This is a genomic window from Lentzea sp. NPDC005914, from assembly GCF_040629405.1.
In the GTDB taxonomy this organism is placed as follows: Bacteria; Actinomycetota; Actinomycetes; order Mycobacteriales; family Pseudonocardiaceae; genus Lentzea.
Genome location: NZ_JBEXVQ010000054.1, coordinates 1 through 57,671, shown reverse-complemented (window position 1 = coordinate 57,671; position 57,671 = coordinate 1). Strand labels below are relative to the sequence as shown.

The 57,671-nt window shown below is 68.7% G+C and carries 52 protein-coding genes (1 of these 52 running past the window's edge); 38 read left to right on the top strand and 14 right to left on the bottom strand.

What is annotated here, in order from left to right; all coding sequences use genetic code 11:
* The 3 genes from ABZ345_RS44270 to ABZ345_RS44260 form a co-directional block, all read right to left on the bottom strand.
* Positions 1-3,329 carry the 5' portion of a hypothetical protein gene (locus ABZ345_RS44270; protein WP_359861247.1) on the bottom strand. It extends 2,257 nt beyond the left edge of the window, so the window shows 3,329 of its 5,586 coding nt (coding positions 1-3,329); it begins with the start codon at positions 3,327-3,329; the stop codon falls past the left edge of the window.
* 257 nt (positions 3,330-3,586) lie between these two features.
* Positions 3,587-4,267, bottom strand: coding sequence for a hypothetical protein (locus ABZ345_RS44265; RefSeq protein WP_359861245.1), 681 nt, complete (start codon positions 4,265-4,267; stop codon positions 3,587-3,589).
* Positions 4,264-4,845, bottom strand: coding sequence for a hypothetical protein (locus ABZ345_RS44260; protein WP_359861243.1), 582 nt, complete (start codon positions 4,843-4,845; stop codon positions 4,264-4,266). The genes ABZ345_RS44265 and ABZ345_RS44260 overlap by 4 nt, the downstream gene beginning before the upstream one ends.
* 289 nt (positions 4,846-5,134) lie before the next feature.
* On the opposite strand from ABZ345_RS44260, the gene ABZ345_RS44255 reads away from it, so the two are divergent.
* The 5 genes from ABZ345_RS44255 (at position 5,135) to ABZ345_RS44235 (ending at position 9,238) form a co-directional block, all read left to right on the top strand.
* Positions 5,135-5,704 (top strand): hypothetical protein, encoded by a 570-nt coding sequence (locus tag ABZ345_RS44255; RefSeq protein ID WP_359861242.1) that lies wholly within the window; start codon positions 5,135-5,137, stop codon positions 5,702-5,704.
* Between the two features lie 528 nt (positions 5,705-6,232).
* A complete protein-coding gene (locus tag ABZ345_RS44250) occupies positions 6,233-6,913 on the top strand; it encodes a response regulator transcription factor (protein ID WP_359861240.1) in 681 nt (226 codons plus the stop codon).
* Between the two features lie 66 nt (positions 6,914-6,979).
* On the top strand, positions 6,980-7,288 hold the full coding sequence (locus ABZ345_RS44245; protein ID WP_359861238.1) for a hypothetical protein: 309 nt from the start codon (positions 6,980-6,982) through the stop codon (positions 7,286-7,288).
* A gap of 176 nt (positions 7,289-7,464) precedes the next feature.
* Positions 7,465-8,217, top strand: coding sequence for an RNA polymerase sigma factor (locus tag ABZ345_RS44240; RefSeq protein ID WP_359861236.1), 753 nt, complete (start codon positions 7,465-7,467; stop codon positions 8,215-8,217).
* Between the two features lie 388 nt (positions 8,218-8,605).
* Complete coding sequence (locus ABZ345_RS44235; RefSeq protein ID WP_359861234.1) at positions 8,606-9,238, top strand: hypothetical protein; 633 nt, start codon at positions 8,606-8,608, stop codon at positions 9,236-9,238.
* Between the two features lies 1 nt (position 9,239).
* Here the strand turns inward: ABZ345_RS44235 and ABZ345_RS44230 are convergent, their stop codons facing one another.
* The 4 genes from ABZ345_RS44230 to ABZ345_RS44215 form a co-directional block, all read right to left on the bottom strand.
* On the bottom strand, positions 9,240-9,866 hold the full coding sequence (locus ABZ345_RS44230) for a hypothetical protein (RefSeq protein ID WP_359861232.1): 627 nt from the start codon (positions 9,864-9,866) through the stop codon (positions 9,240-9,242).
* 109 nt (positions 9,867-9,975) lie between these two features.
* The gene (locus ABZ345_RS44225) at positions 9,976-10,569 is read right to left on the bottom strand and encodes a hypothetical protein (protein WP_359861231.1); all 594 of its coding nucleotides are present in this window, start codon (positions 10,567-10,569) and stop codon (positions 9,976-9,978) included.
* Complete coding sequence (locus ABZ345_RS44220; protein WP_359861229.1) at positions 10,566-11,375, bottom strand: LCP family protein; 810 nt, start codon at positions 11,373-11,375, stop codon at positions 10,566-10,568. The genes ABZ345_RS44225 and ABZ345_RS44220 overlap by 4 nt, the downstream gene beginning before the upstream one ends.
* Positions 11,372-12,769, bottom strand: coding sequence for a polysaccharide biosynthesis tyrosine autokinase (locus tag ABZ345_RS44215; RefSeq protein ID WP_359861227.1), 1,398 nt, complete (start codon positions 12,767-12,769; stop codon positions 11,372-11,374). The genes ABZ345_RS44220 and ABZ345_RS44215 overlap by 4 nt, the downstream gene beginning before the upstream one ends.
* 255 nt (positions 12,770-13,024) lie before the next feature.
* Between ABZ345_RS44215 and ABZ345_RS44210 the strand changes: the two genes are divergently transcribed.
* The 9 genes from ABZ345_RS44210 to ABZ345_RS44170 are packed head-to-tail and all read left to right on the top strand — an operon-like array spanning position 13,025 to position 24,173.
* Positions 13,025-14,770, top strand: a complete 1,746-nt coding sequence (locus ABZ345_RS44210; protein WP_359861225.1) for a nucleoside-diphosphate sugar epimerase/dehydratase — start codon at positions 13,025-13,027, stop codon at positions 14,768-14,770.
* Positions 14,767-15,717, top strand: coding sequence for an NAD-dependent epimerase/dehydratase family protein (locus tag ABZ345_RS44205; RefSeq protein WP_359861223.1), 951 nt, complete (start codon positions 14,767-14,769; stop codon positions 15,715-15,717). Before ABZ345_RS44210 ends, ABZ345_RS44205 begins: the two co-directional genes overlap by 4 nt.
* Positions 15,714-16,988: a nucleotide sugar dehydrogenase gene (locus tag ABZ345_RS44200; protein WP_359861221.1), complete on the top strand. Its 1,275-nt coding sequence runs from the start codon at positions 15,714-15,716 to the stop codon at positions 16,986-16,988. Before ABZ345_RS44205 ends, ABZ345_RS44200 begins: the two co-directional genes overlap by 4 nt.
* Positions 16,989-16,990: 2 nt before the next feature.
* A complete protein-coding gene (locus ABZ345_RS44195; protein WP_359861219.1) occupies positions 16,991-19,318 on the top strand; it encodes a glycosyltransferase family 4 protein in 2,328 nt (775 codons plus the stop codon).
* Positions 19,315-20,409 (top strand): glycosyltransferase, encoded by a 1,095-nt coding sequence (locus ABZ345_RS44190; RefSeq protein WP_359861217.1) that lies wholly within the window; start codon positions 19,315-19,317, stop codon positions 20,407-20,409. Before ABZ345_RS44195 ends, ABZ345_RS44190 begins: the two co-directional genes overlap by 4 nt.
* Positions 20,379-21,776, top strand: coding sequence for an O-antigen polysaccharide polymerase Wzy (gene wzy, locus ABZ345_RS44185; protein WP_359861215.1), 1,398 nt, complete (start codon positions 20,379-20,381; stop codon positions 21,774-21,776). Before ABZ345_RS44190 ends, wzy begins: the two co-directional genes overlap by 31 nt.
* Positions 21,773-22,975, top strand: a complete 1,203-nt coding sequence (locus ABZ345_RS44180) for a DegT/DnrJ/EryC1/StrS aminotransferase family protein (RefSeq protein WP_359861213.1) — start codon at positions 21,773-21,775, stop codon at positions 22,973-22,975. Before wzy ends, ABZ345_RS44180 begins: the two co-directional genes overlap by 4 nt.
* A complete protein-coding gene (locus ABZ345_RS44175; RefSeq protein WP_359861211.1) occupies positions 22,972-23,562 on the top strand; it encodes a sugar transferase in 591 nt (196 codons plus the stop codon). The genes ABZ345_RS44180 and ABZ345_RS44175 overlap by 4 nt, the downstream gene beginning before the upstream one ends.
* Entirely contained in the window at positions 23,559-24,173 is a 615-nt protein-coding gene (locus ABZ345_RS44170; protein WP_359861209.1) for a NeuD/PglB/VioB family sugar acetyltransferase, read from the top strand. The genes ABZ345_RS44175 and ABZ345_RS44170 overlap by 4 nt, the downstream gene beginning before the upstream one ends.
* On the opposite strand, the gene ABZ345_RS44165 is transcribed toward ABZ345_RS44170, so the two are convergent.
* Both ABZ345_RS44165 and ABZ345_RS44160 read right to left on the bottom strand, forming a co-directional pair.
* On the bottom strand, positions 24,138-25,376 hold the full coding sequence (locus ABZ345_RS44165; RefSeq protein ID WP_359861207.1) for a hypothetical protein: 1,239 nt from the start codon (positions 25,374-25,376) through the stop codon (positions 24,138-24,140). The genes ABZ345_RS44170 and ABZ345_RS44165 overlap by 36 nt on opposite strands.
* Positions 25,373-25,852 (bottom strand): hypothetical protein, encoded by a 480-nt coding sequence (locus ABZ345_RS44160; protein ID WP_359861205.1) that lies wholly within the window; start codon positions 25,850-25,852, stop codon positions 25,373-25,375. The genes ABZ345_RS44165 and ABZ345_RS44160 overlap by 4 nt, the downstream gene beginning before the upstream one ends.
* Before the next feature lie 145 nt (positions 25,853-25,997).
* On the opposite strand from ABZ345_RS44160, the gene ABZ345_RS44155 reads away from it, so the two are divergent.
* Positions 25,998-31,598 (top strand): hypothetical protein, encoded by a 5,601-nt coding sequence (locus ABZ345_RS44155; RefSeq protein ID WP_359861203.1) that lies wholly within the window; start codon positions 25,998-26,000, stop codon positions 31,596-31,598.
* Positions 31,599-31,609: 11 nt separating this feature from the next.
* Here ABZ345_RS44155 and ABZ345_RS44150 read toward each other — a convergent pair whose 3' ends face one another.
* Entirely contained in the window at positions 31,610-32,035 is a 426-nt protein-coding gene (locus ABZ345_RS44150) for a hypothetical protein (protein WP_359861201.1), read from the bottom strand.
* A 290-nt stretch (positions 32,036-32,325) separates the two neighbouring features.
* Here ABZ345_RS44150 and ABZ345_RS44145 point away from each other — a divergent pair, with 290 nt between their 5' ends.
* The 8 genes from ABZ345_RS44145 (at position 32,326) to ABZ345_RS44110 (ending at position 37,690) form a co-directional block, all read left to right on the top strand.
* Positions 32,326-32,757 carry a hypothetical protein gene (locus ABZ345_RS44145; protein ID WP_359861199.1) on the top strand — a complete coding sequence of 144 codons (432 nt, stop codon included), beginning with the start codon at positions 32,326-32,328 and terminating at the stop codon, positions 32,755-32,757.
* A gap of 2 nt (positions 32,758-32,759) precedes the next feature.
* Positions 32,760-33,449, top strand: a complete 690-nt coding sequence (locus tag ABZ345_RS44140) for a response regulator transcription factor (protein WP_359861197.1) — start codon at positions 32,760-32,762, stop codon at positions 33,447-33,449.
* A gap of 255 nt (positions 33,450-33,704) precedes the next feature.
* Positions 33,705-33,965: a hypothetical protein gene (locus ABZ345_RS44135; protein ID WP_359861195.1), complete on the top strand. Its 261-nt coding sequence runs from the start codon at positions 33,705-33,707 to the stop codon at positions 33,963-33,965.
* Positions 33,929-34,369, top strand: coding sequence for a 6-carboxytetrahydropterin synthase (locus tag ABZ345_RS44130; protein WP_359861193.1), 441 nt, complete (start codon positions 33,929-33,931; stop codon positions 34,367-34,369). The genes ABZ345_RS44135 and ABZ345_RS44130 overlap by 37 nt, the downstream gene beginning before the upstream one ends.
* 18 nt (positions 34,370-34,387) lie before the next feature.
* On the top strand, positions 34,388-34,771 hold the full coding sequence (locus ABZ345_RS44125; protein ID WP_359861191.1) for a hypothetical protein: 384 nt from the start codon (positions 34,388-34,390) through the stop codon (positions 34,769-34,771).
* Between the two features lie 233 nt (positions 34,772-35,004).
* Positions 35,005-35,817: an RNA polymerase sigma factor gene (locus ABZ345_RS44120; RefSeq protein ID WP_359861189.1), complete on the top strand. Its 813-nt coding sequence runs from the start codon at positions 35,005-35,007 to the stop codon at positions 35,815-35,817.
* Between the two features lie 231 nt (positions 35,818-36,048).
* Positions 36,049-37,194: a hypothetical protein gene (locus tag ABZ345_RS44115; protein ID WP_359861188.1), complete on the top strand. Its 1,146-nt coding sequence runs from the start codon at positions 36,049-36,051 to the stop codon at positions 37,192-37,194.
* Between the two features lie 109 nt (positions 37,195-37,303).
* On the top strand, positions 37,304-37,690 hold the full coding sequence (locus ABZ345_RS44110) for an Lsr2 family protein (protein WP_359861186.1): 387 nt from the start codon (positions 37,304-37,306) through the stop codon (positions 37,688-37,690).
* Between the two features lie 603 nt (positions 37,691-38,293).
* On the opposite strand, the gene ABZ345_RS44105 is transcribed toward ABZ345_RS44110, so the two are convergent.
* From ABZ345_RS44105 to ABZ345_RS44090, 4 genes are all read right to left on the bottom strand, one after another.
* Positions 38,294-39,133, bottom strand: a complete 840-nt coding sequence (locus ABZ345_RS44105) for an SAM-dependent methyltransferase (RefSeq protein WP_359861184.1) — start codon at positions 39,131-39,133, stop codon at positions 38,294-38,296.
* Positions 39,134-39,471: 338 nt separating this feature from the next.
* A complete protein-coding gene (locus ABZ345_RS44100) occupies positions 39,472-39,681 on the bottom strand; it encodes a hypothetical protein (RefSeq protein ID WP_359861182.1) in 210 nt (69 codons plus the stop codon).
* 30 nt (positions 39,682-39,711) lie between these two features.
* The gene (locus tag ABZ345_RS44095; RefSeq protein ID WP_359861180.1) at positions 39,712-40,443 is read right to left on the bottom strand and encodes a response regulator transcription factor; all 732 of its coding nucleotides are present in this window, start codon (positions 40,441-40,443) and stop codon (positions 39,712-39,714) included.
* 178 nt (positions 40,444-40,621) lie between these two features.
* Positions 40,622-41,131 carry an A24 family peptidase gene (locus ABZ345_RS44090; RefSeq protein WP_359861178.1) on the bottom strand — a complete coding sequence of 170 codons (510 nt, stop codon included), beginning with the start codon at positions 41,129-41,131 and terminating at the stop codon, positions 40,622-40,624.
* Positions 41,132-41,533: 402 nt separating this feature from the next.
* Here ABZ345_RS44090 and ABZ345_RS44085 point away from each other — a divergent pair, with 402 nt between their 5' ends.
* The 15 genes from ABZ345_RS44085 (at position 41,534) to ABZ345_RS44015 (ending at position 57,609) form a co-directional block, all read left to right on the top strand.
* Positions 41,534-41,740, top strand: coding sequence for a Flp family type IVb pilin (locus tag ABZ345_RS44085; protein WP_359861176.1), 207 nt, complete (start codon positions 41,534-41,536; stop codon positions 41,738-41,740).
* 5 nt (positions 41,741-41,745) lie between these two features.
* A complete protein-coding gene (locus tag ABZ345_RS44080) occupies positions 41,746-42,174 on the top strand; it encodes a TadE/TadG family type IV pilus assembly protein (protein ID WP_359861174.1) in 429 nt (142 codons plus the stop codon).
* Entirely contained in the window at positions 42,162-43,265 is a 1,104-nt protein-coding gene (locus ABZ345_RS44075) for a pilus assembly protein TadG-related protein (RefSeq protein WP_359861172.1), read from the top strand. Before ABZ345_RS44080 ends, ABZ345_RS44075 begins: the two co-directional genes overlap by 13 nt.
* 15 nt (positions 43,266-43,280) lie before the next feature.
* Entirely contained in the window at positions 43,281-44,051 is a 771-nt protein-coding gene (locus ABZ345_RS44070; RefSeq protein ID WP_359861170.1) for a Flp pilus assembly protein CpaB, read from the top strand.
* A 92-nt stretch (positions 44,052-44,143) separates the two neighbouring features.
* Entirely contained in the window at positions 44,144-45,244 is a 1,101-nt protein-coding gene (locus tag ABZ345_RS44065) for an AAA family ATPase (RefSeq protein WP_359861168.1), read from the top strand.
* Positions 45,241-46,617 (top strand): CpaF family protein, encoded by a 1,377-nt coding sequence (locus ABZ345_RS44060; RefSeq protein WP_359861166.1) that lies wholly within the window; start codon positions 45,241-45,243, stop codon positions 46,615-46,617. Before ABZ345_RS44065 ends, ABZ345_RS44060 begins: the two co-directional genes overlap by 4 nt.
* Before the next feature lie 5 nt (positions 46,618-46,622).
* On the top strand, positions 46,623-48,482 hold the full coding sequence (locus tag ABZ345_RS44055; protein WP_359861165.1) for a type II secretion system F family protein: 1,860 nt from the start codon (positions 46,623-46,625) through the stop codon (positions 48,480-48,482).
* 1 nt (position 48,483) lies between these two features.
* A complete protein-coding gene (locus tag ABZ345_RS44050; RefSeq protein ID WP_359861163.1) occupies positions 48,484-49,401 on the top strand; it encodes a type II secretion system F family protein in 918 nt (305 codons plus the stop codon).
* A gap of 94 nt (positions 49,402-49,495) precedes the next feature.
* Complete coding sequence (locus ABZ345_RS44045; RefSeq protein WP_359861161.1) at positions 49,496-50,134, top strand: response regulator transcription factor; 639 nt, start codon at positions 49,496-49,498, stop codon at positions 50,132-50,134.
* Between the two features lie 110 nt (positions 50,135-50,244).
* The gene (locus ABZ345_RS44040) at positions 50,245-50,601 is read left to right on the top strand and encodes a response regulator (RefSeq protein WP_359861159.1); all 357 of its coding nucleotides are present in this window, start codon (positions 50,245-50,247) and stop codon (positions 50,599-50,601) included.
* Positions 50,598-50,972, top strand: a complete 375-nt coding sequence (locus ABZ345_RS44035; RefSeq protein WP_359861157.1) for a response regulator — start codon at positions 50,598-50,600, stop codon at positions 50,970-50,972. Before ABZ345_RS44040 ends, ABZ345_RS44035 begins: the two co-directional genes overlap by 4 nt.
* Positions 50,969-52,048, top strand: coding sequence for a HEAT repeat domain-containing protein (locus tag ABZ345_RS44030; RefSeq protein WP_359861156.1), 1,080 nt, complete (start codon positions 50,969-50,971; stop codon positions 52,046-52,048). The genes ABZ345_RS44035 and ABZ345_RS44030 overlap by 4 nt, the downstream gene beginning before the upstream one ends.
* A 34-nt stretch (positions 52,049-52,082) precedes the next feature.
* Positions 52,083-53,519, top strand: a complete 1,437-nt coding sequence (locus ABZ345_RS44025) for a glycosyltransferase (RefSeq protein WP_359861154.1) — start codon at positions 52,083-52,085, stop codon at positions 53,517-53,519.
* On the top strand, positions 53,516-55,537 hold the full coding sequence (locus tag ABZ345_RS44020; protein WP_359861152.1) for an ATP-binding protein: 2,022 nt from the start codon (positions 53,516-53,518) through the stop codon (positions 55,535-55,537). The genes ABZ345_RS44025 and ABZ345_RS44020 overlap by 4 nt, the downstream gene beginning before the upstream one ends.
* Entirely contained in the window at positions 55,534-57,609 is a 2,076-nt protein-coding gene (locus tag ABZ345_RS44015) for an ATP-binding protein (RefSeq protein ID WP_359861150.1), read from the top strand. Before ABZ345_RS44020 ends, ABZ345_RS44015 begins: the two co-directional genes overlap by 4 nt.
* Positions 57,610-57,671: the final 62 nt, after the last annotated feature.

Genomic DNA, 57,671 nt, shown 5'->3' with positions numbered 1-57,671 from the left:
TTCACCGTCGCCGAATCCGGTGCCGTGGTCAGCGGATTTCCGCCCGGTGGCGTGAACGTGGCCGTCACCGTGTTGGTGACGCTGGCGGTCACGTTCGTCGTCGAGCAGTAGAACGTCTTCGACCCGCCAGCGCTGATGTCGAACGATCCCGCGGACTCCGCGCAGTCCGGCTCGGCGGCGTCGTTCAGCACGATGCCGGTCAGGTCGACGCCGCCGGCGTTGGTCGCGGTGATTCGCCAGTGCGCGGTGGAACCCTCGGGGAGGTTGGCCGCTTCCACCCACGGACCACCTGAGTCGCAGTCCGCCGGGGTGAGCGAAGAACAGACTTCCTTGGCCAGCACGAGACCGTACACGTTCGCGGTCGCACTGTCCGGAGCGCTCACGATCGGCACGGTGTTCGGCGGTGCCCCTGGTGGCACGTACTGCGCGGTCGCCGAGTTGGTGGTGTTCTTGGTGAGGTTCGTGGTGGAGCAGTGGATCGTCTTCGACGCTTTGGCGGCGAGGTCGAACGGTGCTGTGGAGCAGGTCGTCTCGGCGGGGTCGTTCACCGTGATGCCGGTCAGATCGGCTTCACCGGTGTTGGTCACCGTGATCCGCCAGTGCGCGGCGGAGCCGGTCGGCATCGCAGAGGTGTCATTCCACGGGCCGGCGCCACCTGCACCGCAGTCCGTGCCGGCGCAGATCTCCTTGACCAAGGCCAGGTTCGTCACCTTCACGCTCGCGGAGTCGGACGCCGTGGCGACTGCGGTCTCGCCGGGCGGGGTGAACGTCGCGACCGCCGTGTTCGTTCGTCCCTCCGTCACGTCGGCGGTGGAGCAGGAGAAGGTGGCCGACGCACCCACGGACAGGTCGAACGGTGCCGCGGAACAAGATGCTTCCGCGGGATCGTTCAGCGTGATGCCTGTCAGGCCGACATCGCCGGTGTTGGTCGCGGTGATCCGCCACCGCGCCGTCGACCCGCCGGGCAGGTTCGCCGTCTCGACCCACGGGCCGCCCGAGGCGCAGTCCGCCGCGTTCAGCGAGGCGCAGACCTCCTTCGCCAGGGCCAGACCGTAGACGCTCACGGTTGCGCCGTCCGGAACGGTCAGCACCGGCGGGGTGCCGGGCGCCGCGCCAGGAGGCACGTACTGCGCCGTCACCGTGTTCGTCTTGTTCGCCACGACGTTCGCGGTCGAGCAGTAGAACGCCTTCGTGGCGCCCGCAGCCAGGTCGAATGATCCTGCCGCGGTCACGCAGGTCGCCTCACCGCTGTCGTTCAGCGTGATCGCGCTCAGGTCGGCTTCGCCGGGGTTGGCCACCGTGATTCGCCAGTGGACCGCTGACCCGGTCGGCGCGGTCCTGTTCTCCTGCCACGGCCCGGTTCCGCCGGCGGTGCAGTCTGCGGGTCGGGCCGACCCGCAGACCTCCTTGGCGACGGTCAGGCGGGACACCCGCACGCGCGCGTCGTCCGGGGCGGTCACGACTGATGCTGTACCTACCGGGGAGCCCGGCGGCACGTACCGCGCGGTGACGATGTTCGTGCTCCCCGCGGTCACGTTCGTCGTCGAGCAGTAGAACGAGGCGGATGCCCCGGCGGCCAGGGAGAACGTTCCCGCCGCGGTGGCACAACCGGGCTGGGCCGCGTCGGTGACCGTGGCGCCGGTGAGGTCGACGCTGCCGGTGTTGGTCACCGTGATCTTCCAGTGGGCCGTGGTGCCCGCCGGAATCGTCGCCAGCTCTGCCCACGGACCTGCCCCGCCCGCTCCGCAGTCCGCTGCGGCGAGCGAAGCGCAGACCTGCTTGGCGATCGTGAGCGCGTGCACGTCGGCGCGGGCCGTGTCCGGTGCGGTGTCGATCGGTGTCGTGCCCGCTGGCGAACCGGGGGGCACGAAGCGAGCCGTCACGCTGTTCACGAGTGCTGTTGTGAGACCCGGTGAGTTGCAGTGGAAAGTCACCGTTTGGCCCGCGAGCACCGCGAACGTTCCCGCAGCAGTGGCGCATGCGGGTGCCATCGTGTCGTTCAGCGTCGCACCTGGAATGTCCACAGTGGTCGGATTGGTCACCCGGATGCGCCAGTACGCGGTGCTCCCCGCGGGCACGAGGGTGTTCTCCGCCCACGGACCGGATCCGCCGGGGCCGCAGTTCACCGGTGTGCTCGAGGTGCACACTTCCTTGACCACGTTCAGGGCGGGCAGCGGAACGGAGAACGCGACCTGCTGGGCGAGGTAGGAGTCGCCGGTGGTGTTGAACTGGAGGGACAGACTGGTCGCTCCGACGGGCAGTGTGCCCAGCGGCAACGTGAAGTCCTTGGCGTCGACGGAGAAGTTGTTCGGCGCGTTGGGATTGACCTGTCCCTCCGCGCTGTCGACGAAGAAGTTCCCCGTTCCGGCACCGGAAGGCTCGCTGACCGCGGTCCCGTTGACCAGGAACTGATCACCGGCGATGCCCCAATCGCCCTCGTAGGCGGTGACACCGGCTCGCAGCGGGCCGCCGGCGTACCGGAAGCCGCTGATCGGCACCGTGGTCGGGGGTTGCAGGCTGTCCTGACGGACGTGCCCGTCGTAGATGAAGACCTCACGCGGCACCGGCGCGTAGGTCGGCTCCGGTTGTGGATACTTGTAGACGAGGGTCAGCGACCAGCCGCCGAAGCAGTTGTACCCCTGTGGTGTCCAGACGTTGCCGACCGTCACGGTGAGCGGGGATCCCGTGGGGGCAGCGGAGAACAAGGGTGTGATGTTCGCCGATGCGCTGTAGTACTGAGCCTCCGTCAGGTCGGCCGCCGGTTCGTTGACGAACGTCTGGGCGGGCACGGGGACGGTCGCGCCGGTGCCCACCCGGACGCTCACCGGTTGTGTCTGCGGCGTCCCGGGAGGAGTGACCGCGAGCTCACCGGCGACCAGGGCGTTGCCGCTGCACAGCGGCGAGATGACCGAGCCGTCCTCATCGGTGTAGAGACCGGTGTTGCCCGCCCAGTGGAGGCGGACGTGGTCGACCGTCGCGCCAGGCGGAATGGTCAGACTCGCTGAACTGGAGTTGAACGTCGCGGAGTTGGTGTCGGCGTCAGCCCACGCCATCTGGTACTCGTCGTTGACGGCGTCGGGATCCGTCCGTCCGGCGCCGTTCGCGCACATGGCCGAGGTGAGCGGCGACGGCGTGGCAGGGCACTTCGTCACCGAGTTGCCGATGATGTTGAAGTCGCCGTAGACGACCTGGTCGTACACCTGGGTGAACGGGGTGATGACATCGGCTGCGGACGAGCCGGTCGTCATCGTCGCCGAGCCCGCACCCAGAACGAAGGCGACGAACACACGTGACAGGGACGGAATCTTCCGGAACTCCCCTGTGCGCATGTCATGCCTCCGGTCCCGCCGACCCGGCGGTCGTGTGGACTCGTACACACGTGACAGACCTGGGAACGATCAGCGGATTACGGCCGGGGGAGTCACCGCAACAGGTGAACTCTTCGGGAGCGGGCAGGGGTGGGTCGCGACTATGTTGTGGATCGAGGAGCGGTGAGCACGATGGCTGCCCGGCGCACTCCGTCGTGGTGTACCGGGCCAGCCCATCCCTCGCCGCCGGAAGTCGTCGGTGACCCCGAGCCGACGGGTCAGTTCCTCAGATCGACCTGCCAGATCTGCTGTTCGGGGCGCCGCAGAATCTCCAGGCCGCCGACCATCCGCACCTTGAGATGTCCTGTCGCACTCGCGGTGACAGTGCTCACCTCGCCGACTGGACCGGCTGTGCCGTAAAGGCGGATCTGTTGTCCCGCGGTGAGCGCCGCGATCGGGACGCGTCGTGTGTTGACAGCCTGCGAGGCCGGTCGCCACCTCGTCCCGAGTTTCCAGGCCAGGTAGCCGATCGGTGGCGCGACGACCGGTATCAGTGGTGCCACCGGCACCAGCGGCACGGCGGCGGAGAATGCGGCCAGCGCTGTGAGGAAGCCGGTGGAGATCGGCATGTTCGCGAACTGCGCCCAGCCGGTCGTGCGCACCGTGCCGTCGGGGCGGAGGCCACGTGGCGCGATGCCGTCGGACAGGCACACGCTCGGAGCCGTCTCGGTCTGTGCGGCCGGTTCGTCATCGGCGGCCCTGCGGAGCGATGTGTCGTCCACCGTGACGCGGTGTCCGCAGGTCGTGCAGGTGAGGCACATGCCGGACGGTGCGTCGGCGTCCGGCCACACCCGCAGGGCACCGTGGCCAGCCGGACAGCGGTGGGCGGACCGGCCGCGCTGGAACCTGTGCAACGCTCGGGCGTCGGTGCTGCCCATCGGGTTGTCGTCGCCGCTCATGCGATCTTCCCGGTGAGTGAGCCGCCGTTGATGATCGCGCGACTGACGAGCTCGTCGGCGAGGTGCGCTCCGTCCTTCCCCGAGTCCAAAGCCGACGGTCCACTTCGGACGGGTACGCCGGACGTGTCGTTCTGGAGGGGCGGGGAGGTGGGGATGGGTGTCGCCGCCGGTACCGGCGGCGTCGTGGTCGTACCGCCGGACGGAACGGTGCCGGCGAGCTCCGGTGACCTGGTGCCTGTCGCGGCGGAAGGACTCGGTTCGGCGGCGTGCGAAGCAGGAGCCGTGGAAGCCGTGCCGCTCGGTGTGATCGGACTGCTCTGGCCGGCGAGTGTCACCTGGTAGTCCGGGCCGAGTGGAGTCGTCGGGTTCACCTTGCTCACGGGAGTTTCCGGTCCCACCGGTGACGTCGGCGCGGACGCGATGTCCGGCACCGGGTTCGACATCGGCGGGATGGACACGGACACCAGCGCCATCGGTGCGAGCAGCGTGCCGCCGAGCACGGGCAGCAGGCGGCACCAGTTCGGGACGCTCCACCACATGCGCAGAAGGGCCGGTGGCTGGTCGGGTAGCTGGGTCAAGATCACTCCAAAAGGGACCGTGGGCTTCTTCACTGCCTGTGAAGTCGATCGCGGAGCGCTTCAGGGGTGTTATCGGATCTCGAAATGATCACTCTCTTGAGGGAGTTCGATCCACTGTGGACCTGCAGGCGATCGCACGATCAGGTGAGGACGACTGAGAGTTCGCAATCGGAGGTGCCCCGTGCGGTCTGGGAAGTGAAAGTTCGCCGTGCAACGGGTGGAGGCCCGCTCGATGACTGATTCGCGTTCCGTCCCCGTGAGGTTCAGCCGTCGGTGGGTGGCATCGGGGGTGGCCTTCGCCGCAGCTCTGACGATCACGTTGGCCGCGCTCCGCGGGTCGGATGCCGACGTGGTCGTGATCGTGGACGACGGGATCGAGACGGTCACCGAGAGCCTGTCGACCACCTATCAGGTCAAGGTCCACAACAACACCGATCAGCAGCTCGACCAGCTCGAGGTGACGCTCACGACGCCGTCGTCGCTCGTGCTGGGACCGACGGACAGCGGCCAGAGGCGGGAGCCTGTCCAGACGAAGTGGCGAGTCGACGTCGCCGCCGGCGCGACGGCACAGGTCGAACTCGACGCCGCCGTGGGAGAGATTTCCGCGGGCGGGGAGATCACGGTGATCGCCTGTGCCGCGGCAGTGGACCTGACGGTGGCCTGCGGGGCCGACGTGAACCGCGGGATGACCGCGTTGAAGGCCGAGAGCGACGTCTCCTGGTTGACCACGTTGACGACGTGGTGGCAGTTTCTGCTGGCCGCGCCAGGCGTGCTGCCGGTCGTGCTGCTCATCGTGTTCGCGGCGTGCCGGCCGTTCAGGCGAGGCGATGAAGCACGCGACCGGCACGAGTCGTCGTGACCGGGCGGCGGTTGCCCTCGGCAGGATCCGGTGATCAGCAGCAGCATGGTCGGCGCTTGGAGCGGGCAGGCAGGCGTCGCCACTGACCTCGGAGCGCCCGTGCCGGCCGAGCGGATCGCAGAGGTCCAATTCGTGTGTCCGATGTCAGCCTGCGTGTGGATGCATCGAGGTGCCGCGGCTCAATGGAAACGCCACTCCTTTGCTCGATGGACGCGCCGACGTGGACAGCGACGATGGCGTGCACGACTACAACGTGGTCGGGTGTGTGGCACTGTTGCCGATTCGGATGTGAGCGATAACAGGGTGACCTTCGAGAGGCTGACAGCTGGAATACCGCCGGTGAATGTCGCCCACGCGATCACGGTGGCGGGCCTACGAGCGCTGAGCGGAACAAGTGATTCCGCGCTTCATCAGCCACTCGTGCGAGTGGACAAGCGGTGGAGTTGTGCGGGTGAACAACGCCGCGGTCGTGCGCAGCGTCCGATCACTCGGAGTTTTTGAACAGAACATCGGTCAGGGGATGAACAAATGGGTGCAGGTCCAGAAGAGATATGGCTGGAGGGAGGCGGCAGCACGCGCCGGCTTCGAGTGGCGCTGGTCGAGTCGCTGCCGCTGCTGCGACACGGTGTTCAGACAGTCGTCTCGGCGCATCGTGCTCTGCAGTGGGTCGATGCGGTGAGCAGCACCCGCGACATCATCGAACTGTGCGAGTCAGCGCACCCCGACGTCGTTCTCGTCACTTCCACCATCGATCCCGGCTGGAACCGCTGCCAGTTGCTGACCCGACTGTTCAGGGATCTCACCGTGGTGGCGCTGCTGGGCCGGGAGGCTCGCACCGCCGACAGCATCGCCATGGCGCGCATCAACGGCGCCCGAGCGCTGGTGCCGCTGGACGCTGATCCCGACCGGTTGGTGAAGGCCATCACGGCGGCGGCGACAGTCGGTCACCACATCGACCCTGCTCTCACGGTCTTCGCCACCTCGGTGGAAGGTGCGCGATCGTCGGGCGGAAGGTCGTTGTCGCGCAGGGAGTTCGAGGTGCTGCAGCTCGTCGCCGAAGGGCGGACGGCGGTGCAGATCGCGCTGCGACTCCAGATCACCGCCGAGACCGCGCGCACGCACGTGAGTCACATCCTGCGAAAGCTCGACGCCAGGGACCGCGCGCACGCCGTGGCGCGGGCCTACGAGCTGTCGTTCCTGCCGAAGTGATCTCTGGAGTCCGTCTCGAGGTGGTCGTGGATGTTTCGTCTTCATCGCGAAGGATGGGTGTCGTCAGTGCTGGTTCGATTCTTCCTGCGGGCGGCCGACCGTCGTTCGTGGACTGTCCGCTGCCGCGACGAGCGCGGCAGGAACGCGACCACGGTGGTGGCACTGACCGAGGAGTTCGTGGTCGTGGAGAACGCGGATCGCGAGACGATCCGCCTGACCGCGGCTCAGGTGGACCGTTTGCGCGTGGCGCTCCGCTCCGCGGTCATCAGTCTGGGAACACTGGACGACGACAACGTGTGTGCGAGCCCGTCCCACACGATTCCCGTGCAGCGTTCGAACGGGTTCCCTCGCGGGGTCGATCACTCGAACGGGTGAGGGCACTACGCAATTTTGGGGATGTTCGGCAATGTCGAGGCAGCGTCGTGCGCACCTGTCGGGCGAGAAGTTCGCCGTTCCGGAGAGTTGTCTTCCATGAGTGAACTGCTCGCTGTAGCTTTGCCACTCACAGGCGGGGCTGACGGAGAGGAAATCGGAAACCTGAGGCAGGTGAAATGACTGACGAAGTCGAGGACATCGACTCCGGTCTCGTGCAGGCGGTTCGCGCCGGAGACCGGGAGGTTTTCGTCCAGCTCTATCGCAGGAATTTCTCGGATGCGTACGGACTCGCGTGCAAACTGCTCGGCACCTCGCAGGGTGCCGACGATCTCGTTTCTGACGCATTTGTCAAGGTGTTCAACCGGATTGTCGCGGGCGGTGGTCCGACGGAGATGTTCCGCGCCTACCTGCTGACCACGGTCCGCACCACGTTCTACAAGCAGTTGGCGCGCGATCGGATGATCGACCGACGCGTGGAGGTCACCGAGCTCCTGTTGCCGACCGAGGAGAGCGATCCCGTCGCCGAAGGGCTGGACGCCCAGCTCGCGAGCAAGGCTCTCGACAGCCTGCCCGTGCGGTGGCGGACCGTGCTGGTGCTGCTTGAACTGGAGCGGCTCAGCACGTCGGCGGCGGCGGACGTGCTCGGCATGCGTCCGAACGCGGTGGCCGCGTTGGCTTTCCGCGCTCGCGAAGGGCTTCGGCTCGCCTACGTGCAGATGCACGTGAAGGCCGCGGCCGAGGAGATCTGTCGTGAGGCGGTCGACAACCTGGCCGCGCTGTTGTCCGGGCACAAGAATCGCGGCGTGCGGCAACGGGTGCGCGACCATCTGGCGCTCTGCCACAACTGCACGGGCGCCGCGCGCGAGGTCGCCGATCTACTGGCCCAGCTCGGCCGCACAGTGCCTCCGGATGACCGGCTCGTCGCCTGATCTCCAGGATGCCCGAAAGGGCCGGGCATTCGGCATATCGCGCGGTGTGCTCGACTGTCACTCGAACGAGTTAACGCACCTCAGCGGCGAAGTGCGTCCTCGTGGTGTCTGTCCGGATAATTGTCGACGATCTGTCACCACGGCGTTGACCTAGTGGGTCCAATGTTACGCTTTGATGCATAGTTTCCTCCCGTTGAGGTGAGAAACCGCTGCGGACCGTAGTCTTTGCGTGGCTCCACGGCGGTTACTCAGGTAGGGGGCGAGACACATCTTGGCTAATGGGCTGCGCTTGCAGGAGGTCGTCGATCTGATGCAGGAAGCTGCATTGGTGTGGACGCCGATTCAGCGCGAGGGCGATTTGCCCGATGTCGTGGATTATCGCGTGGAAATGAGCAACAAGTCCGCGACCGACGTTCTGGGGAACGATCAGGTCGTCGGTCTGACGCTCGGGCAACTGTTGCCGGATGACACCGCCGTACTGCTGCGCCGGCTGTTCGGGCAGGCGTCCCGGTCCGGTGAACCCGTCGAGCACGTCGCGGCGGCGCCTGATCCGCTCACAGATCTCGCGCGGACCCCCAACGTGTCCGTCCGCATCACACAGGTGGACGAATCCCTGCTGTGCACGTGGTTGCCGGGTTGGCTGACCAGCGCCGGTGCGGGCCGGCAGATCACGAGCGACGGTTCCTCCGCAGCGGACCGGCTCGAGTTCGCGGATGCCGTCGACGCCGTGGCGGATGCCGGGTTCGGGGTGTTCTCCCTCGACCTCATGAGCGGCAGGCTGATCATGTCGAGCGGACTGCACCGGATCTTCGGTGAGGGATCGGACGTGCAGTCCGGCCTCGAGTCGGCGGTCGCGGGCGAGTGGCGGGCGCTGCTGCGGCGCGGAGAGCCGATGGACGTCGAGGTGCGACTGGCCCCGGAGCACGGCGGTCACCGAATCCGGGTCGTCGGCCGGATGGCGTGCGCGCCCGACGGTCTCCCTGCTGTGGTGCGGGGAAGCTGTTGCGTGCTGGAGTCGTGAGCTAACCGTGCTGGCGTTGGCCTGACGGCTCCGGCGAGCACCGCGGACACCAGGGAGAGCCTGTGTGGTGGTTGCGCGACCTCAACCACCGTTCGAGCTCAGCCTCGGTGACTCGTCTGATCACCCGTGTCTCCTCCCACAGCGCGGCCATGATCCGGTCCAGGTCTCCGTTCAGCGGCCCGTGCCACGCCGCGTAGGCGTGCAGGTCCGCCCCAGGATGACCGGGGCCTCGCACTGGTGGCGCGGCCGGGCAGTCCCACCTGTGCGCCGTGCCGTTCTCGAGCAGATACGGGTGCGTCACCGGCGTGATGCTCCGTTGTTGCCGCTGCCATCGCTCCTGTGCGTCCTGGTGGTGGCGGAGTGCCTCTGGATAGACCGGCGCCGCGAGGTCGCACCAATAGCAGCAGCCGCTGTTCCACCGCGACACCTGGCGCACCAGTTCCGCCGCTCGATCGGGGCTGATCTCGCCGTCGGCGATCCGGTCGAGCAGCCACCGCACCGCCGAGGCGTCGAGCAGCCACCGCTCCGTGCCATCGGCCACCTGTCCGGTCTGCAACGCCCAGACCTGGGTGACGCACTGATGACCGCCCACGTCCAAGGTCAGTGACAGTGGTACCACGGTGGCCACATGTGCTCCTCGGAGAGACGGGCGTGCCGCCTGCTGGCGATCGGTAGTTGCGTATCGTCGGCGAAGCTGCCCGCGCAACGCGAGAACTGCCCCCGTTCGGGCGGATTGTTCACGCGTCGAACATCACGGTGAGCACCTCGTGCAGTGCGGCGCCGATCATGTCCGTGCTCTGGTGATGCACCCCGCGTGCCCGGCCGTACGGATCGGGCACGACGTCGTCGGTCTTGTTGACCCACATGACATGGCCTCGGCGCAGTGCCGCGGTCGAGACCGCCGCTCGTGCACGGAGCACGGGGTCGTCACCGGTGCGGCGCAGCGACACGGGTGCCAGCAGGCGGGCGAACTCCCTCAGGCAGAAGGTCGAGTGCAGCAGTGGTGGGTGCCTGGAGACGACCTCCGCACGTTGTTCGCGATCCGCTGTCAGCACCAGATCAGCCGAAGCCAGGGCGATCCGATCGAGATTGCGAGCGATGTGCGTCTCGCCGGCCACCCGCTCCACTCCCCATCTGGGCAGGTGGTCGCGGGTAAGCAAGTGCATCGCCGCTCCGGTCATGGCCTGAGTTCCCGCGCTCGCGACGACGAAGCGTCCGACCTGGTCGTTCGGCAGCCGCTGGGTGAGCAGGTGCCGTGTCAGCAACTCGGCGAAGGGCGAGCGGCAGATGTTGCCGGTGCACACGAACAGGATGCGGAAACTCGTCCTCATCGCGGGGTGCTCTCGAGATACTGCGTGATCTGGTTCTGGCGCAACGCCTCCCAGAGCTGACCGGAACGCGTGCCGTCCGAGATCGGCGCCGTGACGAACGTGACGGCGGAGGGGTCCAGCTCCCTCAGGCTGAAGGCGAGCGACTGCAGCGCGCTCATCGTCAGGATGTCGTCGAACTGGACGTACCTGCTCACCGTGTCGGCGAAGTCGTGTGCCTGGCTGGGGCTGCTGAGCACCCCGCTCGAAATGACCGTGGAGATCAGTGCTCGCAGCGCCTCCTGCTGCCGCTCGACAGAATCGGCGATGCTGGGATCGACCCGGCCGATTCCACCGACCACCTGCGCCAGCGCCCTGAAACCGGTGAGATCGGTCGTCGCGAAGTGGTCCACCCGAACCCCGGTGAGCGTCTCCACCGTGTTGACCATCAACGAGGGTCCGCCGAACGCGTACACCGAGCTCATCCTGGCCATGCCGTGTCCTGGAACTCCGACCCAGCTGTCAGGTGGGATCGACACGACGGTCGCCGCCTTGTGGTCTGGAGACAGCCGCACGAGCATGATCACTTGACTGCCGTCGGAGGACGGAGCGGAGTCGTTGCTCGCCAGCAGGAACGTCATGCCTTCCGTCCACCTGGGCGGACGCCGCACCGCGTCGAGCGAAGCGAAGACCGATGGTAGTTGTTGCATCTCTCGCCCTTCGTGAGTGACGACCCCGCACAGTCCGCTGACTGCCAGGCACAGCGTGATCGCCGACGCCACTGCCAGGCGTGTGCTGCTGGTCCGGTGCGCCGGCTCGGGGATGGTCATGGTCGGTGCTCGCGGTGCTCGCGGTGCGCACGGGTTCGCGGCAGGGGCACGGTCCTCGGTTCGTCGGTGCGCTGGTACTGGTAGGCCTCGCAGGCACGGGTCCTCGGTGTCATCGTCATGACCGTGCCGAGCAGTCGTGCCGACACAGCTTTGAGGTCGTTGACGGATTCCTCGACCTGATGCTTCGTGGACTTGCCGTGCCGCACGACCAGGATCGCTCCATCGCACCGGCTCGCCAGGATCGCGGCGTCGGTCACGGGCAGCAGGGGCGGCGTGTCCACGAGCACGACGTCGAAGCGGGCCGCCAGCAGGTCGAGCAGGTCCACGACGTACCGCGAGGCGAGCAGCTCGCTGGGATTCGGCGGGGGCGGACCGCTCGCGAGCACGGTCATGCCGCGGCGGCCGCACGGCTGCAGCGCTTCCTCGAGCGACGCGTGCCCGATGAGCACGCTGGTCAGGCCGATGGCGGACTCCAGACCCAGGTAGTCGCCGATGCGGGACGCGCGGAAGTCGGCGTCGACCACCACCACCGTCCTCCCGGCCTCGGCGAGGGTGACAGCGAGATCGCAGGTCAGCGTCGACTTGCCCTCACCCGGCATGGAGCTCGTGATGACGACCGTGCGGGCAGGTTGGTCGACATCGACGAACTGGAGGTTGGTCCGTATCCGCCGCAGCGACTCCGCGCGCGCCGACGAGGCGTGCGGATAAGTGATCACCGGACGGGCCGCGGCGCCCGGATCGAAGGCGACGGTGCCCAGCGACGGTGCGGCCACCAGGTCCTGGAGCATCTCCACCGACCGGACCGACGTGTCGAGCGCGTTGCGCACCAGCGCCCCACCGACGCCGGCGGCGAGTCCGATCAGGACACCGAGGACGCCGTTGCTCACCGGACGGGGAGACACGGGAGTGGTCGGCAGCCTGGCGGGTTCGATCACCTTCACCGCGACGGAGGGTTGACCACCGCCGGTCGGTTTCTCCAGCTCCGCGACGAGCCCGCTGAACGCCTCGGCCGCCGCGTCGGCCAGGTGTTGTGCCCGGATCGGCGACGGATCGGTGGCGGTGATCGACAGCAGCACGGTGCCCGGCTGGACGTCGGCTCGGATGGAGTCCGGCTCCGGTTCGAGCCCTCGGCGTTCGACGTCCTGACGGATGCGCCCGCTGGTGACCAGCCGCGTGTACGACTTCACCTTCTGCTGGGACATGAGGCTGCCCTGGTAGGCCTGGGCGGCGTCGCCGTCCACGTCCTGCGCCGAGACGAACAGCGTCACCTCCGCCTCGTAGACGGGGGTGACCGCCCAGGTGGCCGCCACAGCGGCGCCGGCGCCCAGTGCGAGGCCCGCTGTGACGACCCGCCAGCGTTCGCGGACCAGCAGGAGATAGCCGCGCAGAGACACGGGTTCCTTTCAGAGTTGGATCAGTATTCGGCCGGGGACGAGTGGTGAATTGTGCCAACAGTTTCAGGTTGTGCAAGTGAGTAACACTTCCGGGTAGTCGCGAGTAATGAACCACTGCCTCGGCGGTCTGAGCAGATCAAGTGTTGGTGTGCCAAGGTGGGAATGAGGTTCGATCCTGTGCCCTCGACCGGTTGGGGATTTCGGCTTCTGCTGTGGGGAATCGATTCCGCCGCGTGGATCGTTGCCATGGCGGCGGTGACCTGGTTCCGATACGCGTTGGAAGCAACGGACGTCGATGGCACACGATTTGTTCAGTTCGCTCTGATCGTTCTCGCCATTGCTGCCGTCGTCGCGCTGGCGGCGCACCTCTACAGCGGGCGTTACCCGGTGGGCAGTCTCGAGGAGGCGGTGCGGCTGGCATGGGTCGCCGTCATCACCGGTGTGGTCGCCGTGATCGTCGATCTGTACCCGGTGATTCCGCCCGTGCCCCGATCCGTACCTCTGACGTCCGCGTTCGTCGCGCTGTTCCTGGCTTGGGCGGGGCGCTGCACCCTCCGGCGGAGTCGCGAGCGCTGGGCGAGACCGGAACGGGCGTCCGCCCGGCGGGTGGTCATCCTGGGTGCGGGTGTCACGGGGGAACAACTGATCCGGTCGATGCTGAGCGACCCGGCGAGCGGCTACCTCCCCGTCGCGCTCGTCGACGACGACCCGGCGAAGCAGTCGCTGCGCGTCCGCGGCGTTCCAGTGAGCGGCACCAGCGAGGACGTGCTGACGGTTGCCTCACGCACGGGCGCGACGCTGATCGTCGTCGCGCTGCGCAAACCTGACCCCGTTGTGCTGCAGGAGATGTCCGCCCTCGCGCGCCAGGCGGGTCTTGGCCTGCAGGTGCTGCCGTCGCTGAACGAGATGCTCGGCTCCCAGGTGGGTGTCGCGGATCTTCGCGAACTCGACCTCGCCGAGTTGCTCGGCAGGCAGCAGGTCCACACCTGCGCCGACACGGCCGGTGAGCACCTCGCCGGCAAGCGGGTCCTCGTCACCGGCGCCGGCGGGTCCGTCGGATCGGAATTGTGTCGCCAGATTCACCGGTTCGGACCCGCGCAGCTGTTCATGCTCGATCGCGACGAGTCGGCGCTGCACGCCGTGCAGTTGTCGATCTACGGCGAGGCGATGCTCGACTCGCCGGACGTCGTGCTGGCCGACATCCGGGACGCCGAAGCCGTGCGGATCGTCTTCGCCCGCTGCCAACCGGACGTGGTCTTCCACGCCGCGGCGCTCAAGCACCTCACCGCCCTCGAGCAGTATCCGCTCGAAGCGTGGAAGACGAACGTGCTCGGGACGTACTACGTGCTCGAGGCCTCGCTGGCGGCGGGCGTGAGCACGTTCGTCAACATCTCCACGGACAAGGCGGCGAACCCGAAGAGCGTGCTCGGCAGCTCCAAGCGCGTCGGTGAGCGGCTCACGGCCGACGCCGCGACGCGTTCCGACGGCAAGTTCCTGTCCGTGCGGTTCGGCAACGTCTTCGGCAGCCGCGGTTCTGTGCTGAGCACCTTCACCGAGCAGCTGGCACAGGGTCGTCCGATCACCGTCACACATCCCGAGGCGAGCCGCTTCTTCATGACCATTCCGGAAGCGGTCCAGCTCGTGCTCCAGGCAGCTTCGATCGGCCGCTCCGGAGAGGCCCTGCTGCTCGACATGGGTGAGCAGCTGCGGATCGCCGACGTCGCCCGTCAGCTGATGGAGGTCTCCGGCAGGTCCGCACCGATCGTCTACACAGGACTGCGCGAAGGCGAGAAGCTGCACGAGGAACTGTTCGGGCCGGGCGAGCTCGACCAGCGCCCGTCGCACCCGTCCATCTCGCAGGTCGTCGTGCCGCCGCTCGATCCGGCCTATCTGCTGTCGCTCGCCGTGGACTACGGCGAGGTCGAAGTGATGACGGAGTGCGCGACCGGAACCGTCCCGGTACCGCGCAGTGCCCACAACGACGCGAGCGTGACGTTGTGAAGGTCGTCGTCACAGGCGGCGCAGGGTTCATCGGCGCCAACCTCTGCGTCGAGCTCGTGCGCAGGGGAGCACACGTGATCGTGCTGGACGACCTCAGCACCAGCGAGCGGAGCAACCTCGACGGGGTCGACGTCGAGCTGCGCGTGCGGTCGGTGCTCGACCGTCAGGCGGTGATGGACGCGTGCAGGGGTGCGGACTCGGTGGTGCACCTCGCAGCGGTTCCGTCCGTGCCGCGGTCGTTGCTGGACCCGCGGCGCAGTCACGACGTCAACGTGACGGGAACGCTGGAGGTGCTGGAGGCCGCCAGAACCGCCGGTGCGCACGTCGTGATCGCCTCGTCCAGTTCCGTGTACGGAAGCAACCCCCTGTTGCCGAAGTCCGAGGAGATGGCATGCCGGCCGATGAGCCCGTACGCCTCCAGCAAGCTCGCCGCGGAGTCGTACGCCCTGTCGTTCCAGCACTGCTTCGACCTGCCGTGCACGGTGTTCCGCTTCTTCAACGTGTTCGGACCACTTCAGCGGCCAGGGGACGCGTATGCCGCCGTCGTTCCCGCGTTCGTCTGGGCCGCCCTGCGCGGAGAGCCGCTCGTGGTTTTCGGCGACGGGAACCAGAGCAGGGACTTCACGTTCGTAGGCTCGGTCGTGGACGTGCTGGCCGACTGCGTCGCACGCACCGTCAGCTGTGCCAACCCGGTCAATCTCGCGTTCGGCACGCGGACCAGCCTCAACGACCTGATCTTCAGGCTGTCGGCGTTGCTGGGCCGTGAGTTGGACGTGGTGCACCGTCCTGTGCGCACCGGCGACGTACGGCATTCGCAGGCGTCCACAGATGCGTTGCGTCAGCTTTTCCCATATGTGCAACGGGTTTCACTGGAGGAAGCCCTGTGCAGGACGATCGAGTGGATGGAAGGGCTCGTCGCCGCGAAGATCTCGAGGTCGACCGCATGACCGCGACGTGTGGCCAGGACAAGCTCGTGGTGATCGGGCAGGGATATGTGGGCCTGCCGATCGCGATGCGGGCCGTCGAGACCGGGTTCTCGGTCGTGGGGATCGACCTCGACGCCAGCCGCGTCCAGTCGTTGCGGGAAGCGCGGTCCTACGTCGCCGACGTCCCGGACCACGAGCTCGCTGCGGCACTGGAGGGCGGACGCTATCTCCCGTCACAGTCCTATCTAGACGCAAAGGACTTCACGGCCGCGATCATCGCCGTGCCGACGCCGCTGACCCGCGGAACACCTGATCTCAGTTTCGTCGAGTCGGCGGCCACCGCCATCGCACCGCACATCCGCCGCGACTCGCTCGTGGTCCTGGAGTCCACCACGTACCCCGGTACCACGGAGGAGTTGCTCGTCCCTCTGCTGGAAGAGGGCAGCGAGCTCGTCGCCGGCGTTGACTTCGCGGTCGGCTACAGCCCGGAGCGCATCGATCCGGGCAACGTCCGCTGGACTCTCGCCAACACACCCAAGGTGATCTCGGGTGTCAACGAGTCCTCGCTGCGCGCCGTGGAGGCGCTGTACGCGAGGCTGGTCAGCACCACCGTGCCAATGTCGTCGACGAAGGAAGCCGAGTTCACCAAACTGCTGGAGAACACCTTCCGGCACGTCAACATCGCGCTGGTCAACGAGATCACCCTCTTCGCACGTCAACTCGGCGTCGACGTGTGGAAGGTGATCGACGCCGCGTCGACCAAGCCGTTCGGGTACATGCGTTTCACGCCGGGACCCGGCGTCGGCGGGCACTGTCTGCCGGTCGACCCGACCTACCTGTCCTGGCGGGTGCGTCACGAACTGCATCGGCCGTTCCGCTTCGTCGAACTGGCCAACGAGATCAACGACACGATGCCGGACCACGTCGTCAAGCGGATCTGTGCAGCGCTCTCCCGGCGTGGGAAGGACTTGGCGGACAGCGTGGTCGTGTTGCTGGGACTCGCGTACAAGGCCAACACCGGAGACGTCCGCGGGTCACCCGCGCTGCGCATCGCCGAACTCCTCGTGACGCTCGGTGCCCGGATCGAGGTGGTGGACTCCCACGTCGAGCATCATCGCTGCCCGCCGGGAGTGAAACCGATCGAGCTGTCCGAGGACGCGCTGCGGCTCGCCGACATCGTCGTCCTGCTCGCCGACCACGACGACGTCGACTACCCCCTCGTCGAGCGAGTGGCGGACTGCGTGCTCGACACCCGGCATCGGCTCACCGCGGCGCATGTGGAGTATCTGTGACGATGAAGGAATCAGCACCCGCCCGTCGGTTGCGCGTCGTGCTCGTGCTGAAGACCAACCGCGGATGTATGTGGACGACACCGCACGTCGACGCGTTGCTCGCGCGCGGGCACGACGTCGTCGCGGTGCTGCCGCCGGGCGACGGCCGGTTGCGGCGGGAGCTCGTCGACCGAGAAGTATCCGTTGTGGACAGTCCGTTCGACTTCCGGTTCCGGCCGTCCCTGCACACGCTGGCAAGTCTGCTGAGGCTGCGTGACCTGCTGCGGCGACTGGAGCCGGACGTGTTGCACTACCACCTGCTCGCCTCGGCGCTCGCGGTGCGGTTCGCCGGCTTCGCGACCGGGGTCGCGCGGGTGCACATGGTCCCCGGTCCGCTCTACCTGGAATCACGGTTGATCCGGCTGCTGGAAAGGATCACCGCACGACTGGACACCGTGACCATCTGCGGAAGCCGTTTCACCGCAGGGCGTTATCGCGAGCTCGGACACTCGCCCGCGCGCACACCCGTCGTGCCCTACGGTGTCGACACCGTCCTGTTCCGGCCTCCGAGCCCTGCCGAGCGCGTCGAAGCGCGTGCGCGAATCGGTGCGGGTGACGCTTTCGTGGTCATCATGGTCGCACTGGTGTACGCACCGAAGCGATTCGTCCACAAAGGACGTGGAATCAAAGGTCACGACGTGCTCCTCACGGCCTGGCAGAGGTTCAGCGCCGATCATCCGAACAGCCGCCTCGTGCTCGTCGGCGGCGGGCTCGACGAGGAGGGGGCGGAGTACCGCAGGGAGCTGTTCGCGAGGTTCCGGCTCTCCGACGACAAGTCGGTGACGTGGCACGACAGCGTCGACGACGTGCGGCCGTACTACGCGGCCGCGGACGTCAGCGTGTCGCCGTCCTTGTCCGACAACCACGGCGCGGCTTTGGAGGCAGGCGCCATGGGTGTGCCCAGCGTGGTGAGCGACGCCGGTGCCCTGCCGGAGGCCGTCGACCGCGCCACGTGCTGGATCGTGCCGAAGGACGATCCCGGCGCGCTGGTCGCCGCGCTGAAAGAGGCCTATGCCGAGCACAGGGCAGGCTTGTTGGCGGAACGGTCCTGCGCGGTGCGCGATCGAGTTGTGCGCTTCTTCGACAGCACGCGTGCGGCGGCCACTGTGGCCGATGTCGTCGAGAACGCCGCGGATGTTCCGGTCGCCCGCCCGCCTGGTGGCCGGCTCATCAGCCTCTTCACCGAGATGAGGTTCGGAGGCGAGACGGTCGTGCCCGGTGCCTTCGTGAGGTACCTGGACCAGGGTGACCGGCTGCGTGTGGTCGCGAGGACTGACGAACAGGACGCAGTCGAGAGCGAGGAACTGCGACCGTTGCAGGACTACCGCGGTCCGGCAGGGCTCCTGCGCGCACTGCCCCGGCTCGTTCCGGCGATTGCCGACGCGGTCGCGCGTGCCGAGGTGATCGTGCTGCAACAGCCCGGCGCGATCGGGTTCCTGGCCGCCATCGTGTGCAGGTTGTTGCGCCGCAAGTACTCCGTCGAAGTCGTCGGGGACGCGTTCGACGTGCTCGCCGCGGGGACGTTCGGCCCTGCAGGCAGAGTGGCGGCGAAAGCCGCGGCCCGCCTGACGGGGTGGGTCGTGGGTCGTGCGTCGGCGGTGTTGTACGTGACCAATTTCGTGCTGCAGCGCCGCTATCCGGCGACGCTCGGACGGTTCACCATCGCCTTGTCGAACGTGCGCATGGCCGAGGGCACGCTGCTCGACAAGCCGCGCGAGTGGCGCCCAGGACCCTTCTGCATCATCGCCGTCGGCACCCACGAACAGCTCTACAAGGGCCACGACGTCCTGCTGCGGGCGTTGCAGAGGCTGGTCGACTCGCGGCTCGACGTGCACGCCGTGCTGGTGGGCGGTGGCAGGCGACACGATGAACTGGTCGCCGTGGCCGAGTCACTCGGGATCGCCGATCGGGTCTCCTTCATCGGACCGGTGCACGACCTCCGGCTGATGACCGTGCTGCTGGACTCCGCTGACCTGTTCGCGATGCCGTCCCGTGCGGAAGGGCTGCCACGCGCGCTGATCGAGGCGATGGCTCGAGCGCTGCCCGCCGTGGGCACCTCGGTCGGCGGCATCCCGGAGCTGCTGGAACGCGGTTGCCTGGTCGACGCTGACGACGACGGGGCGCTCGCCCGTGTCATCGGGCGGCTGCTCACCGACCCACGTGAGTGGGAGCACCAGTCACGTCGCAACCTCGAACTCGCTCGCACATACGAGAAGACGTTGCTGGACGAGCGCTTCTCGACGTGGTTGTCGCACATTCCCGCGGCGTTGCCCGACAGGAGGATCACATGACGCAGGATCCCGTGAAGGTGGTACACGTCCTCGGGACGCTCGACCGCGGCGGCGTGGAGACCATCGCGTTGAGAAACTGCCGCGCGATCCCGGCTTCCCGCGTCGAGCAGACCTTCGTGATCCTCGGACCGCACGAGGGTCTGCTCGCCTCGTCGTTCCGCGCTGCCGGAGCCGAGATCCACCGCTGCCCCCTCAAACCCAAGGTGACTTTTCCGGTGCGGCTGTGGAACTTGCTGTGCAACCTGAGGCCTGACGTGGTGGAGTCGCACGTGGGCCTCACCAGCGGCCTTGTGCTCGCCGCGGCCTCGGCAGCACGCGTGCCCGTGCGGATCGCACGCATGCGCAGCGAGGGCGACGGGCGGCGCGACACCCCGGCGCGCAGGCTCCAACGAGCTCTGCTGCGGGAGATGATCTGCAACTCCGCCACCGACGTCATCGGCGTGACCAAGGCGGCGCTGGCGTTCGCTGATCCGCCTCCGCACGACCGCAGGTACCGCGTCGTGCCGAACCAGGTCGACGTCGACCGCTTCAGGTTCGTCCGCCGGGTTCGAGAGCCGGGTGCCTCGCCGGTGATGGGACACATCGGCCGTGCGTCCGCGGAGAAGAACCGCGCGTTCCTGATGGAGGTGCACAGGGAGGCTCGCCGCCGGCGTCCCGATGTGCGCCTGAGCATCGCCGGACCTGGTGGCGTCGAGGACCTCACCTCCGTCGCACCGCGCGTCGCGGCTGATCCGTCAGTTCACCTGCTGGGGCACACCGAGCGGCCGGAGGACGTGCTCTCCATGATCGACGTGCTGCTCCTGCCGTCACGTCGTGAGGGCTTGCCCGGCGTGGTGCTCGAGGCGCTCGCCTCGGGGGTGCCGGTCCTCGCGACCGACCTGCCCGGTCTCCAGGAGCTCGCGGACCGGCTGCGCGGTCTGCACCTGCTGCCGTTGTGCGTGGGGCCGGGCAGCTGGGCGTCCACGGCGCTCGCTCTGGCGAGCACCTCGGAGTCCGAACGGGCGCTGATAGCCGAAGGGATCCGCGACTCGGAGTTCGCCTTGTCACCGGACGACCAGTGGTGGCGGACGGTGTGGACCGCGTCGCGATGAGCGGTCCGCGCAGGCTTGCCGATGAGGCGGGAGCGATGCACGAGCGCCGTGGCCGATCCGAGGTGGAGCTGGGTGACCTGCCTGTCCCACCGGACGGCACGCTCACGCGTGAGCTACCGGCTCGCATCGCTTTGGTGGCAACGGTGGCGGTGGTGGCGGCCGTGGGGTGGCGTGTGCAGTCCGGCGACGTGGTGCCGGCGGCGGCGACTTTCTGGGCATCGTGGTCGCTGTGCCTCGCCGTGCTCGTGCGCGGGCATCCGCAGGGCGTCTACCGTCCCGCGGCGGCCTACCTGGTGTTGTTCGGCCTGTTCCACGGCGGGCTGTTGCTGAGCGTCGCGGTGCGTGGTGGCTCGGTTTCCGAGGACGTGCGATGGCTCGAGGACGCGCACACGCCGCAAGCCGTGTCGCTCGCCGTGCTCGGCATGGCCGGGTACACCGTGGCCGCCGGGCTGGCCGGTCGTGGCGCGCAACCGACGGCCGCTAGCCGCGGCGGCGCCGTGGAGGGGCCGCTCGGGGTGGCCGTCCAGCTGGCCGGGATCGGGATTTTCGCCTTCGCCCTGGTGCGCGCTGGTGGAATCGATCTCCTCTCGGGTGGCTACAACGCTTTCGTGGAGGCGAACGGAACCGACACCACGCTCGCGTTCGGCACCCTTTGCTCCGGGACGGGTGCGGTGCTGGCGGTGTCGGCGGGTGGGCGCGCGCGGGTCGCCGGCTGGGCCGGATTCATGCTGTACGCGGTGATCGCGCTTCCGCTCGGGACTCGGGGAGAGGTGCTCTTCCCGCTGGTGGCCATGGCGGTGATCGAGGCCAGGCGGCACCGCATTCGTCCTTTGTGGACGTCTGTGGGGGCTGTGGCGGTGCTCCTGCTCGCCGATGTGGTCCGACAGACCCGGATCGGTGGCCTGCTGTCGCCGTCGTGGTGGCTGACCGCACCTCTGGACGCCATCGCGGAGATGGGTTTCTCACTGCGTCCCGTGGTGGTCGTGCTCGGCTGGGACGAGCCGATGCGGGCCGGGGCGACCTTCGTCGCCGTGCCGATGCGTTTTCTCGAGTCGTTCCTCGGCTGGCACGGAGGACCACCCGCCTACGACGACAGGTTGTTCAACGTCGAGATCGCGAACCGGGCCGGACAGATCGGTGGCTCTCCCGTGGCTGAGGCGTTCCACAACTTCGGCACGCTCGGCGTGCTGCTGTTCATGACGGTGCTCGGTGCCTTGCTGGCACGGCTCGAGCGGCGGTCCGACGCGGTGCTGGGCGTGGTGCTGCTGCCGTTGCTGGTCCAGGTGCGCAACAGCTTCGCGCCGGTCCCCGTGCAGATCGGGATCGGGTTGTTGCTCGTCGCCCTCACCAGGGTGAGGCTCAGATGAGCGAGCTGGCTGTCCACGGCGGCGCACCGGTGCGCACGACCCCGATGGCCTCGTGGCCGTACTTCGACGACGAGGACCTGGAAACAGCGGCGACGGTACTGGCCTCCGGCCGGGTCAACTACTGGACCGGCGTTCACGGCAGGGCTTTCGAGACCGAGTTCGCCGCCGCCGTCGGAACGGACTACGCGGTGGCCGTCTCCAACGGCACTGTTGCGCTGGAACTGGCGCTGCGGGCACTTGGGGTCGGTCGCGGTGACGAGGTCATCGTTCCCGCGGCCACGTTCATCGCCACGGCGAGCGCGGTGGTCGCGGCCGGGGCGTGCCCCGTGATCGTCGACGTGGACCCGGTCAGCGGGTGCCTCACCGCGAGCACCGTCGCGGAGGCGATCACGGGCCGCACGAGGGCGATCATCGTCGTTCACCTCGCCGGGCATCCCGCCGACATCGATCCCGTTCTGGAACTCGCGCGCAAGCACGGCCTGCGTGTGGTGGAGGACTGCGCCCAGGCGCACGGGGCTGTCCACTGCGGACGGTCGGTCGGTGCCATCGGAGACATCGCCGCCTGGTCCTTCTGCCAGGACAAGATCCTCACCACGGCGGGCGAGGGCGGAGCGGTCACCACGTCCGACGAGTCGCTGTGGCGGCGCTGCTGGGAGATGAAGGATCACGGCAAGAGCTGGACGGCCGTGCATTCTCCGCACCCGCCCGGCTTTCGGTGGCTGCACGACAGTTTCGGCACCAACGCGCGCATGACGGAGGTGCAGGCGGCCATTGGACGCAACCACCTCCGCCGTCTCGGCGGCTGGGTGGCACGGCGAAGGGCGAACGCCGCGATCCTGCTGGATGCGCTGGCCGCCGAGCCGGCCGTCGAAATCTCCCTGCCGCCGGCCCGTGTGGAGCACGCGTACTACAAGTTCGTCATCCATCTGCGGCCCGAACTGCTGGTACCTGGCTGGACCAGGGACCTCGTGGTCGACGCCGTTCGCGCGGAAGGCGTTCCGTGCCAGCACGGTGGATGCAGTGAGATCTACCGCGAACGAGCGTTCGCCGCCGTGCCCGGCACACCGGAGGAACTGCCCGTCGCCGCGCGTCTCGGCCGCACTTCGATGATGCTGCTCGTCCACCCGACGTTGTCCAAGGCCGACGTGGAGGACACCGCCGCGGCGCTCACCAAGGTTCTCCGGGTGGCGACGGCATGATCCGGCGGATGGTGGACGTGGTGATCGCGGCGGCCGGGCTCGCGGTGCTCGCGCCTGTGCTCGCGGTGGTGGCCGTGCTGGTCCGCTGGCGGCTGGGCACGCCGGTGCTGTTCCGGCAACGGCGCAGTGGACTGCACGGCGCGGAGTTCTCCATCGTCAAGTTCCGCACCATGCGAGCGGCGCGATGGCCAGGGCAGCCCGATCGGGAGCGGGAGACCGGGCTGGGCGCCGTCCTGCGCCGCACGAGCCTGGACGAACTGCCACAGCTGGTGAACGTCCTGCGCGGTGAGATGAGCATCATCGGCCCGCGGCCGACGCTGCCGGAACAGGTGCGCCACTACAGTCCGCGCCAGCGAGCACGGCTCTCGGTCCGGCCAGGCCTCACCGGATGGGCTCAGGTGTCCGGACGCAACGCCTTGAGCTGGCCGGAGCGCATCGAACTCGACCTGTGGTACCTGGAGAACCGAAGCCGGCGGCTCGACCTGTTGATCATCCTGCGCACCGCCGGACAGCTGCTGCGGCCGCGCGGGATCACCGGAGCCGGCGGGGTCAACCCCAGGTTTCCCGAAGCGGAGGAGGCGGGATGACGGACTTCTACATCGCCGGCGCCGGTGGTGCGGGCAGGGAGGCATTGGACATCTGCGTTGCTCTCGGGCAGGAGGTCACCGCGTTCGTGGACGACGTCGTAGCCGGTCAGCTGGTGCGAGGACATGTCGTCTGTCTGCCGGAAGACACGGCTGCCGGGGCACTGTACGTCGTCGCGATCGCGGACACGGACGCACGCGTGAAGGTGTCCAGGCTGCTCGACGAGCTCGGTCTGCGAGCGGGCAAGCTGATCCACCCGAGCGCGGTGGTCGGTCCGTGCGCCATCTTGGGAGACGGGCTCGTCGTGCACGCCAACACGACGATCTCGAGTGGTGCCAGGATCAGCGCGCACTGCCAGGTGCACTACAACGCCACTGTGGGGCACGACACCGAGCTCGAGGACTACGTGACCGTGCTGCCAGGGGCCAACGTTGCCGGGAACGTGCGGCTCGAGACCGGGGCCACGGTGGGATCGGGCGCGGTCGTGCTGCAGGGCCGCACCGTGGGCGCGGGAGCCTACGTCGGCGCGGGGGCGGTGGTGACTCGCGATGTGCTGGCGGGGACGGTGGTCGTCGGATCACCGGCCGCGCAGCTGCTCGGCACCGGCCGCTGAGACGCGCCGCCGCAGCAACGTCCACGCCACAGTGGACAGTGCCGCGTACAGGACAACGGATCCCACCGCGACGCCGACGGCACCGCCCAGCGAGCCGGTGACACCGTAGACACCTATCGCGCCGGCAGCGCCCGCCGCGCCGAGGACGCCTGCCGCGGTGGTCCACCCGCCGCCGATCAGTCCTCGGCTCGCGACCACGAACGGCGCGAAGGCCACCTCTGCGGCGACGAGGACCACCAGCAGCTCACGGGCGTCGCCGAACGCCTGCCCGAAGAGCGGAACCACGAGCAGCCACGCCGCGAACACCACCAGCAGGCCGGCGACGGCGGTCGTCGCCAGCGCGAGCAAGGTCGTTCTGACCAGGTTGGGCGCTCCCCGTCCCAGGGAGATGTCCCGCAGGCACATCTGACCGAGTGCGGCCGAGACCATCCGGGGGACCTCGCCGAGCGTGGCCGCGAGCGAGTAGACGCCGACCGCCGCAGTGCCCGCCGTGAGCCCGATGACGTACCTGTCCGCGCGCAGCACGACCACGAGCCCCATGGACAGTCCGAGCGTCGGCGCACCGAGGCGCAACAACCCGATGACGGCGCCGCCGGAGACCGGCGCCCACTTCAGCAACCCACCACGCCGCAACGCCGCGGTTTCGGCCACCAGCATCACGGCGACACCGCCTGCCTGAGCGAGCAGGAGGGACGCGGCGCTCCCGGCTCCGGAGGCCAGCAGCACACCGGCGAGTCCGCCCGCGCTCGTCACCGCGGCCGCCACCCCTCCGCGGTGGAACCGGCCGTCGGCGAACCACGCGTCGACGACCTGGCCGGCGACCATCTGGGAAGCGGTGTAGCACCCGACTGCGACGAGAAACGGCGGTCTGGCCAGCGCGAGGTCGATGAGCGAGGCGGAGGCGGCGGTGCTCGCCACACCCAGCAGCGCTGCTGACAGTGCTCCTGCCGCGGAACACCGCGCGAACGCGGAGGCCAGTGCGGGCCGGTCACCGTCAGGCAGGCAGAGCTGCCGGCGGAACGCTGATCCGGTGCCGAATCCGCCGATCAACGCGCAGAGGCTGCCGATCGTCATGCCGAGCACCATGACCCCGCGTTCGTCCGGGCCCAGTGCACGGGTTGCGACGAGCGCGGCGCCCGCGTTGCAGGCGAGCTGTGCGGCGCTGGTGCCGGACATCGTCATCAGCTGCCCGAGTCGTGTCATTGCGCGGCGTGACGTCCTGTGGGTACGGCGGTGTCGAGTGCGCACAGACGCCACGCGACCTCCACCGACGAATCGAGGCAGCGGACCAGGTGCCACGGCGTGTCGGCCGCCCACCGCCGTTCGTCGGTGACGGTGAGGTTGGTCCTTCCCGTGCAGTTGTCGGAGAAAGCGATTCGCAACGCATGATCGCTGTCTCTGCGGGCCTCGTCCACGGTCATTCCGCTCAGCCGTGACAACACTTCCAGGTGGTGCGGCCGGACACGTCTGTCCCGGCCGGACACGCCGAGCCGCCATCGGTAGTCCTCGCCGAGGAAGGCACACGCCTCCGTGCCGTCGAACCGCACCTGCCAGTGCGTGCTCAGGTCGAGGCGCAGTTCGTAGTCGCGTTCATCGCTGTAGAAGACCAGGAAAGGCGTGCGTTGCCGTTCCCCCACCGCCACCACGAACGTGCCCGCCAACTCCGCTGGGTTCGCCATCACATGGGGCATTCTCGCCTCATCGGACCAGGTCATGAGCCCTTTTTCACACGAAGTCGTGAGATCGGTTCTTTGCGCGTAATCCGTTTTCTCCCAGGGGTCTGCACTCAGAAGAACCGATGTGTGATCACTGGAGGAAGTACTGATGTCCCGTTGGACGCGGCTGGCTGGAGTCTGCGCCGTAGCCCTGCTTCTCGGCACCGCTCTCACCCCGTCGCTCGCCGTCTCGGCTCAGCAGGAGGAAAAGCCGACCGGCCCCGCTGACACACGCCTCCGATCGCCACAGACGTTCTTCGCCTACCTCGAGCCCGGCGAGAACCTGGACGTGTCGTTCGTCAAGGACGACGATCTCGCCGGCAGCCTCGCGCAAGATCTCATCGTCGCGGTGCGCCGGCCCTCGGGCGCCGATGTCAGCTGCACGATCTCCGACAGCGATCCCGAAGGCGCCACGTGCGCGTGGTCCGGTCTCACCGCCCCGGCCGCCGGAATCTGGGCGGTGGAAATGACCACGTCGGCCTGTCCCTCGACGGGAATCTGCGGGAGAGACAGCTATCGCTGGGACATCACCGTGCGGAGTGGTGCCACCGACGTGCCGGGCCGCGTGTGGTCCGAGCGGTTCGCGATGAACCAGGATCCGTCGTCACCGCCGGTGGACATCTCCTTCTGGTACCAGAGCGAGTTCGGCTACACCTACCGCGCGACCTATCGCGGCTACCACGGCATCGACTCGACGTTCGAGGCCGACAGCTTCGGCATCGTGCAGGCCGGCACCTGCACGTCCGCCTACCAGAGCAGTGCCACGCTGCGGCCGGCGGCGGGTGCGTGCGGCGGCACGTTCAAGCTCTTCTTCGAGTCTCCCTCACCGGATCTCCCTCCGGTCGCCACGCGCTGGAACGGCGCCACGGACTGGATCAGGCAACCGGCACCCGCCACTCCGGTGATCACAGGTGGCACGTTCACGCCTTCGGCGCCGGGTACCCGCGCGGGCACCCTCGCGTTCGACCTGAGCGGCTACAGCGGTCCGCTCACGGTGCACGTCGACGTCAACGACGACGGTGATCACACCGATCCCGCCGACCGCACGCTCCCGGTCACCGCGAACGCCGGCGCCGTCGAGGTGCCGTTCGACGGACTCGACGGCGCCGGCGCTCCCATTCCCGCCGGACAGTCCTTCTCGTTCGAGGTCGTGGCGGACAGGGTCGCCGAGATCCACTTCATCAACACCGACGCCGAGCTGCGCGGCGGTGGCATCGACGTGCTCCGGCTGAACGGTCCCGACCTCGGCAGGACGACCCTGCAGTGGAACGACACCGCCTTCCCGAATCCCGACCCCGGCCGGTGCGGCGCCACTCCGCTCACCGACGGACGCGGCGGCATCGGCAGTGCGGGTGGTGTGCACGGCTGGGACCTGGGTACGTGTGGCAGCGTCGCCGGTGCCGACGCCGACGACGGCGTCCGCGGAGCGTGGGGTGACCTGCGGGCGATCGAGGAGTGGACGTACGTCCCGGTCCTGGTCACGCACAAGGTCCGGGTGCCGGGCCGGGACATCTGGATCGCCAAGACGGCGAGCAGGTCGGCTGCGCAGCAGGATGACGTCGTCACCTACACGATCACCGTTGAGCACACGGGCGACCACGTCCACACCCTCACCGGTCCGGTCGCGCTGACCGACGACCTCTCCGGGGTTCTCGACGACGCGAAGATGGAGGGCCTGCCGGTGGCGACCTCCGGCACGGCGTCTTTCGTCTCGCCGGTGGTGTCGTGGTCGGGTCCACTGGAGCCGGGAGAAACGGCGACGATCACGTACTCGGTGCGGGTGAACCGGCCGGACCTCGGCGACAGGAGGCTTGTCGACGCCGTCAGGTCGGGCACTCCTGGCACCGACTGCGCCGCGGCGTCTGCGAATCCGGCCTGCGCGACCGTCGTGCACGTGCCGAGCCTGAAGATCGTGACGACTGCGGACCGGGCCGAGTTCGAGCCGGGAGGCACCGTCCTCTACACGGTCACGGTGACCAACGACGGTCAAGTTCCGTTCACCGCAAGCGATCCGGCGAGCTTCTCGGACGATCTCACCGACGTCCTCGACGACGCGAAGTTCGCCGTGGACGAGGTGACGGCGTCCGCGGGCACCGTCGACTACGACTCGCCCGTGCTGAGGTGGACCGGTCCGCTGGACGTCGGCCAGACCGCGTCGGTGACCTATCCGGTCGCCGTGACCAGTCCGGACACCGGCGACCGGACACTCCGCAGCACCGCGACCGGATCTCCCGGTGTGGCACTGACCTGCGCCGCGTGCGAGGTGGTGTTGCCGTCCAACACCGTGTCTGTGAGCAAGAAGGTGTTCGGCAGGACGCTGAACCCGGACGGCTCCTTCACGCTCGTCTACGACGTGGTGGTCACCGGAGGTGGCTCGGCTCCGTCCACCTACGACCTCAGCGATACGCTCCGGTTCGGTGCGGGGGTCGCGGTGAACGCGACGAGCGCGCTCGACCTGAGCGGGGCGACCGTCCCCGCCGGCTGGGACGGCATCGGCGAGACGTCGGTGGTGACCGGTGTGAGCATCGCTCCCGGTGTGAGTCACACCTACCGGCTGACTGTGATCGCGACACCGAGCGCGGCGGTGACGAGCGCCGCCGCCGACTGTTCGCTGGACGCGGGCGAAACCGGCACCGGCTTCCACAGCACGGCCACCGTGACCGGCACCGGCGGATCCAGCAGTGCCACCACCTGCGAGCCGATTCCCCTGCCCGCCTTCGGCAAGGTGGCGCAGCCGGAGTCGCCGAAGCCCGACGGCGACGCGCTGAGCTATGGCGCCGGTCTGTCGATGGAGCCGACGTCCGCACGGTCCGCGGTCACGGATCCCGCTTGGGACGAAGCGGCTGCCGCAGTCTTCGCGTCCGATGTGGACACCGAGCGAGGTAGCCGGTACGCCCACTTCGCGGCCGCGGGCGCGACGGTGGCACCGGAAACCGAGGTGGCGGCGACGGACTGCACGATGACGGAAGGCGAGAGCGCGACCGATTTCTCCGGCATCGCGACGCTGACCGGCAACGGCCGGTCTCGGCAGGTGGACGCGTGTGCCGAGGAACAGAACCTCGTCGTCGCCATGCAGGCCGCAGGCACTCCGGTCCCTGGTGAGGACGGCACCTTCACCCAGACCTACGACATCACCGTCCGCAACCGCGGCGCGGGTCCGGCCGTCTACGATCTCGGCGACCAGCTGTGGTTCGGCAAGGGTGTCGCGGTCGAGTCCGCCGCGGCGGTGAACACCACTCCGGGTTCACTGCCGGTCAAGCCCTCGTGGGACGGAGCGGCGGACACACTGCTCGTGAGCGCGGTCGCGATCGGTGCCGGCGTCACGCACGTCTACCGCATCGCCGTGGTGATCACTCCCGATCCGGACGTCACCACCGGTGCGGCCGCGAACTGCGGCCTCGACCCCGGTGAGACGGGCACGGGCTTCCGCGCCATCGCCACCCTGTCGCACGACGGCCGGGCACAGCAGGCCGTCGCGTGCACCGCGCCACCGGCGATCTCCGTCGACAAGGGCGTGACCGCCACCGTGCCGAACAGCGACGGCACCTACACGATCACGTACGAGATCGTCGTGACGAACGACGGCTCGGGCGCCGGCCACTACGACCTGGCGGACTCGCTGGAACACGGTGCCGGTGTGGAGTTGGTCGGCGTGGATGTCGTGACCCCGCCCGCCGCGGGGCCGAGCACGGGGTGGGACGGCACGAACGACGCCCTTCTCGCGGGGAACGTGGCCATTGAAGGCAACTCGAGCCACGCCTACACGGTGACCGTGGTCGTCGCGCCACCGGACGAAGCAGCTCCGGGTGCGCTGGACTGCTCGCTGGACTCGGGCGAGAGCGGAACCGGTGCGCGGAACACCGCCAGGGTGACGAGCAACGGTGTGGTGAAGGAAGCCACCGCGTGTGCGGCTTTCGCGCATCTCTCGATCACGGAAGCGGTGCTGCCCGGCTCGCCGAGGGCGAACGGCGATGCCACGTTCACCGTCGCCTACCAGATCGACGTGCGGAACTCCGGTGCCGAGCCGACGACCTACGACCTGACCGAGGAACTCCTGCCCGGCAAGGGCATCAGCGTCGTCTCGGCGACCACGACGGCAAGCCCCGGCTGGAACGGGGCCGATGAGCAGAAGATCGCGAACGGCGTCGCCATCGGCGCGGGGGAGCGTGACATCTATCTGCTGACGGTCGTGTACGTGGTCAACGTCGTGTACGCGACGAGCACCACCACGGACTGCCAGGTCGAAGACGGGGAGATCGGATCCGGGTTCGCCGGCCGCGCCATCGTGACGGGCCTCGGCCTGCCCCGCACGGCTTCGGCGTGTGCCGAGGCCCCCGTCTTGTCGATCAATCACACGATGACGGGGCTCACTCCGCACGAGGACGGTTCCCACACCGCGGTGTACGAGATCGCCGTGACCAACCTCGGTGCCGGAGCGGGCCACTACGACCTGACCGACGACCTCAAGTTCGGATCCGGCGTCGAAGTCGACAAGGCCGCGGTGAGCGCGATCGGCGACGCCCCAGCCCCGGACAGCGGGTGGCACGGTGCGGGCGGCCTGATCTCGGGTGCGCGGATCGACGGCGGTGACACCCAGGTTTACCGCGTCACGGTCGTGCTGACATCGGAGGCCACCGGCAAGGCGGCGGACTGCGTCGTGGATCCGGAGGAGAGCACAACCGGTCTCCGCAACGTCGCGACGATGTTCACCAACGGTGTCACGGAGCAGGCGGTCGGGTGTGGTTCGATCGCCGGGGTCTCGGTGGCGCAGGACGTCGTCCGCACCACTGCGCTCGGCGACGGTTACCAAGAGATCAGCTACCGGATCACCGTCACCAACGACGGCGTGGCACCGGCCACCTACAGCCTCCACGACACACTGAGGTACGGCGTGGACACCGCGGTCCGCTCCGCCGTGATCGACGGCGCGCACGAGTGGAACGGCGCTCTCCAGCCCGTCGTGCGCACCGATGTTCCCCTGGCGGCGGGAGAACGGCATGTCTACGCCGTCAAGGTCGTCGCGGCGCCTCCCGCGAACGCACGTGCCGAGTCGTTCGACTGCGTGCTCGACCCCGACGAGGAGGGCACCGGTGCGCTGAGCACCGCGGCGGTGGTGGTCGACGGTGTCGCGAAGTCGGCCAGTGCGTGCGCCCCGTTCCCCGGAGTGACGATCACCAAGGAGGTCCTGCCCGGCTCGCCGAAGGTCGGGCCCGACGGCGACGTCGTCGTGGACTACCGGATCACCGTCGTGAACGGCGGCGCCACCGACATCACCTACGACCTGGATGACCGGCTTCACCTCGGGAACGGGACGGAGGTGGCCAGCCTGGTGGTGCGGATGAGTCCTGATGTGGCTCCCACGAACCCCGGCTGGAACGGCCGCTCCGACTTCTGGATCGCTCGCGGTGTGCGTCTCGCGTCGGGCTTGGGCCACAGCTACGTCGTCACCGCGCGCGTCGTGCCCGATGAGCCGGACGACGACGCGACGAGCTGCGCACCGGATCCGGGAGGGGACGGCAGTGGCCTGCGGGACGAGGCGACCGTGACCGCCAACGGGACCGCGCTGACCACCGAGGCCTGCGCGCCGTTTCCCGTCGGCGAACTCGCCGCGTCCGGTATGGACATCAGGTCGCTCTGCGGTATTGGCTTCGCGTTGCTCCTCGCGGGAGTTCTGCTGGTGTTCGCCGCCGGCCGCCGCCGGACCGAGTGACGCACTGCGCGTCAGCTGGAGCGGATGGCGTCCGGGTGCATGCACTGTCCGATCTCGACAGTCGTGCGGATCGTGGTGAGCAGCGCCGGGCCGTCCGCGTTGAGCCCGACGAGACCGCGGACTCCGTGCAGCCGGGCCCAGGCCGCGGCCACGGAGTTGCGGCTGTTCCTGCGCAACAGCGCCACGATCACCAGGTCGGGGAACATCGATGTCAGCAACAGCGACAGGTCCCACCGCGGATCGCTCGCGGAGTCGAGCAGCAGCACATCGGGTTCGTCCATCTGACACAGGTGGATCGCGGCGTCGCTGTCGGAGGCCGAGCCGATCCACGTCAGCTCCCTGCTCTCCCGGATGATCGGGGCGACGCCTCGCTCCAGCGATGACGCGGAGCTGATCACGGCGACGCGCAACACGCGAGCCGGCATGGTACTGATCACGATTGATTCCTCCTACTGCGGCCACACGCCGCAACGACGTTGGTAGACACCGGCTTTGCGGCTCGCTTATGCGTGTCCGCCGAAGTTCGCCCGCTTCGGTGAACTCCGGTCAGCCCGCGTAAGGGGCTCGCTCATCAAGGTCATCAAACGTTGTGCGCCGATCAGCGCGCGGTGAGTCACGTGGTGAAGGAGTCGGCATGTCGCGCCGGAAGGCAGCGGGCAAACATCGATTGGTGCGACCGAAGAAGGAGGTGCGCTCCAGGTGCGGTGACTGTACGAAGAGGGGGCTCGTGGGTGCTCTTCTCGTGCCGCTCGCGATCCTGGCCGGGGCGGCGTTCGACTCCGTCACCAAGGCGCCCGACGCGGTCGCCAAGGTGATCGAGAGCGTCGGCGCCGGCGAGCCGGACACCGTGATCGTGACGACGACGGTGGCGATTCCAGCGCGCCAGGAGGGGTCCTCATCCGCGTCGGACGCGGTGGCCGCGCCGGACGCGGTCGCCACAGCCTCGGCCGCCGAACCGCAAGCAGTCGCCGCGCCGCCGCGGACGATGAGTGAGGCTTTGGCCGCGGAGCCTTGTGTCACAGCACGTGGCACGGGATCGCATGCGTCGAAGGAACCGCCGGTGGCCGGCATGTCGGTGACTGTCCTACCTGGACGATCAGGAGAGAATCGGGACGGGGACGAGAAATCCCGGCCTGGCCGACCGGCGCGTTGCGGGTGAACATGACGCAGTCGCTGGCCGCGGCCAGACTCGACACCTGCCGCCAGAACCGGGGCAGACCGCTCCGCGTCGCACTCGTCGACTCGGTGCCGTTGCTCCGCAGCGGTGTCCAGGCCGTCGTCGCCGCGGACCCGAGTCTCACCTGGATCGGCGCGGTGAGCGGCGCGCTCGCCGCCGTCGAGATGTGCGACCGAGAAGCGCCGGACGCGGTCCTGGTCACGTCCGCCAGCGATCCGAGTTGGAAACTCTGCGAGCTGCTGACACGTCTGTTCAACGGCATGATCGTCGTGGTGCTCATCGGTCCGGAGGCGAGAGGCGCCGAGGCGATGGCTCGGGCACGTCTGCACGGGGCTCGGTCGCTGGTGCCGATCGAGGCGGACTCCGACCGCCTGGTGACAGCGATCAGGCTCGGTGTCGATCTCGGCGACTTCGTCGATCCGCAGCTGCGCGGCTGCTTCGCTCCCGTGCGACTGTCCGCGGTCGTCCGTGGTGGCAGGCCGTTGTCGCGCCGGGAGCTCGAAGTGCTGCACCAGGTTGCGAAGGGGCGAACCGCCGCGGAGATCGCCGCCCGTCTCGGCATCGGCACGGAGACCGTTCGGACGCACGTGAACCACGTCCTGCGCAAGCTCGAGGCACGCGACCGGGCACACGCCGTCGCGAAGGCTTTCGAGATGTCCCTGCTGTCCCGCTGAAGCGGAAACCCCTCCGGGTGACTCGGATGGCGGGGCCGTAATGAGGCCGTGGCCCCGAGGTCCACATTCACGGCGACGGATGCCCCGTTGCGGCCGGTTCTTCGGGCTTGACCGGTCGTCACGCCGTCGCTCCCCCGGGCCGTGGTGGTGAGTTCCTCTCCTTCCTCGCCACCACGGTCCTCTACCCGCGTTCCCGGTCGGATCGACGAGGAGCTGTTGATGAGGCACCACTTTCGAAAGTGGCCACGGTTGTCGATGTTGCTGAGGTCGGAGCGGCGCCGATGTGCGGTGTCGTCCACCTCCGAGGCCACGATCGACGAGCGGCGTCAAGCGAACGTGGTGGTCCGGCTCGGCCGCGGCTGCGTCGCGGTGGAGGGAGCGTCCTTCGGCCCCGTCTACCTGTCACCGCTGCAGGTAGGTCGCATGCGTGCGGCGCTCCGGGAGGCCGCCACGCAGTTGGCGGACCAGGGAAGTCGGCTGTGCACCGCGGCGGATCCGTTCGCGCGACGCTCGTGAAGTGGGACATGTACGAGATCGTCGAGCACTACAACTTCGTTGCCACACACGAGATCTCAGGCCTGCGTCCGACTCATCCGTGTCACGGCGTGCACATGCATCAGTGGTCGGTGGAGGTCGTCCTGCACTCGGCCGGCCTGCTGCCCACCGACGCGCCGGCCGAGACCGCGGCCCTCGAGCCGCTGCGGCGCTACGTCATGAGCGAACTGGAAGGTCGTCACCTCAACGATCTGCTGGTCGGTGATCCGACGCCGGCGAGGCTCGCCGGTCATTTGGCCGGCTGGTGCCGCTGCAACCTCGCCCCGTACGTGGTCGAGACGCTGCACGGCGTCTCGGTGTCGGCCGGACGGACGTCCCGTGGCCGATACCTGGTGTCCAGGGGCCACGGCAACAGTCATCGATGACAGGGAAGCGGTGCTGCTGTGATCAGTCCTGAGTACCTCGAAGCCGTCAACAGCCACCCTGCCCTGGCGAAGCTGGCGTCGATGGCGTGGCCGGGTACCGGTTGGACCTTCGTGCCGGTGTTCGTCTCCGGTTTCCAGTGCATCGGCGGCTTTCGCGAGCGGCGAACCGTGACCGACACGATCATCGTGCGCGCGCTGGACGACGTGACGGTGGCCCGCCTGCGCAACGAGGACTGTCGCGGGCCGCGGCACTCATCGGTGTCAGGTGTCCTGTGGGAGTACACCGGCACGCTGTGCGACGCCATCGACGAGCTGCACGCGTTGCCGGACCCCGACGACCCGATGGCGCCGAAATTGCTCCGTCCGACGTCGTCGATGTTCGTGATCAATGACAAGAGATGAAAGCCCGTGTCCAATCGTGAACTCAATGCACAAGATTGAGTTTCCATTATCATCCCATTGGGGGGTGTTGCCCATGAGAGGTCTGCCGACTTCGTCCGGCTGCGTCACCACGGCGCGCCGACCGAGGGGAATTCAGATCACGGTCAAGGCTTGCGCGCTGCGTTCCGTCTGGTCTGGATGTAGTTTTGCCTTGCGCATTGTCAGTGACGATCGCAGAACAAGGGGCAGGTGAGATGAACGAGGATCTCGACGACCGTGACGAGCAGAAAACCTGCAGTTCGGACTCGTCTCTCCTGCATGCCGTCCGGGCCGGCGATCGGAATGCCTTCGGTGAGTTGTACCGCAGGTACCACGCCTGTGCGCACAGTTTCGCGTGCCGGCTGCTGGGCACGTCGCAGGGAGCGGACGACCTCGTCGCGGAGGCCTTCACCAAGGTGCTCAACCGGATCGTGTCCGGTGGCGGACCGGCCACGTTGTTCCGCGCCTACCTGCTGACCACGGTGCGCACCACCTTTTACAAGCAGCTCGCCGTCGATCGTCTGGTCGATCGCCAGGCTGATCTCTCCGAGCAGGTGGTGCCGATCATCGACCGGGATCTCCTGATCGAAAGGCTGGACGCGGACCTGGCGTTGCGGGCGTTGGAAAGCCTGCCGGACCGGTGGCGGACCGTGCTGGTCCAGCTGGAGATCGAGAAGAAACCGACCTCGATGGTGGCGGGCCTGCTCGGCATTCATCCGAACGCGCTGGCCGCGCTCGCCTTCCGGGCACGTGAGGGGCTCCGCGTCGCCTACCTGCAGATGCACGTCAACTCGACGGGGGCGGCGGAGTGCAGGCTGTCCGCGAGCAACCTCGCCGCGTGGCTGTGCGGCCGGCTCGGCCAGGGACTGCGGGTTCGCGTCCAGCGGCACATCGCCACCTGCGGCCGATGCACCAGCGCGGCCCGAGAGGTCTCCGAGTTGTTGACGCAGCTGCGTCGGTCGGCGCCGTTGACCGTCGCGGCGCCCGAGACACCGAACATGCAGTTGGCCGATTCTTTTCGTGCGTAGCGCACCCTTGCGTCGGCAGGCCGATTCGGGTCGGGCATCCCCAAAACCGCGTTCGCGCATCCCCACAATTGGTGATCTGGCTTGGTCTCCACCTTTCTTTGTGGCTAGTGTTCCACTGCGCCGCTGCCGCGGTTCTGACGCGAATTTTTCACTGCGGCGTCGTGTGCGCATCCCCCGCTGAATCACGAGGCTGTCGACCTCGTTCCGAGAATGTGAAACAAGGGAAACGGAATGCAGAAGAAGCTGTACAAGGGCCTCATCGCGGTCGCCGCGGCAGGTGCCGCGGTTCTCGCGAACGGGTTCGGGACTGCCAACGCGCACGTGCAGGAAAACCACATGGCGCCCGCTCCGCAGGAAGTACCGGTGACCGCGGAGACGCCGCAATATCCTGACGCGACGGTGACGGGCACCCCCGAAGACACCCCCGAGAACGATGTCGTGACGACGACCTCGACGCCTGATGAGCCGACGTGCACGGTGGAGACGGAGTCGGTCTGCGACGACGCTGTCGTGAACGCGGCCGGCACGGATGCCGGCGTCGATGTCGCGGTCGCTGCCGCGGTTGACGCCGACGTCGCGGTCGCCGCCGCGGTTGACGCCAACGTCGCGGTCGCCGCCGCGGTTGACGCCAACGTCGCGGTCGCCGCTGCCGTTGACGCCGACCTCGCCCTGGCCGCTGGAGTCGGTGTGGGCGTTGGCGTTGACGCTGGTGTCGGTCTCGGCGTCGGTGTCGGGCTGGGTGTGGGTGTCGATGCCGCCGTAGGTGTCGGTGTCGGTGTCGACGCGAACGCCGCATCCAGCACGAGCACCGACGCGAACGCCGCATGCGCTGCCGACGCGGACGCGGCCGGCACCGCGGAGGCCGACTGCGGCGATGCCGATGCAGCCGACGCAGCCGACGCGGACGACCCGAACTGCGCCGCCGACACGGCGTCCACGGACGCGGACGGTGGTGTGGTGGTCGCCGCGAACACTGACGCCGATGGCGGTGTCGTGGTCGTCGCGAACGCGGACGCCGGGGTCGGTGTGGGCGTCGGCGTTGCTGCCGCCGCCGATGTGGACGTCGCCGTTGCTGCCGCCGCCGATGTGGACGTCGCCGTTGCTGCCGCCGCCGATGTGGACGTCGCCGTTGCTGCCGCCGCCGATGTCGACGTCGCCGCAGGCGTCGGGGTGGGTGTCGGGCTGGGCGTGGCCGCTCAGGTCGGTCTCGACGTCGACCTGGCCCTCGCCGTCGGCCTCGGTGTGGGCGTGGACGCCGAGGCGATCGCCGCCGCGGACGTGGATGCCTCGGCCGACTCCATGAGCGACGCGAACGCTGCGAGCACCTGCCCGGCGAACGCCGCCGCCATCCCGACCGGATCGGCCATCGCGGTCTGATCTGCGCCTGGGCACCGGTCGTGAGTTGCCGGTCGAGCGGGTGCGGTGGGCTTCATGCTCCCCGCACCCGTGTCAGGTGCTGCCACATGTCGTCGGTGAGGTGAACGCAATGGTGGTGAGGATCATCGTCAACAAGACGGACGATCTGGACGGGGTCAGCGGTGATGACGTGGCCACGGTCTCCTTCGGCGTGGACGGGGTCCACTACGAGATCGACCTGGGCGCGGCTCACCAGGAACGGCTCCGTGCCGCGCTGGCGCAGTTCATCCCGGCGGCACGCCAGGTGGAGTGGAGTGCCAGTGCCTCCTACTCCACCCACGACGACCTCATGGCCCGTATTCGTGTGTGGGCGCAGGAACAGGGCGTCGGCGTGTGCGGCCGAGGTCGTGTCCCGAACGCGTTGATCGCGGCTTTCAAGGCGGCGCAGGAAAGTTGTCCGGACGACATCATGCAGCGGTATGGCGGTCTCCTCGAACCACCTCCCAAGCCCGAGTGAGCGCTGTCCGCGTGCGCTGCCTCGGCAGTTCGACGTGCCGCGGTACAGTCGGCCTCCGCTTTCGCGTGATGGGCCGGGGCTTTGGGCGCGCAGCCAGCCTCAAAACGGCTCCGCAGGCGAGGAACAAGATTCCGACGAGCGAGAGATCGTAAAGCGGAAGGCCTGTCGGGTAGAGCGATTCCAGTGCATTTGACATCGGAGCTCCGAACTCGAGCGGGTCTGTTCGTCAAGGCTACGTCGCGCACTGGGCCGTGTGATGTCGCGAAACAGGGTGAAGTCATAGCGCGTACTGGTGTGCATCCCTGCCCGCTACGGCTCGTTCGCCGCTCTGGCGTGTGATGAGAACGGAATTCCATTCGCGCAGAGTCACAAATCTGACGAAAAATGGTTGTTCTATTTTTGGTGACGACGGTCTGGTGCGTTCCACCTTTTTCGCGGCCGGGCCGGCGTTGGCATCGACGGGACATCGCCGCGGCCGTGCGTACCCAGGCGCGTGGCGTGTCCGCGGACAGGCGGTGACGGGTGGTCCTCGCAGCTCTCCGTCGCCGCTTCGTCCGTGCTGGTGCTGCTCTCAGGTCGCGGTGGGCTCGTCCGTGCGGAGTTTCACCGCCTGCGCGCGAGTGCGGCGCAGCCGCTGAAGTGCTCGGGGTTCTGGTCCGGCTCGGTGTCGGCGTCCGGGAGCCAGAGCGGGATGGGCACCAGGCCCGGTTCGACGACCTCGAATCCCGTCAGCAGATCGCCGACCTCCGCCGCACTGCGGAAGGCGAACTCGGGTACCGGCTCGTGGTAGATGTCGCTGTAGAGCCCGATGGCGTCGAGCATCTGCTCGTGGCGGCAGGTGTGTGACAGGGCGACCTGGCACGCCGGTCCGAGTGCGTTCACGTAGGTGGTCAGCAGCTCCGCCGGCCCGGCGGAGTCGGGAACGTGGTGCAGCACGTCGACGGCGAGCAGAGCCACGGGCTCGTCGAGGTCGAGCAGGCCGCGCAGTTCCGGCGAGTCCAGGATCTGCTCGGGCCGGCACACGTCGGCGTGGAGGTATGCGGTGCGGTCGTCGCCCGCCAGCAGCTCACGCGATTCGGTCACCACGACGGGGTCGATGTCGGTGTAGACGACGCGACACTCGGGAGTGAGGCGCTGTGCCACCTCGTGCACGTTGCCGACGGTCGGCATTCCGGAGCCCAGATCGACGAATTGGTGAACTCCGTCGCGCACGAGCCGGGTGACTGCACGGCGCAGGAAGTCTCGATGTGTGCGCACCAGATACGGCAGCTGGGGCGCGCACAACGTGAACTGTTCCGCCAGTCGCCGATCGGTGGCCAAGTGGTGCGAGCCGCCCAGCCAATAGTCGCGAACTCTGGCGATTTTGGGTGTTGGAGCGCCGATGATGCCCGGTGCCCAAATGGGCGGAACGTCTGCGGAGGCGGGTGTCTTTGGATTGATCACACCACGCAGTATGTGTCATCGGCCGCCAGCGCGATGATCATAATACCCAAAATTGGGGATCAATCCGGCTGGGTGCGCCTGGCCCGGCTTCGTTGTGGAAATTACGCGCTGATCTGTTTTCCTCGAAACGTGGTCGAGGTGCCGTGGAACGGCGAGTTCCGTTCATTCCTGAGCCTCGTCCTGGTGATCCTGTCGACCCTCGGGTTCGTGCCGGTGTGAGGTGGTCACGGACGTGGCAGGCCCCGGTGCCGACAGGGGCGCGGATCTGTCTGCCGGCACCGGGACTGGGTCGTGGTGAGGGTCCGGTGGGCCTCAGGTCGGTCAGAAGTCCCGGTTGCTCATGGCGTTGTGCTCGGTTGCGTGTCGAACCACAACCCCAGTGCGGCGATGAGCAGAACCGTCGCGAAAACTCCTTGCCACGCGGTGGGTTCTGTGATCATCATGACGAGATTGACGGCGCTCAACAGCCCGTAGACCGCCGACAGCACGATCTTGACGCGGCGCTTGTCGAGGCCGGTCGGCGAAGTCCGCCCGTTGATGCTGGCCATGCCCAACCTCCTGTGCGCTCACCGTGTTCGTCAACGGCCGGGGCGGCCGATGATCCCGCTCTCGACACGCGGACGCGTGCGCAGCGGAGGCCGATAGCGGTATCCGACACCGCGAACAGACTCGATCGGCGAGGTGGCCGAGTCGTCCCAGCCGAGCTTGCGGCGGAGCCTGAGCACGGTGAATTTGACGCGCTCAGCCCCGATACCGGTGGGGTCCTCCCACGCCTCGGCGAGGAGTTGGCCGGTGGACAGCGTCGCGCCCGCGTTGCGGGTCAACATGCTGAGCAGTCGGAATTCGATCGGCGTGAGGGAGACTTCGCGGTCGTCCACGTGGACGAGGCGGGACAGGGGATCGATCTTCAGCGAGCCGTCGTCGTAGACGCGCTCCGACCACTGCGCTGGGCGTGCCCTGCGCAACAGCGCCTCGACCCTGGCCAGCAGTTCGCCGGTGGTGAAGGGCTTGGTCAGGTAGTCGTCGGCGCCGGCACGCAGGCCGCGGATCTTGTCCGACTCCTGGTCGCGTGCACTGAGCAGCAGGACCGGCACATCACTGAGATCGCGGACGCGTTCGAGAACGCTCAGTCCGTCCATGCCGGGCAGTCCGATGTCCAGCACGACGAGGTCAGGCTTGGAATCGTACACCGCCCGCAGCCCGGCCCTGCCCTCGGACACGCGGTCCACCTGATAGTTGTTCCTGGCCAGGAGCAGCGCCACGATCCGGGCGATGTCCGGATCGTCCTCGACTACGAGTACACGTGGCATGGTCCCTCCTGGTGCTTCGCTCACGATCAAACGTATGTGCGCAACAGGAAGATCACCTTCTCGTCATCCGTCCGTGGCTGGCCCCTGTTCACGCGGTGACGATTTCGCTCGGTAGGCCTTCGTAGCGCGACATCCTTGTCACACGAACGAGTGGTCGGCGTGGTGATAGGAACGCGGATTATTGGCCTGGCGTGACCATTAGAACCACGAACGTGGCATAGACCATGAACGGCCCGAGCGGCAGGACCGTGCGTGCGTCTGCGCGTCGCGCTACCAGAAGCACCGCGCCAACGAGTCCACACAGGACGAAGGAGAGCACGGTCGCCAGCAGGACGGACTGCCATCCCGTCCACCCCAGCGCCATGCCGAGCGGTCCGGCCAGCTTGACGTCGCCCAGCCCCAGATCTCCCGGCCTGATCAGCGCGAGCACCAGATAGCCGGCCGCGAGAGCGGCGCCCGCCAGCACCGCGCGGAGGAACCTGCTGGGCTCGGAGTTCAGCAGCGCCGCGCCTGCCAGCAGCGCGGCGAGCACCGGGTAGGCGGGCAGAGTGAGCCGATCCGGCAGCCGATACACGATCAGGTCGATCGTCGCGAGTGCCACGCACAGAACGGCGAGCCACGCGAAGGCGACCAGTTCGGGCCGCGGCCCCACCGTGCACGCGATGGTGCCGAGCAGCGTTGCGGACACGATTTCCGTTACACCGCATGGCAAAGCGACGCGCTCACGGCAAGACGGGCAGCGGCAGGCGCTCGCTGAGCTGAGCTGGGTGCCGCAGCGCGGGCACGCCGTCCGGTCGGGTGCGGCCTGCGCTACGGAGAGCCGGAAGACCGCGGCGCGGATCCATGGCCCGGCCAGCAGACCCGCGGCCGTTCCGGCCACGGACGTCGTGAGATGCACGCCTGAGACCGTAGGGCAGCGTCCACTCAGGACCCGGGTTTTGTCCTCCATTCGCACTACAAGACGTCACCTCCATCGGGTGTTCCGCGAATTCTTCTGGCCAATCGCCCGCTGTCTGCAGGGGTTGCCCGTGCCGCACAGTTGTCCACATCGGGCGGTTACGGATCGCCCAAAGCCCAGGAGGAGAACAAGATGTTCACAGCAATCGCCTACGTGCAGCTCTGGATCAGCAGCCGGTTCGACGAACGCGAGCGTGGCGCTACCGCCGTCGAGTACGGCCTGATGGTCGGCTTGATCGCTGTCGCGGTCATCGGCGTCGTCATGACGCTCGGCGGTCAGCTCCAAGGGTTGTTCGACGGTGTCAGCGACCAGCTGCCTGGCGCGCCTGCCGGAGGCTGATCGCGATGAAGCCGCCGATCGGAGCCGATCACGATGGATCGGCTCCCGGGGCGAACGGCGATCGGGGAGCGGCGGCGGTCGAGTTCGCGCTCGTGCTGCCGATCCTGCTGCTGCTGATGTGCGGCATCGTCGACTTCGGCCGGGCGCTGCACGAACAGGTCGTGCTGACCCAGGCGGCCAGGGAAGGTGCCAGGCTCGCGGCACTGGGCGAACCGGACACGGTCGCCCGCACCCTAGGTGCAGCTCGACCACTGTCCGGAGTGAACGTCAGCGTCACGGCCTGTCCCGCGAACCTCGCGGCGGCGGACACCGTCGTCAAGGTCACCCACCAGTTCACCTTCATCACCCCGATCGCGGCGATCGCGGACACGTTCGGTGGCGACATCGGCCCGATCACCCTCACCGGGAGAGGAGTCATGCGATGTCACGGCTGATGTCTCGGCTGCTGTCACGGCTGCGGTGCGACGACCGCGGCGCGGTGACCGCGCTGGTCGCGCTCCTGCTGGGCGGTGGGTTGCTGCTCGGCTGTGGCGCGCTCGTCATCGACGTCGGCCGGCTGTACAGCGAACGCGCTCTGTTGCAGAACGCGTCCGACGCGGCGGCGCTGGCACTCGCTCAGGCGTGTGCCGGGGGCACCGGCTGTGCCGACAGCACCGCGCTGAACTACGCCAACGCGAACTCCGGCGACGGAACGTCCACTGTGGATCTGGTCTGTGGTGCCGACGCGAGAGGACTGCTGGCCCCCTGTCCAGCGGACGACGACGGGGAGGCGGCCGGCTGCCTCGGCGACCGGCCCGTGGGATCGAAGTTCGTCGAGGTCCGCACGAGCACTCGGCAGGCGGACGGATCCACCTTGCTGCCCGCGACGTTCGGACAGGTTCTGCTCGGCTCCTCCTATGAAGGAAGGGGCGTGGCCGCGTGCACTCGCGTCGGGTGGGGCGGCCCCAGGGCGACCTACGGCTTCGGCGTGACGATCTCGCTGTGCGAGTGGAACACGGCGACCGCCGGCGGCACCACGTTCGCGCCCGCGTCCGGAACAGTCCCCGCGAGCTTCGAACGCGTGCTGAAGCTGCACACCACATCGGGAACGAGCTGCTCCGGCAACCCCGCCGGCTGGGCGCTGCCTGGTGGCTTCGGCTGGCTGGCCGACGCGACGGGTGACTGCAAGGCCTACGTCGACCTCAACGGTGTCTACCGCGGTGACACCGGCGTGAGCGCGTCCAGCGCCTGCAAGGAGGAACTCGCCGACGCCAGGACCGCCAAGACGACTTTGCTGGTGCCGGTGTACGACGGCGCGGGCGGGACCGGGCACGAGGGGTACTTCCACCTGAAGGGCTTCGCCTCCTTCGTGGTCACCGGCTACAACCTGCCGAGCCTGAAGATCGCGTCGAAGCTGACTTCCAAGGCCCATTGCAAGGGCGACGACAAGTGCGTCTACGGCTACTTCACGACCGCCTTGCTGCCCGCTGACGTCGTGCTCGGCGGCCCGGAGATGGGTGTGACCGCCGTCCGCATGCTCGGCTGACACCGGAGAAGGATCATGAAACGACGTTTGCTCACCATCGGCCTCACGCTGCTGCTCGCCGCGGTAGGCACCATCTCGGTGCTGCTGTACGTGCGCAACGCCGACGCTCGGGCGCTGGCAGGCAAACGCGCCGTCCCCGTGGTCGTCGCGGAGAAGCGCGTGCCCGCGGGCACGAGTGCCGGTGCCGCGCTGCGGAACGGCTTGCTGCGGCTGGAGAAAATGCCTGCCGAGACCGTGCCGGCGAACGCGCTGGGAGAGATCGGCGCGGACCTCGCCACGCTGGTGGCGACCGCCGACGTCCAAGCGGGCCAACTCGTGCTGAAGCCCATGTTCGCCGCCGCCAAACCCGCGTCGTCCGGCCTGCCCATCCCCGAGGGGAAGGTCGCCGTCAGCATCGAGCTGGGCGCGCCGCAGCGAGTGGCCGGCTACGTCAAAGCCGGCTCGCAGATCGCGGTGTTCGACACGTACACCGTCATGGACGAGAAGTCGGGCACGCCGTCCGGCGCCGGGCTGGAGAAGCAGCACGAGAGCACGCAGGTCACCCGGTTGCTGCTGCCGAAGGTCGAGGTGCTCGCCCTGGGCGCGCCACCGGTCCCCAACGCGAAGTCGGGTGACGGAGCGGGCCAGGGCGGCGTGCTGGTCACGGTCGCGGCGACCCAGGCCGAAGCCGAGCGCCTGATTCAGCGCGCCCAGTTCGGCACCTTGCACTTCGCACTGCTGACCGACAGTTCGCAGATCACCCAGGGCAACGGCACGGACAGCAAGTCCGTCTTCGGCCCGGCCTAGTAGGAGTGGAAAGAGTCATGGCAATCCTGTGCACCAGTACGAAGGCGGTGATACCACCGCTGACCGGAGCGATGGGCGGCGAAGTGTCCCATGTGGACGATCTTGCCTCGGCAGAACGTCTGCTCGCGTCCGACCCGATCGAGACGCTGGTCGTCATCGGGTCCGATGTGGACCTCGTGGAGGCGCTCGACTTCACCTCGGCCCAACGACGTGCGCGTCCCGCGCTGGGCGTCGTCCTGCTGCGGGAGCGGCTCGAGGTGACCGTGCTGGCCCTCGCCATCCGCGCCGGGGTCCGCGAGGTGGTACCGGAGTCCGACCTCGACCTGGTCGCCGAGTCCTGCCTGCGTTCGCGGGATCTGTCGCGGGTGACGCCCGACGGCGTCGTGATTCCGGCTCAGCAGTCGACCGAGGGCAAGATCGCGGTCGTGTTCGCCACCAAGGGCGGGTGCGGCAAGACGACCACGGCCACCAACCTGGCGGTCACGTTGCACGCGGGCGGCGCCAACCGGGTCTGCCTGGTGGACCTGGATCTCGCTTTCGGTGACGTGGCGATCTCACTTCAGCTCACACCGGTCCGCACTCTGGTTGACGCGATGGCGATGGACGGTCAACTGGACGAGACCGGCGTGTCCGGACTGCTCACCCGCTACCGGCCGGGCCTGGAATGCCTGCTGGCACCGGTGGAGCCGGGCGACTCCGAGCAGATTCCCGCCTCTCTCGTCACGGATGTGCTCCAGGTGCTGCGGCGCATGTTCGACTACGTCGTCATCGACACGCCGCCGCAGTTCAACGAACACGTGCTGGCAGTGCTGGACGAGGCCGACCACCACGTGCTGCTCACCACCCCCGACGTGCCGACGCTGAAGAACCTGCGGCTGACCATCGACATGCTCGACATGCTGTCCTACCCGCGCGACCGGCGCCTCATCGTGCTGAACCGGGAGGACTCGCGGGTCGGGCTCACCGTGGCCGACGTCGAGAGCGTCGTGAAGACCGACGTCGCCGTGCGCGTTCCGGCAAGCCTCGCGGTGCCCGCCTCGATCAACCGGGGTGTGCCGATCACCATCGAACAGCCCGAGCACCGGGTCAGCGCCGGGTTCCGGGAGATCGCCACGCGGATCCTCGCGGGCGCGAAGCACGAGCCGCCCGCCGCCCGGCGCGGGTTGTTCGGGTTGAGGAGGCGGTCCGGATGAGGCTGAGCGACCGGCTGGTCCAGCTGACCGCGCCTGTCAGGACCGAGGGCGAACCGGTGGTGACGTCCACCGCGGTGCCCGAGACGCGCAGGGAGCGCACTCCCGACCACTTCGCCGCGGTCAAGCGCCGGGTGCACGGGGCGTTGCTGGACACCCTGGGCCCCAAGCTCTACGACGAGCGCCTCGACGAGCACGAGCTCGAACTGCGGGTCCGCAACTCACTGCAGACCGTGCTCGAGCAGGACGAGACCCCGATGACCCTGGCCGACCGCGGCCGGATGGCGGCCGAGGTCGCCGACGAGATCCTGGGCCACGGCCCGCTGGAACCGTTGTTGCGAGACCCCGACGTCAGCGAGGTCATGGTCAACGGACCGGACCGCATCTACGTGGAGCGCAAGGGAAAGCTCCAGGTGGTGGACGCCGCTTTCACCGACGAGGGCCACCTGCGCCGGATCATCGACAAGATCGTTTCACGGGTCGGCAGGCGGGTGGACGAGGCGAGCCCGATGGTGGACGCCCGGCTGCCGGACGGCAGCCGGGTCAACGCCGTCGTGCCGCCCATCGCGCTGGACGGCTCGTCGCTGACGATCCGCAAGTTCGCCACGGACCCGCTCCAGGTCGAGGACCTGGTCAGGTTCGGCACGATCAGCCCCGCTGTCGCCGAGCTGTTGTCGGCGTGCGTGCGCGGGCGGCTGAACATCCTGGTCAGTGGCGGCACCGGCTCGGGCAAGACGACGACGCTCAACGTGCTGTCGTCGTTCATCCCGGAAGACGAGCGCATCGTCACCATCGAGGACGCGGCCGAACTGCAGTTGCGGCAGGACCACGTGCTGCGCATGGAGTCACGCCCGGCGAACGTCGAGAACCGCGGCCAGGTGAGCATCCGCGAGCTCGTCCGCAACTCGCTGCGGATGCGGCCGGACCGCATCGTCGTCGGCGAGGTCCGTGACGGCGCCGCGCTGGACATGCTGCAGGCGATGAACACCGGACACGACGGGTCGCTGACGACGGCGCACGCCAACACACCGCGCGACGCGCTGTCGCGGCTGGAGACGATGGTGCTCATGGCGGGCGTCGACCTGCCCAGCCGCGCCATCCGCGACCAGGTCAACTCCGCGCTCGACCTGATCATCCAGCAGGCCAGGCTGAAGGACGGCACCCGGCGGATCACGCACATCACCGAGGTGGTCGGCATGGAGGGTGACGTGATCACGCTCCAGGACCTCTTCCTGTTCGACTTCGCGGCGGGTGTGGACGAGAACGGGAAGTTCCGCGGCACTCTGCGTTCGACAGGTCTGCGTCCGGCCTTCGCCGACAGGCTGGCCGAGCACGGCATTCCGCTGCCCGCCGGCCTCTTCTCCTCCGACAGGTGACGCCGATGATCCTCAGGCTGATCTCGGTCATGATCGTCCTTTGTGGAGTGTCGATGCTCCCGGCCGGCGCCGACCCGACCGCGGAGCTCGGCGAGGCGTTGGTCGAGGACGGACGGGTGCACGTCACCCTCACGGCACGGGAAGTCCCGGGTTCGCTCGATCCAGGCGGAGTGCGGGTCGAGGTCGACGGCGCACCGGTGCCCGCCACCACGAAGGTGGTCGGTGAACCGCAGCCGGCGCGGGCGGCTCTCGTCGTGCTCGACACGACCGGCACGATGAACGGTGTTCCGATCGCGACGGCAGGCGGGGTGGTCACCGCCTACCTGTCGGCACTGCCGGTGGACGTCCACACCGGACTGGTCACCTTCTCGGACCGGCCCGTGCTGACGGTGCCGGTCACCGCCGATCGGCAGCAGGTGACGGCCGCCCTCGCCGGGGTGGGTGGCGCCGGGAGCAGTGCGCTGAACGACGCGGTGACCCTGGCCGCCCGCAGCCTGGCCGTCGTGCCCGGCGCCCGCAGGTTGCTCGTGCTGTCCGACGGCGAGGACGCCGACGGTGGCGCCTCGCTCGACGCCGCGCTGAAGGTGCTGTCCGAAACAGGGGTCATCGCCGACGTGGTGACGCTCGACGGTGCGGCAGGGGCGGCGACCGCCGGCCGGAACAGGCTCGCGCAGGGCAGCGGCGGCCAGCTGGTGGCGGTCGGCGACGCACAGGCGGGTGCGGCGTTGTTCGCCCCGGCCGCTCCGCAGCGGCTCGAGGTGAGCGCCGTCGTGCCCGACCAGCTCTCCGGCAGGCAGGTGCGGCTGACCGTCCGGGTGGGGGAGCTCGTCGCGGAGGCCGTCGTGCGCGCCCCGGACCGGCGCGGCGCCACCGTGTCGGCCACACCGGCCTGGGTGTTCGGCACGGTGCTCGGTGTGGTCTTCACCGTCTTCTCCGGACTCGGCTGGCTCTGGTTCGGACGCCCCGTCGTCCGGCGTGCGCGGCGCAGCCGGCTGGCCGAGGTGCGGCGCTACCGCGTGCGCGACGGTGCGGAGCCGGAGACGGGTGCCGTGCGGGAGCCGTCGCCGCCGTTGCGCCTGCTGCTGGTGCTGAGTGAACGGATCATCGATGGCCGCGGCAGGCGTGAGCGAATCGAGGTCGACCTCGACCTGGCAGGCGTCCGGCTGCGCCCCGCGGAGTGGCTGCTCGTGCGGTTCGGCATCGCCGCCGTGCTCATGGTGGTCCTCGCGGCGGTCACCGGCGCCCCGATGGTGTGCGGACCGCTCGGAGCCCTGCTCGGGTGGTTCGGCGGACGGTCCTTCCTGAAGTTCCGGATCGGCAGGCGGCGCGCGTTGTTCGGCGAACAACTCCCGGACACGCTCCAACTGGTCGCGGGGGCCCTGCGGTCCGGTTTCTCGCTGGCGCAGGCGCTCGACAGCATGGTGCGCGAGGGCACCCAGCCCATCGCGGGCGAGATCGCCCGGTCACTGGCCCGCACCAGGCTCGGCGTCTCCGTGGAGGACGCGCTCGACAAGGCCGCCGACCGGATGCGGTGCCAGGACCTCTCCTGGGTGGTCATGGCGATCCGGATCCAGCGCGAGGTCGGCGGGAACCTCGCCGAACTGCTGCTGACCACCGTCGACACCATGCGTGAGCGGGCGACCGTGCGCAGGCAGGTCAAGGCGCTCACCGCCGAGGGCCGGATGTCGGCGTACGTGCTGATCTCGCTGCCGATCGGGCTCGGCCTCTGGCTGTTCACCAGCCGCCGGGACTACATCGAACCGCTCTACACCCGTCCGGCCGGCTGGATGATGCTCGGCGCGACCGTTGTCTGCCTCTGCGTCGGCTGGTTCTGGATGAAGAAAATGATCAAGGTGGAGGTCTGAGGTGAACGGAACGTTCCTGCTCCTGGCGGGCGTCGGTGCCATCGCCGGTGCGCTGGCGCTCGCGGGTGTCCAGGTCGCCGCGGCCACCACGGGTGCGGCGCGCGTGTCACGCAGGCTCGCCCAGATCGAGACGGTCTACGGCCAGGGTGCCACCGACGTCGCCGAGGCGGACGGCGAGGCGCTGCCTCCCGCGCTGGACCGGCTGCGCGCCCTGGCCGCCCGGCTCTCACCCGGCGCCACCACCGCATCGCTGGAGCACCGGCTCGACCTGGCGGGCAACCCGTCCCGGTGGACCGCCGAACGGGTGATGGCCTTCAAGGGCATCGGTCTGCTGGCGCTGGCGCCGATCGGTGCCCTGTACGGACTCGGGTCCGCGCTGACCCTCGTCGCCTACGCCCTGGTGGGCGCCGCGGTCGGCTTCTTCCTGCCGGACCTGCTGGCGCACAACGCGGCGACCAAGCGCCAGGCGCTCATGGGCAAGGAACTCGCGGACGTGCTGGACATGCTCACGGTGTGCGTCGAGGCCGGGCTGGGCTTCGACGCGGCGGTGTCCCAGGTCGCCCGCAACACCTCCGGTCCGCTGTCGGTGGAGTTCTCCCGCATGTTGCAGGAGATGCAACTGGGCAAGTCCAGGGTCGAGGCGTTGCGGGCACTGTCCGGCCGCACCACCGTCGCCGCGGTGCACACGTTCGCCTCGTCGCTGATCCAGGCGTCCGAACTCGGCATTCCGACCGCACGGGTGCTGCACGAACAAGCCGGCGAGATCCGCGTCAAGCGTCGTCAGGCGGCGGAGGAGAAGGCCCAGAAGGTGCCGGTGAAGATCTTGTTTCCGCTGCTCCTGTGCATCTTCCCGGCGTTGTTCATCATCATCATCGGACCAGCGGGCATCGAGATCTACGACAGCCTGATCGCCGGTTGACCGCAACCGAACGGCAACCGTCCGGCACCCGGCGTGACACCAGAAGTGCCGCTTCATTGAGGCACACGGTTGTCAGCGGGAAGCAGAGGACGTCATGTCGATTCGACTCGTGGTCGTGGACGGTCAGCCCCTCGCCCGGTTCGGGCTCACCCGGCTGCTCGAGGGCGAGACGGACATGGAGATCGTCGGCGAGGCCACCACGGCGGCCGAGGCGATCGGCCTGATCGCCACCATGAAGCCGGACGTGGTGACCGTCGACGTGACACTGCCCGACGGCAACGGGCTGACGCTCGCCCGCGAGCTGCGTGACCGCTGGCAGTCGCTCGGCATCGTCGTGCTCACCTCCAACGGCGAGGACGACGTGCTGTTCCGCGCGATGGAGACCGGTGTGTCGGCGTTCGTGCCGAAGACCTCGACCTTGGTGGAGATCGTCGGCGCGATCAGGCACGCCGCCGTCGCCGCCTCGTCCTTCACCGCCACGGGACTGGCCGACGCGTTCACCCGCCTGCGGGAGTCACGTGCGCGTTCCCCGCTGAGCCCGCGCGAGGCCGAGGTGCTGCGGCTGCTGCAGGACGGACTGTCCGTGCCGGGCGTGGCTCGGGCGCTGCACATGAGCACGTCGACGGCCAAGACCTACGTGGCGCGGCTCTACGAGAAGCTCGGCGCCTCCAGCCGCGCGCAGGCCTTGATGACGGCACTGGACCGCGGACTGATCGGCCTGCGCAGCGCGTGACCACAGTGGACGGTCCCCCGTTTGCGGTATTCGGCGGCCTCTCGCCGCGAACCCTGTGTCAGCATCGGGTTCCCGGGCTGGTCCGGCAGGCGTGAGCAGAGTGACCGGAGGTGTCCGTGGTCTCCAAGGTGCTGGTGATCGAGGACGATCAGGACATCCTCGGTCTGCTCGCGCACCACCTCCGGGACATGGGGCACGAGGTCGTGCTGGCACAGACCGGCGAGCGAGGACTCGACCTGGCGCGCACCGATCCACCGGACGTGGTGGTCGTCGACATCGTGCTGCCCGGCAAGGACGGCCGGTGGGTGATCCGCGAGCTGCGGGCCGACCCGCGAACCCGGCACTGCCAGGTCGTCGTCACGTCGATGCTCGATCCCGCTGACATCCGCGTCGACGACGTCGACGGAATGCTGCTCAAGCCGTTCGACCGCGCCGCCGTGTGGGCGGCGCTTGGGAGGGTGTCATGACCGCCGTGGTCATCGCGGAGGACGACGCCGACATCCGTGATCTGCTGGTGTTCAAGCTGATCCAGGACGGGTTCGACGTCACTGCCGTCGGCGACGGGCCGGCGGCGCTGGACGCCGTCGCGACGGAGTGCCCGGATCTCGTCATCCTCGACGTGATGATGCCCGGCATGTCTGGTCTCGACGTCTGCCAGAGACTGCGATCCGAGCAGGCGACGAAGAACCTGCCGGTGATCCTGCTGACCGCTCGCGCCCAGGAGGCCGACATCGAGTCCGGCTTCGGAGTGGGTGCCGACGACTACGTGACCAAGCCGTTCAGTCCCCGCGAACTGCTCAGCAGGGTGCACGCCGTGCTGGCGAGGGTCGGCCAGTGAACTCGGTGGGCTCCGCCGTCATGCTGGCGGGCGCGGTGTCGAGCCTGGTGCTGGGGGTGCTCATCACGGCGCACCACCTGACGTCGGCGCGCCGGCGTAGTCGCCGTGAGCGGGAGGCACAGCGGTTGCGGCCGCTGGTCTTCCGGCTGCTCAGCGATCCGGGGGTGCTGCCGGAGCTCGTCGCGCTGGACCGCCGGGCGTGGGCCGCGGTGGAGCCGACCGTGATCTCCTTGCTGGGCAACGTGAGCGGCGCGGCGCGTGAGCCGCTGGTCGACCTGCTCACGCACCGAGGGGTCCTCGACTCGGCACGTCGTGGCCTGCGGGCCAGACGAGCGCGCGTGCGGGTCGAGGCCGTCCACGTGGTGGGGTTGTTGCGCAGCAGAGAGGATCTGCCGCGGGTGGTGTCGCTGATGAGGGACTCGCGTCCAGAGGTCCGGGTGGCAGCTGCGAGGACACTGGGCGGCCTCGCGGACGCGCGGGGCGCCCGGCCGCTGCTGGGTGGCCTCAGTTGCTCCCGGCCGGTGCCTCCGCACGTCGTGGCGCACTCGCTGCTGGCGCTGGGCACCGCCGCGCATCCGGTGATCGTCGACGCGCTGCGCCATCCACACGCGACGGTCCGGGCGGTGGCGGCGGAGGTGCTGGGATTCGGGGGCGTGGTGGCCGCGTTCCCCTTGCTCGTCCGTCTCCTGCGCGAGGACGCCGAGCTTCCGGTCCGGCTGGCCGCCCTGCGCGCGCTCGCCCGGACGGGGACACCGGCCACAGCCGCCGTGCTGATCGGATTCGTCGGCAGAGGAAGTCCCGACGAGCTGCGGATCGCGGCCGCGGAGGCACTCGGCGCACTCGGCGACCCGGCCGCCGCGGACACCCTGGGTTTCCTCCTCGCCGAGGAGCCGCATCGGTTGGCGCACAACGCGTCCCGCTCCCTGCTACGGCTCGGCGACCACGGTCGCGACATCCTCGCGCGCGTGGCGGGCGGAAGCCTCGGCCCAGCCGCAGCCGTGCACGCCATCGAGGCGCTGGCGTGGAACCAGATCACCCACGAGCGCCTGGCCGCGGCGGCTCGGGGCCACACGTGACGACCAGGGCCGCCGGCACACCCACGAGGGCGGCGTGATCCTGAACGCCGTCGAGGTGGCCGGCCTCGCGGCGGCGTGCTACTTCCTGCTGATCAACTGCAGCTATCTCGTGTTCCTGTCGGTCGCGGCGGTGGAGTTCGCGCGGGAGGGCAGGCACAAACCGTTCCTGGCGGTGGACGAGCTGTACGCGGGTCCGCTGACCAACGCCGTGTCGGTGCTCATGCCCGCGTACAACGAGGAGGCGGGCATCGTCGAGGCGGTGCGGGCCATGCTCGCTCTGCGCTATCCCGTGTTCGAGGTCGTGGTCATCGACGACGGGTCCACGGACGAGACGTTCGCCCAGCTCGAAGCCGAGTTCCAGCTCGTGAGTCTGCCCGCCGTCGTCTCCGACGAGCTGCCGCGGCGGGGTGTCGTGCGTTCGGTGCACGTTCCCGCCGTCCGTGCGATCCCGCTCGTGGTGGTGCGTCAGGAGAACGGGGGGAAGACCCGTGCGCTGAACACCGGGTTGTGCCTTGCCCGGCATCCGCTGGTGTGCATGGTCGACGCGGACTCCATTTTGGACCCGGACGCGTTGATGAGTGTTGCCAGGCCATTCCTCGACGACCCGTTCCGGGTCGTCGCCGCCGGTGGTGCCGTCCGCGTCGCCAACGGGTGCCGGGTGGTGGCCGGACGGCTGGTCGACGTGCGGATGCCGAGGCGGCTGTTGCCCGCGATCCAGGCCGTGGAGTACCTGAGGGTCTTCCTGCTCGGCCGCACCGCGTGGTCGCGTTTCAACGGCCTGCTGGTGATCTCCGGAGCGTTCGGGCTGTTCCGCCGGGACGTCGTGATGGCCGTGGGCGGACTCGACCCGGACTGCATGAGCGAGGACGCGGAGCTGGTGGTCCGGATCCACCGGAGGATGCGTGACGAGGGCCAGGACTACCGAATCGTGTTCGTGGCCGAACCGGTGTCGTGGACGGAGGTGCCGGACACCGCGCTGGTGCTCGGCCGCCAGCGGAAGCGGTGGAACCGCGGCCTCGCCGAGATCCTGCTGAAGCACCGGCGGATGATCGGCAACCCGAAGTACGGCGTCGTGGGGCTGTTCACGTTGCCGTACCACATGCTGTTCGAACTGATCACCCCGCTGGCGGAGTTCGTGGCGGCGCTCGTGCTGGTGTTCGGCCTCACGACGGGCGCGATCACCCTGTCGTTCGCGGTGTCCCTCTCGGCGACGGCGTACGGCTTCGCGTTCCTGATCTCCGTCTTCGCGCTCACCGTCGAGGAGTACTCGTTCCGCCGGTACCACCGGTGGGCCGACCTCGGGATGGCTCTCCTCGCGGCTCTCGCGGAGAACATCGGCTATCGGCAGCGGACCGCACGCTGGCGGATGTGGGGAGTGTGGGCCGCGCTGCGCCGCTCCGAACGCTTGTGGGGAGTCATGCCCCGGCGAGGATTCGACGTTCCGACACCCCCAGGGGGCAAACGGCCATGAGCTCAGGACAGTCCTTCCGGCGCTTGCTCGTCCTCACGTTCGGGCCGCTCGTGGCCGTCGTCGTCTTGCTGCTCGTGCTCGGCATCGGAGCCGTCTCGGTGGCCGCGAACTCCGTGGAGGAGCTGACGTCCCGCGTTCAGCCGATGCAGCGGCGCGACGCCGAGCTGCGCGGGATCATGCTGGACAGCTCCCGCGGCTTGCGCGGGTACACCTACAACGGCGACACGGCGTTCCGCGACGCTTACGACCGCGGTCTCCAGAGCTACGCCCCGGTCAAGGACGAGCTGGTCGGGCTGGCCGTGGCGAACGAACAGCAGGCGGCGCGCAGGGTGGCCGAGCTGGCGGATCGGTGGTTCGCCGTGACGGCCGCCGTCCGGGAGGCTCAGCCGGGGACGGCGGACACGTCCGCGCGGCTGGCGGCCGGTGCGGCGGTGATGGACGAGTTTCTCGAGACCAGTGCCCAGCTCGGCGATGCACTCGACGCCACGAGCACCTCGTTGAGGCAGAGCAGCGTCGCCACCCGGCATGAGGTGATGCTCGTCCTGATCAGTTGTGGCGCCGTGGCCGTCCTGCTGGCGACCGGCTCGGCGATCGCCACCGCGCAGCGGCTCGGCAAGTCGATCGCCGCGTTGCGGAACACGGTGACGAGATGGGCCGCGGGTGAGGCGGAGGCCCGCATTCCCGAACAGGGGATCGCGGAGCTCCAGGAGGTGACCCGGTCCATCAACGCGCTGGCCGACGAGGCCACCAAGTTGCACGAGGTGGAGCAGGTACGGCAGCGCCACCGCGAGATCGCCGCCGACATCGGTCTGAAGATCAGAGAGCATCTGGACGTCGACGCCGTCGTCGAGCTGGCCACCTCGGAGATCGGGAAGCACTTCGACGCCGAGCGGGTGTGCGTCTGGCTGGCGGAAGGCGCGCCCGAGGACACCTGCGCGGACCTCGTCACGCCGGAGTGGCACCGGCCGGAGGTCGCTCCGCTCGGATCGTCGCTCGCCCCGCAGGAGCGCCTGCTGCCGATGGCGCCGCTGCGCAGGCTGTACGCCGGCCATTGCGGCATGCAGGTGGACGACCCCGAGGAGGCCGCAAGGCTCGGGCTGCCCGCCGTCCTGCGGGACCGCGCCGTGCTGGTCCTGCCGTTCGGCCGAGGGGAGAGCGTGCTCGGTGCGCTGGTCCTCGCCCGTCCGGGCACGGTCTGGCCGGCCGTCGAAGTGGATGCGCTCGAGCACGCCGCGGCCGACCTCGCCCGCGGCGTCGACCAGGCCCGGCTCTACCAGGAACAGCAGTTGCTCGTCCGGGACCTGCGGGCGCTGGATCGAAACAAGGCGGAGTTCGTGTCGAACGTCTCTCACGAGCTGCGCACACCGATGACCAGCATCGCCGGGTACGTGGAGCTGCTGCGCGACGAAGACGGCGGCGCGATCAACGGCAGCCAGCGGAAGATGCTGGACATCGTCCACCGCAACATGGCCAGGCTGCGGGGACTCATCGAGGAGTTGCTCCTGCTCGCCAAGCTCGAGTCGGACACGGCCTCCACGGACGAGAAGCCCGTCGACCTCGGCGAGCTCGTCGACGGTGTCGTCGAGGCGCTGCGGCCCGCCGCGGACGTGGGCGGAGTTCGCCTGGATCACGAGAACGCACGTGGACTGGTGGTGTGCGGCGATGCGGCACAGCTGGACCGGGTGTTGACCAACCTGCTGTCGAACGCGGTCAAATTCACCCCGGCCGGAGGGGACGTGCGGGTGACCTCGCGCCGGTGTGACGGCGGTTGGGTCGAGGTGAAGGTCAGCGACACCGGCATGGGTGTTCCGAAGGCCGAGCAGCGCGCCATGTTCACGCGGTTCTTCCGGGCGAGCAACGCGACGGAGCAGGCGATACCCGGCTCCGGACTGGGGCTCGCGATCGTGCGGCAGATCGTGCACAGACACGGTGGGCAGGTCTCGCTCACCTCCACCGAGGGCGCGGGCACGACGGTGACCGTGCTTCTGCCTGCGGGCGGGACAGGAGGAACGTCGTGAACAGGACGTCGACGACCCGGCCGCCCGCGGTGACGGGGCAGGGGTTCAGCGAAGCGGTGCTGGTGGCCGCCACGCTCGTCCGCGCCCCGATCGCGGGCGTCGCTCTGCTCGAAGGGGACGAGCTGTCCCTGCACGACGTGCGGGGTGTGCCGCTCAGCGAGGAGGAGCTGCTGCTGTTGTGCAGGCAGACTCTGGAAGCCGACGACCTGGTCATGTTCGCCCAGCCGCGACCGACCGACGGCCGGGCGATCCGCTTCTTCACGGGCGTGCCTGTTCGCGGCGACGACCTGCGGGCGATCGGCGTGTTGTTCGTCGCCGCCCGCGACGTCCGGCATCTCGACCACGATGCGCTGGAAGCGTTGCTGGCCTTGGGGTGTCAGGTCGAGAGTGAGCTCGGCACCGGGCGAGCGGCGTGGGCGGTGGAGGTGCGCAGCCGGGTGTTGTCGATGGCGCAGCGGGCGTCCGATCTGGCCGAGCTGCTCCAGTTCTGCCTGGACGAGGTGTGCGTCCACGCAGGGTGGCCGGTCGGGCACGTCTGCGTTCCTGCCGCCGACGGCACCGGCGAGCTGATGTCGGCGAAGCTGTGGCACGGTGCGGACGACGGCCGTTTCGGACGGTTGCGGGAGATCGTGGAGGACATGAGGGTGGCGCCCGGCGTCGGCCTGAGTGGTGAGGCGGCGGCCACCCTCCGTCCGAAGTGGATGGACAACATCGGCCTGACCGAACTCGGAGCGGCGAGCGGGTTCGCGTTCCCCGTGCACTCCGAGGACGGCGTGATCGCCGTGCTGGAGTTCTTCGACACCGATGTTCGCCGTCCCTGCCCGCGCGTGCTCGACCTGGTCACCGAGCTGGGGAAGGACGTGGGTCTCGCCGCCGCGCGGATGTCCGACCGAGTGAACCTGCTGCAAAGCCAGACGATGTTGCAGGAGACCGTGCACCGGCTGCGGACGGTCATCAGCACCGCGCACGACGCGTTCATCGCGTTGGACGAGGACGGTCGTGTCACCGAGTGGAACGCGGCGGCCGAGCGGATGTTCGGCTGGCCGCGCGCCGACATCATGGGCAGGGCGCTCGCGGACACCGTTGTGCCGGAACGGTTCCGTGCCGACCACGTGGCCGGGATCGCGCGTCTCAAGGACACCGGCGAAGCATCCGTGCTCGGCCGGCAGATCGAGCTCGCCGCACTGCGCCGCGACGGCGAGGAGTTCCCGATCGAGCTGTACGTGTGGGAACCGGAGCCGACTGGTCCTTACCGCTTCAACGCCTTCGTCAAGGACATCAGCGAGCGCAAGGAGGCCGAGCGCGCCCTGCGTGAGGCGTACGCAAGGGAGCAGGAGGTGGTCGAGGAGTTGCGCAGGCTCGATCGGGTCAAGACCGACTTCGTCGCCAACGTGTCCCACGAGCTGCGCACGCCCCTGACGAGCATCTCCGGCTACCTGGAGCTGCTGGTGGACGGAGTGGCCGGAGACCTGACCGACGACCAGCGGGAGATGACGTCGATCATCCAGCGCAACACCGGCCGGTTGTTGCGGCTGGTCGAGGACATCCTGACCGTCGGCAAGATCGACTCCGGTCAGTTCCAGCCCTCTGTGGAACAGACGGAGCTCGGTGCTCTCGTGGACGCCGTCGTGGAGAGCGTCGAGCCAGCCGCGATCAGGAAGGCGATCACCGTGGTCTGTCAGATCGGGCCTGGCCCGATCATGGTGCAGGCCGACCCGAACCAGCTCGACCGGGCGCTGCTGAACGTGCTGAGCAACGCGGTCAAGTTCACCCAGGCCGCGGGTTCGGTCGTGATCAGGGCGCGGCGTGTGGGTGCCGAGGCGCGGATCACCGTGGCGGACACCGGGATCGGCATCGCGCAGGACGAGCTGCCGAAGCTGTTCAGCCGGTTCTTCCGATCGTCGCTCGCGATCGAGCACGAGATCCAGGGCACCGGTCTGGGTTTGTCCATCGTCAAGCACATCGTGGAGAGGCACGGCGGCGGTATCTCGGTGGCGTCCCGGCCAGGCGAGGGAACGATGGTGACGATCGTTCTGCCGGTCGATCCGGAGGCTGATTCGCCGCAACCGTAGCGCAACCGAGTGTGACCGGGTCGCGCTACTCGAGACCCTGAACCTTGTGACATCGAAGCGGA

Excerpts from the sequence above, each read along its gene's own strand:
- ABZ345_RS44070 (WP_359861170.1), top strand. The coding sequence starts at position 43,281 with ATGAAACGACGTTTGCTCACCATCGGCCTCACGCTGCTGCTCGCCGCG.
- ABZ345_RS44195 (WP_359861219.1), top strand. The coding sequence starts at position 16,991 with ATGAAGGAATCAGCACCCGCCCGTCGGTTGCGCGTCGTGCTCGTGCTG.
- ABZ345_RS44180 (WP_359861213.1), top strand. The coding sequence starts at position 21,773 with ATGAGCGAGCTGGCTGTCCACGGCGGCGCACCGGTGCGCACGACCCCG.
- ABZ345_RS44060 (WP_359861166.1), top strand. The coding sequence starts at position 45,241 with ATGAGGCTGAGCGACCGGCTGGTCCAGCTGACCGCGCCTGTCAGGACC.
- ABZ345_RS44135 (WP_359861195.1), top strand. The coding sequence starts at position 33,705 with ATGTTGCTGAGGTCGGAGCGGCGCCGATGTGCGGTGTCGTCCACCTCC.
- ABZ345_RS44175 (WP_359861211.1), top strand. The coding sequence starts at position 22,972 with ATGATCCGGCGGATGGTGGACGTGGTGATCGCGGCGGCCGGGCTCGCG.
- ABZ345_RS44035 (WP_359861157.1), top strand. The coding sequence starts at position 50,598 with ATGACCGCCGTGGTCATCGCGGAGGACGACGCCGACATCCGTGATCTG.
- ABZ345_RS44170 (WP_359861209.1), top strand. The coding sequence starts at position 23,559 with ATGACGGACTTCTACATCGCCGGCGCCGGTGGTGCGGGCAGGGAGGCA.
- ABZ345_RS44100 (WP_359861182.1), bottom strand. The coding sequence starts at position 39,681 with ATGGCCAGCATCAACGGGCGGACTTCGCCGACCGGCCTCGACAAGCGC.
- ABZ345_RS44120 (WP_359861189.1), top strand. The coding sequence starts at position 35,005 with ATGAACGAGGATCTCGACGACCGTGACGAGCAGAAAACCTGCAGTTCG.
- ABZ345_RS44160 (WP_359861205.1), bottom strand. The coding sequence starts at position 25,852 with ATGGCGAACCCAGCGGAGTTGGCGGGCACGTTCGTGGTGGCGGTGGGG.
- ABZ345_RS44155 (WP_359861203.1), top strand. The coding sequence starts at position 25,998 with ATGTCCCGTTGGACGCGGCTGGCTGGAGTCTGCGCCGTAGCCCTGCTT.
- ABZ345_RS44080 (WP_359861174.1), top strand. The coding sequence starts at position 41,746 with ATGAAGCCGCCGATCGGAGCCGATCACGATGGATCGGCTCCCGGGGCG.
- ABZ345_RS44095 (WP_359861180.1), bottom strand. The coding sequence starts at position 40,443 with ATGCCACGTGTACTCGTAGTCGAGGACGATCCGGACATCGCCCGGATC.
- ABZ345_RS44110 (WP_359861186.1), top strand. The coding sequence starts at position 37,304 with ATGGTGGTGAGGATCATCGTCAACAAGACGGACGATCTGGACGGGGTC.
- ABZ345_RS44225 (WP_359861231.1), bottom strand. The coding sequence starts at position 10,569 with ATGAGGACGAGTTTCCGCATCCTGTTCGTGTGCACCGGCAACATCTGC.
- ABZ345_RS44235 (WP_359861234.1), top strand. The coding sequence starts at position 8,606 with ATGAGCAACAAGTCCGCGACCGACGTTCTGGGGAACGATCAGGTCGTC.
- ABZ345_RS44240 (WP_359861236.1), top strand. The coding sequence starts at position 7,465 with ATGACTGACGAAGTCGAGGACATCGACTCCGGTCTCGTGCAGGCGGTT.
- ABZ345_RS44220 (WP_359861229.1), bottom strand. The coding sequence starts at position 11,375 with ATGACCATCCCCGAGCCGGCGCACCGGACCAGCAGCACACGCCTGGCA.
- ABZ345_RS44190 (WP_359861217.1), top strand. The coding sequence starts at position 19,315 with ATGACGCAGGATCCCGTGAAGGTGGTACACGTCCTCGGGACGCTCGAC.
- ABZ345_RS44020 (WP_359861152.1), top strand. The coding sequence starts at position 53,516 with ATGAGCTCAGGACAGTCCTTCCGGCGCTTGCTCGTCCTCACGTTCGGG.
- ABZ345_RS44200 (WP_359861221.1), top strand. The coding sequence starts at position 15,714 with ATGACCGCGACGTGTGGCCAGGACAAGCTCGTGGTGATCGGGCAGGGA.
- ABZ345_RS44140 (WP_359861197.1), top strand. The coding sequence starts at position 32,760 with ATGACGCAGTCGCTGGCCGCGGCCAGACTCGACACCTGCCGCCAGAAC.
- ABZ345_RS44115 (WP_359861188.1), top strand. The coding sequence starts at position 36,049 with ATGCAGAAGAAGCTGTACAAGGGCCTCATCGCGGTCGCCGCGGCAGGT.
- ABZ345_RS44075 (WP_359861172.1), top strand. The coding sequence starts at position 42,162 with ATGTCACGGCTGATGTCTCGGCTGCTGTCACGGCTGCGGTGCGACGAC.
- ABZ345_RS44165 (WP_359861207.1), bottom strand. The coding sequence starts at position 25,376 with ATGACACGACTCGGGCAGCTGATGACGATGTCCGGCACCAGCGCCGCA.
- ABZ345_RS44265 (WP_359861245.1), bottom strand. The coding sequence starts at position 4,267 with ATGAGCGGCGACGACAACCCGATGGGCAGCACCGACGCCCGAGCGTTG.
- ABZ345_RS44045 (WP_359861161.1), top strand. The coding sequence starts at position 49,496 with ATGTCGATTCGACTCGTGGTCGTGGACGGTCAGCCCCTCGCCCGGTTC.
- ABZ345_RS44250 (WP_359861240.1), top strand. The coding sequence starts at position 6,233 with ATGGGTGCAGGTCCAGAAGAGATATGGCTGGAGGGAGGCGGCAGCACG.
- ABZ345_RS44055 (WP_359861165.1), top strand. The coding sequence starts at position 46,623 with ATGATCCTCAGGCTGATCTCGGTCATGATCGTCCTTTGTGGAGTGTCG.
- ABZ345_RS44085 (WP_359861176.1), top strand. The coding sequence starts at position 41,534 with ATGTTCACAGCAATCGCCTACGTGCAGCTCTGGATCAGCAGCCGGTTC.